Annotated in this window: 52 protein-coding genes, 1 tRNA gene and 1 pseudogene (1 of these 54 only partly in view); 21 read left to right on the top strand and 33 right to left on the bottom strand. The window is 66.5% G+C overall.

Going from position 1 to position 49,397, the window contains the following annotated elements:
* Nucleotides 1–46: 46 nt before the first annotated feature.
* Nucleotides 47–1,342 (bottom strand): hypothetical protein, encoded by a 1,296-nt coding sequence (locus AC5JDC_RS22715; protein WP_495844809.1) that lies wholly within the window; start codon nt 1,340–1,342, stop codon nt 47–49.
* Nucleotides 1,343–1,554: 212 nt separating this feature from the next.
* On the opposite strand from AC5JDC_RS22715, the gene AC5JDC_RS22710 reads away from it, so the two are divergent.
* The 4 genes from AC5JDC_RS22710 to AC5JDC_RS22695 all read left to right on the top strand — a co-directional run bounded on the left by AC5JDC_RS22710 (nt 1,555) and on the right by AC5JDC_RS22695 (nt 4,168).
* Nucleotides 1,555–1,929 carry a YciI family protein gene (locus AC5JDC_RS22710; protein ID WP_106770297.1) on the top strand — a complete coding sequence of 125 codons (375 nt, stop codon included), beginning with the start codon at nt 1,555–1,557 and terminating at the stop codon, nt 1,927–1,929.
* Nucleotides 1,926–3,200: an RNA polymerase sigma factor gene (locus AC5JDC_RS22705; RefSeq protein WP_495844806.1), complete on the top strand. Its 1,275-nt coding sequence runs from the start codon at nt 1,926–1,928 to the stop codon at nt 3,198–3,200. The genes AC5JDC_RS22710 and AC5JDC_RS22705 overlap by 4 nt, the downstream gene beginning before the upstream one ends.
* A 77-nt stretch (nt 3,201–3,277) precedes the next feature.
* Complete coding sequence (locus tag AC5JDC_RS22700; RefSeq protein ID WP_495844805.1) at nt 3,278–3,721, top strand: YybH family protein; 444 nt, start codon at nt 3,278–3,280, stop codon at nt 3,719–3,721.
* A 30-nt stretch (nt 3,722–3,751) separates the two neighbouring features.
* Nucleotides 3,752–4,168 carry a VOC family protein gene (locus AC5JDC_RS22695; protein ID WP_495844803.1) on the top strand — a complete coding sequence of 139 codons (417 nt, stop codon included), beginning with the start codon at nt 3,752–3,754 and terminating at the stop codon, nt 4,166–4,168.
* A gap of 21 nt (nt 4,169–4,189) precedes the next feature.
* Here AC5JDC_RS22695 and AC5JDC_RS22690 read toward each other — a convergent pair whose 3' ends face one another.
* The 6 genes from AC5JDC_RS22690 to AC5JDC_RS22665 form a co-directional block, all read right to left on the bottom strand.
* Nucleotides 4,190–5,299 (bottom strand): pyridoxal phosphate-dependent aminotransferase, encoded by a 1,110-nt coding sequence (locus AC5JDC_RS22690; protein ID WP_495844801.1) that lies wholly within the window; start codon nt 5,297–5,299, stop codon nt 4,190–4,192.
* Nucleotides 5,300–5,490: 191 nt separating this feature from the next.
* Nucleotides 5,491–6,390, bottom strand: coding sequence for a DMT family transporter (locus AC5JDC_RS22685; RefSeq protein ID WP_495844799.1), 900 nt, complete (start codon nt 6,388–6,390; stop codon nt 5,491–5,493).
* A gap of 53 nt (nt 6,391–6,443) precedes the next feature.
* Nucleotides 6,444–7,202: an arginyltransferase gene (locus AC5JDC_RS22680; RefSeq protein WP_106770293.1), complete on the bottom strand. Its 759-nt coding sequence runs from the start codon at nt 7,200–7,202 to the stop codon at nt 6,444–6,446.
* A gap of 105 nt (nt 7,203–7,307) precedes the next feature.
* The gene (locus tag AC5JDC_RS22675) at nt 7,308–7,778 is read right to left on the bottom strand and encodes an RDD family protein (RefSeq protein ID WP_495844796.1); all 471 of its coding nucleotides are present in this window, start codon (nt 7,776–7,778) and stop codon (nt 7,308–7,310) included.
* Nucleotides 7,779–7,922: 144 nt separating this feature from the next.
* Nucleotides 7,923–9,575, bottom strand: coding sequence for an alpha/beta hydrolase (locus AC5JDC_RS22670; protein ID WP_495844794.1), 1,653 nt, complete (start codon nt 9,573–9,575; stop codon nt 7,923–7,925).
* A gap of 133 nt (nt 9,576–9,708) precedes the next feature.
* On the bottom strand, nt 9,709–10,776 hold the full coding sequence (locus AC5JDC_RS22665; RefSeq protein WP_495844792.1) for a LacI family DNA-binding transcriptional regulator: 1,068 nt from the start codon (nt 10,774–10,776) through the stop codon (nt 9,709–9,711).
* A gap of 303 nt (nt 10,777–11,079) precedes the next feature.
* Here AC5JDC_RS22665 and AC5JDC_RS22660 point away from each other — a divergent pair, with 303 nt between their 5' ends.
* Nucleotides 11,080–11,226 (top strand): hypothetical protein, encoded by a 147-nt coding sequence (locus AC5JDC_RS22660; protein ID WP_165815939.1) that lies wholly within the window; start codon nt 11,080–11,082, stop codon nt 11,224–11,226.
* Nucleotides 11,227–11,371: 145 nt separating this feature from the next.
* On the opposite strand, the gene AC5JDC_RS22655 is transcribed toward AC5JDC_RS22660, so the two are convergent.
* The 16 genes and pseudogenes from AC5JDC_RS22655 to AC5JDC_RS22580 all read right to left on the bottom strand — a co-directional run bounded on the left by AC5JDC_RS22655 (nt 11,372) and on the right by AC5JDC_RS22580 (nt 23,174).
* Entirely contained in the window at nt 11,372–11,812 is a 441-nt protein-coding gene (locus AC5JDC_RS22655; protein ID WP_106770289.1) for a DUF2267 domain-containing protein, read from the bottom strand.
* Between the two features lie 193 nt (nt 11,813–12,005).
* A complete protein-coding gene (locus AC5JDC_RS22650) occupies nt 12,006–13,232 on the bottom strand; it encodes an MFS transporter (RefSeq protein WP_495844789.1) in 1,227 nt (408 codons plus the stop codon).
* Nucleotides 13,229–13,729: a transcription antitermination factor NusB gene (gene nusB, locus AC5JDC_RS22645; protein ID WP_106770287.1), complete on the bottom strand. Its 501-nt coding sequence runs from the start codon at nt 13,727–13,729 to the stop codon at nt 13,229–13,231. The genes AC5JDC_RS22650 and nusB overlap by 4 nt, the downstream gene beginning before the upstream one ends.
* A gap of 2 nt (nt 13,730–13,731) precedes the next feature.
* The gene (gene ribH, locus AC5JDC_RS22640) at nt 13,732–14,220 is read right to left on the bottom strand and encodes a 6,7-dimethyl-8-ribityllumazine synthase (protein WP_495844786.1); all 489 of its coding nucleotides are present in this window, start codon (nt 14,218–14,220) and stop codon (nt 13,732–13,734) included.
* An 87-nt stretch (nt 14,221–14,307) separates the two neighbouring features.
* A pseudogene (locus tag AC5JDC_RS22635) lies at nt 14,308–14,586 on the bottom strand (type II toxin-antitoxin system RelE/ParE family toxin).
* Complete coding sequence (locus AC5JDC_RS22630; RefSeq protein WP_495844784.1) at nt 14,583–14,843, bottom strand: CopG family ribbon-helix-helix protein; 261 nt, start codon at nt 14,841–14,843, stop codon at nt 14,583–14,585. Before AC5JDC_RS22630 ends, AC5JDC_RS22635 begins: the two are co-directional and overlap by 4 nt.
* A 77-nt stretch (nt 14,844–14,920) precedes the next feature.
* The gene (locus AC5JDC_RS22625; protein WP_495844782.1) at nt 14,921–15,538 is read right to left on the bottom strand and encodes a riboflavin synthase; all 618 of its coding nucleotides are present in this window, start codon (nt 15,536–15,538) and stop codon (nt 14,921–14,923) included.
* Nucleotides 15,538–16,671, bottom strand: coding sequence for a bifunctional diaminohydroxyphosphoribosylaminopyrimidine deaminase/5-amino-6-(5-phosphoribosylamino)uracil reductase RibD (gene ribD, locus AC5JDC_RS22620; protein WP_495844780.1), 1,134 nt, complete (start codon nt 16,669–16,671; stop codon nt 15,538–15,540). The genes AC5JDC_RS22625 and ribD overlap by 1 nt, the downstream gene beginning before the upstream one ends.
* 3 nt (nt 16,672–16,674) lie before the next feature.
* Nucleotides 16,675–17,139: a transcriptional regulator NrdR gene (gene nrdR / locus AC5JDC_RS22615; RefSeq protein ID WP_495844778.1), complete on the bottom strand. Its 465-nt coding sequence runs from the start codon at nt 17,137–17,139 to the stop codon at nt 16,675–16,677.
* A gap of 7 nt (nt 17,140–17,146) precedes the next feature.
* Complete coding sequence (locus AC5JDC_RS22610; protein ID WP_106770281.1) at nt 17,147–17,554, bottom strand: type II toxin-antitoxin system VapC family toxin; 408 nt, start codon at nt 17,552–17,554, stop codon at nt 17,147–17,149.
* Complete coding sequence (locus tag AC5JDC_RS22605) at nt 17,551–17,787, bottom strand: AbrB/MazE/SpoVT family DNA-binding domain-containing protein (RefSeq protein ID WP_106770280.1); 237 nt, start codon at nt 17,785–17,787, stop codon at nt 17,551–17,553. The genes AC5JDC_RS22610 and AC5JDC_RS22605 overlap by 4 nt, the downstream gene beginning before the upstream one ends.
* Before the next feature lie 77 nt (nt 17,788–17,864).
* The gene (gene glyA / locus AC5JDC_RS22600) at nt 17,865–19,178 is read right to left on the bottom strand and encodes a serine hydroxymethyltransferase (protein ID WP_495844775.1); all 1,314 of its coding nucleotides are present in this window, start codon (nt 19,176–19,178) and stop codon (nt 17,865–17,867) included.
* Between the two features lie 176 nt (nt 19,179–19,354).
* Nucleotides 19,355–20,617 carry a L,D-transpeptidase family protein gene (locus AC5JDC_RS22595; RefSeq protein ID WP_106770431.1) on the bottom strand — a complete coding sequence of 421 codons (1,263 nt, stop codon included), beginning with the start codon at nt 20,615–20,617 and terminating at the stop codon, nt 19,355–19,357.
* Between the two features lie 290 nt (nt 20,618–20,907).
* Nucleotides 20,908–21,423, bottom strand: coding sequence for a transcriptional regulator LdtR (gene ldtR, locus AC5JDC_RS22590; RefSeq protein ID WP_106770278.1), 516 nt, complete (start codon nt 21,421–21,423; stop codon nt 20,908–20,910).
* 285 nt (nt 21,424–21,708) lie between these two features.
* Complete coding sequence (locus AC5JDC_RS22585; RefSeq protein WP_106770277.1) at nt 21,709–22,131, bottom strand: DUF6163 family protein; 423 nt, start codon at nt 22,129–22,131, stop codon at nt 21,709–21,711.
* Entirely contained in the window at nt 22,128–23,174 is a 1,047-nt protein-coding gene (locus tag AC5JDC_RS22580; RefSeq protein WP_495844774.1) for an enoyl-CoA hydratase/isomerase family protein, read from the bottom strand. Before AC5JDC_RS22580 ends, AC5JDC_RS22585 begins: the two co-directional genes overlap by 4 nt.
* Nucleotides 23,175–23,348: 174 nt before the next feature.
* On the opposite strand from AC5JDC_RS22580, the gene AC5JDC_RS22575 reads away from it, so the two are divergent.
* The 4 genes from AC5JDC_RS22575 to AC5JDC_RS22560 all read left to right on the top strand — a co-directional run bounded on the left by AC5JDC_RS22575 (nt 23,349) and on the right by AC5JDC_RS22560 (nt 26,050).
* On the top strand, nt 23,349–24,209 hold the full coding sequence (locus AC5JDC_RS22575; RefSeq protein WP_495844773.1) for a DUF8605 domain-containing protein: 861 nt from the start codon (nt 23,349–23,351) through the stop codon (nt 24,207–24,209).
* Between the two features lie 121 nt (nt 24,210–24,330).
* Nucleotides 24,331–25,359, top strand: coding sequence for a porphobilinogen synthase (hemB, locus tag AC5JDC_RS22570; protein ID WP_495844772.1), 1,029 nt, complete (start codon nt 24,331–24,333; stop codon nt 25,357–25,359).
* A 30-nt stretch (nt 25,360–25,389) separates the two neighbouring features.
* Nucleotides 25,390–25,686 (top strand): nucleotidyltransferase family protein, encoded by a 297-nt coding sequence (locus AC5JDC_RS22565; RefSeq protein WP_495844770.1) that lies wholly within the window; start codon nt 25,390–25,392, stop codon nt 25,684–25,686.
* Nucleotides 25,687–25,789: 103 nt separating this feature from the next.
* Entirely contained in the window at nt 25,790–26,050 is a 261-nt protein-coding gene (locus AC5JDC_RS22560; RefSeq protein ID WP_495844768.1) for a HepT-like ribonuclease domain-containing protein, read from the top strand.
* A gap of 12 nt (nt 26,051–26,062) precedes the next feature.
* Here the strand turns inward: AC5JDC_RS22560 and AC5JDC_RS22555 are convergent, their stop codons facing one another.
* Nucleotides 26,063–27,976, bottom strand: coding sequence for an ABC transporter ATP-binding protein/permease (locus tag AC5JDC_RS22555; RefSeq protein WP_495845059.1), 1,914 nt, complete (start codon nt 27,974–27,976; stop codon nt 26,063–26,065).
* 432 nt (nt 27,977–28,408) lie between these two features.
* Here AC5JDC_RS22555 and AC5JDC_RS22550 point away from each other — a divergent pair, with 432 nt between their 5' ends.
* Together AC5JDC_RS22550 and AC5JDC_RS22545 are read left to right on the top strand one after the other, a co-directional pair.
* Nucleotides 28,409–30,550: a sodium-translocating pyrophosphatase gene (locus AC5JDC_RS22550; RefSeq protein WP_495844766.1), complete on the top strand. Its 2,142-nt coding sequence runs from the start codon at nt 28,409–28,411 to the stop codon at nt 30,548–30,550.
* 191 nt (nt 30,551–30,741) lie between these two features.
* The gene (locus tag AC5JDC_RS22545; RefSeq protein WP_495844764.1) at nt 30,742–31,401 is read left to right on the top strand and encodes a peroxiredoxin; all 660 of its coding nucleotides are present in this window, start codon (nt 30,742–30,744) and stop codon (nt 31,399–31,401) included.
* Nucleotides 31,402–31,690: 289 nt separating this feature from the next.
* On the opposite strand, the gene AC5JDC_RS22540 is transcribed toward AC5JDC_RS22545, so the two are convergent.
* Nucleotides 31,691–32,209 carry an outer membrane protein assembly factor BamE gene (locus AC5JDC_RS22540; protein ID WP_495844762.1) on the bottom strand — a complete coding sequence of 173 codons (519 nt, stop codon included), beginning with the start codon at nt 32,207–32,209 and terminating at the stop codon, nt 31,691–31,693.
* A gap of 124 nt (nt 32,210–32,333) precedes the next feature.
* Between AC5JDC_RS22540 and AC5JDC_RS22535 the strand changes: the two genes are divergently transcribed.
* The 6 genes from AC5JDC_RS22535 to AC5JDC_RS22510 all read left to right on the top strand — a co-directional run bounded on the left by AC5JDC_RS22535 (nt 32,334) and on the right by AC5JDC_RS22510 (nt 36,740).
* A complete protein-coding gene (locus AC5JDC_RS22535) occupies nt 32,334–32,888 on the top strand; it encodes a ubiquinol-cytochrome C chaperone family protein (protein WP_495844760.1) in 555 nt (184 codons plus the stop codon).
* Nucleotides 32,889–32,892: 4 nt separating this feature from the next.
* A complete protein-coding gene (locus tag AC5JDC_RS22530) occupies nt 32,893–33,441 on the top strand; it encodes a YceD family protein (RefSeq protein WP_495844758.1) in 549 nt (182 codons plus the stop codon).
* A gap of 107 nt (nt 33,442–33,548) precedes the next feature.
* On the top strand, nt 33,549–34,610 hold the full coding sequence (gene plsX / locus AC5JDC_RS22525; RefSeq protein ID WP_106770266.1) for a phosphate acyltransferase PlsX: 1,062 nt from the start codon (nt 33,549–33,551) through the stop codon (nt 34,608–34,610).
* Between the two features lie 8 nt (nt 34,611–34,618).
* Complete coding sequence (locus AC5JDC_RS22520) at nt 34,619–35,590, top strand: beta-ketoacyl-ACP synthase III (protein WP_106770265.1); 972 nt, start codon at nt 34,619–34,621, stop codon at nt 35,588–35,590.
* Between the two features lie 128 nt (nt 35,591–35,718).
* A complete protein-coding gene (locus tag AC5JDC_RS22515; RefSeq protein WP_495844754.1) occupies nt 35,719–36,039 on the top strand; it encodes an integration host factor subunit alpha in 321 nt (106 codons plus the stop codon).
* A gap of 161 nt (nt 36,040–36,200) precedes the next feature.
* The gene (locus tag AC5JDC_RS22510) at nt 36,201–36,740 is read left to right on the top strand and encodes a MerR family transcriptional regulator (protein WP_495844752.1); all 540 of its coding nucleotides are present in this window, start codon (nt 36,201–36,203) and stop codon (nt 36,738–36,740) included.
* 147 nt (nt 36,741–36,887) lie between these two features.
* Here the strand turns inward: AC5JDC_RS22510 and AC5JDC_RS22505 are convergent, their stop codons facing one another.
* From AC5JDC_RS22505 to AC5JDC_RS22495, 3 genes are all read right to left on the bottom strand, one after another.
* Complete coding sequence (locus AC5JDC_RS22505; protein WP_495844750.1) at nt 36,888–37,127, bottom strand: DUF982 domain-containing protein; 240 nt, start codon at nt 37,125–37,127, stop codon at nt 36,888–36,890.
* Entirely contained in the window at nt 37,124–37,369 is a 246-nt protein-coding gene (locus AC5JDC_RS22500; RefSeq protein WP_106770261.1) for a DUF2188 domain-containing protein, read from the bottom strand. The genes AC5JDC_RS22505 and AC5JDC_RS22500 overlap by 4 nt, the downstream gene beginning before the upstream one ends.
* A 120-nt stretch (nt 37,370–37,489) precedes the next feature.
* A tRNA-Pro gene (locus AC5JDC_RS22495) sits at nt 37,490–37,566 on the bottom strand.
* 320 nt (nt 37,567–37,886) lie between these two features.
* Between AC5JDC_RS22495 and AC5JDC_RS22490 the strand changes: the two genes are divergently transcribed.
* Nucleotides 37,887–39,524 carry a hypothetical protein gene (locus tag AC5JDC_RS22490; protein WP_495844748.1) on the top strand — a complete coding sequence of 546 codons (1,638 nt, stop codon included), beginning with the start codon at nt 37,887–37,889 and terminating at the stop codon, nt 39,522–39,524.
* Here the strand turns inward: AC5JDC_RS22490 and AC5JDC_RS22485 are convergent.
* Together AC5JDC_RS22485 and AC5JDC_RS22480 are read right to left on the bottom strand one after the other, a co-directional pair.
* Nucleotides 39,502–40,779 carry an O-antigen ligase family protein gene (locus AC5JDC_RS22485; protein ID WP_495844746.1) on the bottom strand — a complete coding sequence of 426 codons (1,278 nt, stop codon included), beginning with the start codon at nt 40,777–40,779 and terminating at the stop codon, nt 39,502–39,504. The genes AC5JDC_RS22490 and AC5JDC_RS22485 overlap by 23 nt on opposite strands.
* A complete protein-coding gene (locus AC5JDC_RS22480) occupies nt 40,776–42,314 on the bottom strand; it encodes an undecaprenyl-phosphate glucose phosphotransferase (protein WP_495844744.1) in 1,539 nt (512 codons plus the stop codon). The genes AC5JDC_RS22485 and AC5JDC_RS22480 overlap by 4 nt, the downstream gene beginning before the upstream one ends.
* Nucleotides 42,315–42,543: 229 nt before the next feature.
* Here AC5JDC_RS22480 and guaD point away from each other — a divergent pair, with 229 nt between their 5' ends.
* A complete protein-coding gene (gene guaD, locus AC5JDC_RS22475; RefSeq protein WP_495844742.1) occupies nt 42,544–43,938 on the top strand; it encodes a guanine deaminase in 1,395 nt (464 codons plus the stop codon).
* Here guaD and AC5JDC_RS22470 read toward each other — a convergent pair.
* Nucleotides 43,914–45,044: a glycosyltransferase gene (locus AC5JDC_RS22470; protein ID WP_495844740.1), complete on the bottom strand. Its 1,131-nt coding sequence runs from the start codon at nt 45,042–45,044 to the stop codon at nt 43,914–43,916. The genes guaD and AC5JDC_RS22470 overlap by 25 nt on opposite strands.
* Before the next feature lie 23 nt (nt 45,045–45,067).
* On the bottom strand, nt 45,068–45,631 hold the full coding sequence (locus AC5JDC_RS22465) for a polysaccharide biosynthesis/export family protein (protein WP_106770258.1): 564 nt from the start codon (nt 45,629–45,631) through the stop codon (nt 45,068–45,070).
* A 215-nt stretch (nt 45,632–45,846) separates the two neighbouring features.
* Here AC5JDC_RS22465 and AC5JDC_RS22460 point away from each other — a divergent pair, with 215 nt between their 5' ends.
* The gene (locus AC5JDC_RS22460; RefSeq protein ID WP_106770257.1) at nt 45,847–47,937 is read left to right on the top strand and encodes a GumC family protein; all 2,091 of its coding nucleotides are present in this window, start codon (nt 45,847–45,849) and stop codon (nt 47,935–47,937) included.
* 18 nt (nt 47,938–47,955) lie between these two features.
* On the opposite strand, the gene AC5JDC_RS22455 is transcribed toward AC5JDC_RS22460, so the two are convergent.
* Nucleotides 47,956–49,176, bottom strand: coding sequence for a GNAT family N-acetyltransferase (locus tag AC5JDC_RS22455; protein WP_495844735.1), 1,221 nt, complete (start codon nt 49,174–49,176; stop codon nt 47,956–47,958).
* A gap of 85 nt (nt 49,177–49,261) precedes the next feature.
* Between AC5JDC_RS22455 and AC5JDC_RS22450 the strand changes: the two genes are divergently transcribed.
* Nucleotides 49,262–49,397 carry the start of a polysaccharide deacetylase family protein gene (locus tag AC5JDC_RS22450; RefSeq protein WP_495844734.1) on the top strand. 917 nt of this gene lie beyond the right edge of the window, so only the first 136 of its 1,053 coding nucleotides appear in the window; the start codon lies at nt 49,262–49,264; its stop codon lies beyond the right edge, outside the window.

The raw sequence follows: 49,397 nt of genomic DNA, 5'->3' as shown, positions 1-49,397 counted from the left end.
TTCCCTATTCCCTATTCCCTATTCCCTATTCCCTATTCCCTATTCCCTATTCCCTATTCCCTGCCACCGCCCGCTCCACCACGGCCGCCAGCAGGCAGATGCGCAGCGGGTCGAGCAGGATGCCGCCGTCGAGATCGGCCAGGCTACCGATGGCCAGGCCGATCGGTTCGGCGATCAGCTGCCAGTCGGCAAGCTCGTGCGCCCCGATCAGCCGCGTCGCTGCGACCCACAGCCATGCGCCGATCCAGCCGATCAGCCTGTAGCCGAGCACCAGCGCGATCAGTGGGCCCAGCCCGGCGCCGAGCGCCATGCGCACGCAGCGCAGCACCGGCATGTAGCGGCTGCGGTAGTCGCCGAAGAAGTGGGCCAGGAAATCGCGGAGCCAGCCGAGCAGCGTGGCGTGCCTGGTGTCCGCCGGCGGTCTCTCCTGCTTCGGGGCGGCGGGCGCGGCATCGTAGCCGTAGATGATCGCCGCCATGACCAGCCACACCAGCGGCAGCAGCGCGTAGAAGAACAGGCTTTGCGCGCTGGTCCACAGGTCGGGCTCCCGCAGCTCGACCGGCACGAAGTCGGCTGCCGCCCAGGCCGGCGCAACCAGGCCGGCGCTGACGCCCTGGAGGCTGGGCAGCGCCTCGAACAGGCCGCCGGAGCCGATCCAGCGGAACAGCTCGTCCTTCCAGCCGCTCAGCGCGTAGAGGCCAATGAAGATCCAGGTCGCGTCGCAGGCGACGATCAGGAAGGACCAGAGCGGCGCGGGCGAGCGGCTGTTGATGCGCTTGACCGCCCAGCGCACGATCCAGCAGGCGGCGATCGAGGCAAGCAGGAACTGCGACGTCAGGAGGTCGAGGAAATTCGCGCTCTCGCCGAACGGCACTTTCGACAGCGCCAGCCGCGAATATTCGCGCACGGTGTCGCCGAGAAAGCCCCAGGCTGCGTAATAGGCGAAGAACGGCAGGATGGCGATCGCCACCGTCGCCATCGCCTGCTGGCGCGGCGTCCGGACGGCGGCGGCCTCGTCGTTGTCACCTGTCCTGCCGAGCCGGCGCACCGCCGGCAGGTCGGGCCGCAGGGCCTGGAACATCAGCACCGTGATCGCCAGTTTTGAAAGCACGACGAAGGACAGCACCACCATGCCGGCCATGGCGTTTCTCAACCCGGCAAAGACGGCGGCGGAAAGCAGCAGGTCGCGCAGGATCAGCCCGAGCGCGGCGAGCAGGATCAATTGCGGCCAGTAGCGGGCGAACAGGCTGAGCGTCAGGATCAGCGGCGCGACGAAGTCTCGCGCGATCGGGGATTTCGGAAAGGCCTGGCTGATGCTCATGCGGGCGGCGGATCTTTTCATCCTTTCCCGCCCGGCCTCTGTTTAGGCGATTTTCGAACGACCCTGCAACCGCTGATCTGTTGAGCCTGTCAGGAGTGTTTCAGCCCGAATCCGCAGCGTCTCTCCACAGAGCGCATACTGTTCTCTGTTGGATCGCGCCGCGACCCGCATTATTTTCGCGATCCTGTCGGACTCGTCCGCGCCGGTGCGTCCTCGAAGCGAAGGAAGAAACCATGCTCTACGCCGTGCTCTGCTACAACGACGAAGCCGTGACCTCCGCCTGGTCGAAGCAGGAGGACGAGATGGTGATGGGGCGCCTGATGAAGGTGCAGGAGAAGGTCGCCCGCCAAGGTAGGCTCGGTCCGGTGGCCCGGCTGGTGCCGACCACGGCGGCCACGACGCTGCGCAAGACCAGGGACGAGCCGATCGTCATCGACGGCCCCTTCGCCGAGACCAAGGAGCAGTTGCTCGGCTTCTACATGGTCGACATGCCGTCGCTCGACGCGGCGCTCGACTTCGCCCGCGAGCTGGCCGCCGCCAATCCCGGCGTCGGCTCCTACGAGATCCGCCCGGTGGGCTACTTCGCCCAGAATGGAATTGACACATGACCGATCAGGTGTGGATCGAGGCCGCGCTTTCCTCCGCCCGTCCGCAGGCGGTCAGCGCGCTGCTGCGCTATTTCCGCGACCTCGACACCGCCGAGGAGGCCTATCAGGAGGCGTGCCTGCGTGCGTTGAAGAGCTGGCCGAAGAACGGCCCGCCGCGCGATCCCGCCGCTTGGCTGATCTTCGTCGGCCGTAACGCCGGCGTCGACGCGGTGCGGCGCAACAAGCGGCTGACGGCGCTGCCGGACGAGGAAAAGCTGTCCGATCTCGACGACGCCGAGGCCTCGGTGGTCGAACGGCTCGACGGCGCCGACTACCGCGACGACATTCTTCGGCTGTTGTTCATCTGCTGCCATCCCGACCTGCCGGCCACCCAGCAGATCGCGCTGGCGCTCCGAATCGTCTCCGGCCTGTCGGTCAGGCAGATCGCCCGCGCCTTCCTCGTCTCGGAAGCCGCCATGGAGCAGCGCATCACCCGCGCCAAGGGCCGCATCGGCGGCGCCGGCGTGCCGTTCGAGACGCCGGGCGCGGTGGAGCGCGCCGAGCGCCTGGCCGCGGTGGCTGCCATGGTCTACCTGGTCTTCAACGAAGGCTATTCGGCCGAAGCAGCCGAGGCGAGGGCGCGCGCGCCGCTCTGCGAGGAGGCGATCCGCCTCGGCAGGCTGCTGATCCGGCTGTTTCCCACCGAACCGGAGATCATGGGGCTGCTGGCGCTGATGCTGATCCAGCATGCCCGCGCCGACGCCCGCTTCGGCGACGACGGCAACGCCATCCTGCTGGAGGACCAGGACCGCACCTTGTGGAAGGCGCCGCTCATCTCCGAAGGACTTGCGCTGATCGACAAGGCGATGCGCCACCGCAGGCCCGGCGCCTATCAGGTGCAGGCGGCGATCGCCGCACTGCATGCCCGTGCCGCCCGGCCGGAAGACACCGACTGGCCGCAGATCGACCTGCTCTACCGGTCGCTGGAGGCGTTGCAGCCGTCGCCGGTGGTGACGCTCAATCGCGCCGTCGCCGTCTCCAAGATCGCCGGCCCGGCTGCCGCCCTCGACCTCATCGAGCCGCTGGCCGACCGGCTCTCCGGCTATTTCTATTTTTTCGGCGTGAAGGGCAATCTCTTGATGCAGCTCGGCCGCAACGCCGAGGCCAGGGTCGCTTTCGACCGCGCCATCGCGCTCGCCAACACGGCGGCCGAGGCCGCCCACATCCGCGGCCATCTCGACCGCCTGATGGCGGATGCAGGCAAGGCCTCCGTACAACGCGGCGCATCCTGACCTTTTTCCGCCGAGCTGTCGGAACGCTCCGCCTCCCTTCGTCCTTGGCGAGAGGAGCAAGGACAGGAGTGAACACGATGAGCACCCGGCTTTCCACCAATGGAGAAGAGGCGCAGGTTCGGGCCGTCATCGAGCAATGGGCCGACGCCATTCGCCGCAAGGACGCCGAAGTGGCGTCGTCACATGTGGCGTCTGGCTACGTGCATTTCTCGCTTGCGCCGCCGCTCGTCGATGCCGGCTCGGGCGCTGCCGATCTCGATGCCTGGTTCCGGACTTGGGACGGGCCGCTCGAGCTCGAGCTGCGTGACCTGACGGTGATGGCCGGCGAGGACGTGGCCTTCAGCCACGCTCTGAACCGCCTGGCCGGCAACAAGCGCGACGAAGGGCGACAGGAGCTTTGGTTCCGCAGCACGCTCGGATTCCGCAAGATCGAAGGCGGCTGGAAGATCGTGCATGAGCACGAGTCGGTGCCGTTCTACATGGACGGCAGCATGCGTGCCGCGGTCGAGCTGAAGCCCTGATTTTCCACAGCAAAGACAAGGAGGAACATCGTGCCCGAACATTCCGCAATGAAAATGGCAGGCGTCGTTCCTTATGTGCAGGTCGACAATGCCCATGAGGCCGGCGAGCTCTACAAGAAGGCTTTCGCCGCCATGGAAGTGGATCGCCGGACGGTCGAGGACGGCCGGCTGATCCATCTGCACCTGGAGATCAACGACGGAGCCTTGATGCTGAACGACCCGTTCCCCGAATACGGCTTCGGGCCGAAGCCGGTGGAGAGCGTGACGCTGCACATCATCTCCAGCGCGCCGCGCCTCTGGTGGGACCGGGCGGTAGCTGCCGGACTCGAGGTGGTCATGCCCTTCGAGGTGGCCTTCTGGGGCGACCTCTACGGACAGCTGCGCGACCGCTTCGGCGTGAGATGGGGCATCGTCGGTCCGGCGGACGACGCCGGCAAGACAGACTGAGCCTGCCGACGGAATTCTCGATCAGCCGCGGGCGCCGGCGAGCGCGCGCGGCAGCTCCTCGGCGAAGATGTCGAGTTCGGGGTCGAGGCCGACGCTGACGCGGATGCAGCGGTCGAGCACCGGCACCATGGGCTTGCGGATGAACACGTCGCGGGCGAGCAGGTTCTGCATCACCCTGAGCGCGAAGGCGCCGTCGCCGCCGCAGTCGATGGTGACGAAATTGGTCGCCGATCCGATCGGCGAAAGCCCGTTGTCGCGGGCGATCGCCGCGATGCGCCGGCGGCCGGCGGCGACCTTGGCCTTGACCTCGGCGAGCCAGGCCTGGTCGGCGAGTGCGGCCTCGCCGGCGATCTGCGCCATGCGGCTGACGCCGTAGTGGTTGCGCACCTTCTCGAAGTCGGCGATCACCTGCTTCTCGCCGACCGCATAGCCGCAACGCAGCCCGGCCAGCCCGTAGGCCTTGGAAAAGGTCCGCATGCGGATGACGTTCGGCCGGTCGACGGAAATCGGCGGCAGCGCCGAATCCGGCCCGGTCTCGCCATAGGCCTCGTCGAGCACGAACAGGGTGGTCTCCGGCAGGGCGTCGGCGAAGCGCGAGACGTCGTCGGCCTCCCACCACGTCCCCATCGGATTGTCGGGATTGGACAGGTAGACCATCGCCGCGTTGTCGCGGCGCACCGCCGCGAGCAGCCCGTCCAGGCTCTCCCGGTCGTTCTCGTAGGCAACCTTGACCAGTCGCCCGCCGAACCCGTCGACATGGAAGTTGAAGGTCGGGTAGGCGCCGAGCGAGGTCACCACTGCTTGCCCGGGTGCCACGAAGATGCGCACGGCGAGATTGAGCAGCCCGTCTATGCCTTCGCCGACCACGACATTGTCGAAGCCGACCCCGAGATGCGCGGCGAGCGCCGCCTTGAGATCGAAATTGTCCGGGTCGCAGTACATCCACTGGTCGGCCGCGACTTCCTGCATCTTGCGGATCACCGACGGCGCCGGGCCGAAGCTGCTTTCGTTGGCGCCGATGCGGGCGCGAAAGGTCCGGCCGCTCGCCCGCTGCTGCGCTTCCGGTCCGACGAAGGGCACGGTGACGGGGAGGGCGGCGACGATCGGGGCCTGTTTCGGACGCAAGGTCATGATGCGGTTCTCTGCTGACGCGACTGACGGCCGGCGCGAACCAGCCGTCGCTGCCGATAGCAGAAAATCGGCAGGCGCGGCTAAAATTGTGAGCCCGCAACCGGGGGCCTTGCGGCAACCGGATCGGGGAGCCGGAAGCGTCGGCGCCGCCAGGAGCGGTGCGACCGACTGCACGCTGCAGCCGTGCCGTTCTACGCCGGATGCCGCAGCGCGCCGGCGGCCTTGCGCCTGCGGCCGTGGTTCAATTGCCACAGCGAATGCGCCACCAGGGCGACGATCAGGATGGCGCCGCCCGTCAGCGTGGCGTCGGCGGGCACCTCGGCGAAGATCATCCACACCCAGATCGGCGCCAGAACCGTCTCCAGCAGGTAGAACATCGCCACCTCCGGACCGGACAGGTATTTGGGTCCGGTGGCGAGGCAGAAGAAGGCGACGGGCATAATTACGGCGCCGTTGAGGATGATCCACCAGGGCGCCGCGACGCTGAGCCCCGTAGTCGCGACCATCGGGGCGGCGACGGCCAGCGGGATCAGCACCGCCACCAGCGCGGCAAAACCCATGTCCCTGCCGGTCGACCGGCTGATGGTGATCGCCGAGGCGATCAGCATGGCGGTCACGACGGCCATCAGGTCGCCGAACAGATGGCCGCTGCCCATCGAGGCGCTGACGATGATGAACACGCCGCCGGCCATGACGACCATGGTGATCAGGGTCGAGACGGCGGGGCGCTCGCCGAGCAACAGCCATGACAGCAGGGCGGCGAACATCGAGTTGAACGCCAGGATGAAAACCACGTTGGCCGTCGAGGTATGATAGACGCTCGTCATGAAGGTCATGGACGACAGGCCATAGAGCGCGGCGACGATCAGGCCGGCCTTGCCGGGGATCAGCGACGGCGCATTGCCGCGCAGGCCGCGCCACGCCAGCCAGATCAGCAGGGTGGCGACCAAGGTCGTCGAGCTGCGCAGCAGCAGGATGGACCAGTGGTCGCCGTCGGCCAGGCGGATGAGCGGTACGTCGAATGTCAGGGTCAGGCCGCCCCCGGCCGTCAAGGCGAGACCCTTCGCATGGTGCGGGGATGAGGCAGGCAAGAGGATTGCTCCCGGACGGAGGATGAGGCGAAACGGTGGTCCGGAAGGATCGGTCAGACGGCTTCGTTCTTGTACCGCTCCCAGCCGCGCGGGCCGAGATGCTCCTGCGGCGTGAAGCGCACCTTATAGTTCATCTTGCGCGAGCCGTTGACCCAATAGCCGAGATAGACATGGGGCAGACCCTCGGCCCTGGCGCGGGCGATGTGGTCGAGGATCATGTAGGTGCCTAGCGACCGGTCCTCGAGCTCGGGATTGTAGTAGGAATAGACCATCGACAGGCCGTCCGCCATCTTGTCCGAGAGCGCCACCGCGATCAGCTCGCCTTCGCCGCGCCCGGTGATGAAGCTGTCGGGGCCGCGGCGGCGATATTCGATGATCTTGGTCTGCACATGCGTGTCCTCGACCATCATGGCGTAGTCGAGCACCGTCATTTCCGACATGCCGCCCTTGCGGTGGCGGGCGTCGAGATAGCTGCGGAACAGCGAGTACTGCTCGGTCGAAGGCTCGGCGTCGCTGATCGCTCCGATCAGGTCGGCGTTGCGAGCGATCACCCGGCGCATGTTCTTCGACGGTGAAAACTCGCCCGCCAGGATGCGCACCGACACGCAGGAGCGGCAGGATTCGCAGGCCGGCCGGTAGGCGATGTTCTGCGACCGGCGGAAGCCGCCCTGGGTGAGCAGGTCGTTCATCTCGCGGGCCTTGTCGCCGACGAGATGCGTGAACACCTTGCGCTCGAACTGGCCGTCGACATAGGGACAGGGAGAGGGGGCGGTCAGGAAGAACTGCGGCGACTGGGTCGGATGGTGGGTCATCAGGGTCCGAGGAGTCCACGAATCCCTCTACCTTGGCCCCAACGGCGAAAAATTCAACAGGAGAATTGACGCGGCGGTTTCACGAGACCGCGCGGTGGGGCGCAGTCAGCGGTCGGTACGGGTCACCACCGTGCCGAGCAGCAGGTCGTGCAGGGTGCGCTTGCGGTCGGCAAACAGCGTCACCAGCAGCACCAGCGGCGTCAGGATGACGTTGCCCGCCCAGAACAGCACCGAATGGACGACGGCGAAGAGCCCGTCGACCGGCCGCCCGTCCAGGCGGTCGAGGCGGATGCCCATGGCGCGCATGCCGACGGTCGCCTGGCTGGCGCTGCCGAGCGTGTTCCAGACATAGACGATCGCCACCAGCGGCCCGAGCACGCCGAACAGGCCCCAGCCGATGCCGAAGGTGATCAGCCCGAGCAGGAGCACGACGAGGCCGAAGGGGATAAGCAGCAAAAGGACGATCAGATAGTCGATGAGGAAGGCGAAGATACGCCGTGAGCGCACGCCGTCATAGGCGCGCACGTCGTCGAGCCGCGACTGGATGATCTCGCCGTGAAGGACCTGATCGTTCATGGCCGTTCCTTGCTCAACCACGGCGGGATGCCGCGGTCTGCTTGAGAAATGGGAATCCTGTCCGCGTATTCAAGCCGTTTTTGACGCCGGCAGCCGCGCTTTCGACCTGAAAGACCCGGCTTTCGAGCCGAAAGGCACGAGTTTTCACCGCTGGCGGGCGCGAAAATGCTGCTTCAGCAACTCGATGTCCGCCGCCGACCGGTCCTGTACGTTGGTCACCTCGACCCATGCGTCGATGTAATGCGGCGCGGCATAGACGTGCCCGTGGCCGAGCGGCGTGGTCGTCGCCGTCGCCACGTCCAGCAGCAGCTGCAGGAAGGTCACGACCGGATACCAGCGCAGCGCCGGCGATACGTCGGGGCCGCGCGGCTCGGCCATCCAGTCGGGCTGGCGGTAGAGCGAGGCGTAGTCGAAGAAGGTGATCGGATCGCTGGCATATTGCAGGTAGACGACCCGCATCGGCCCCCAATGCGCGCCCGGAATGGCCAGCGCGTTCTCCTGGCTGGTGAAGCGCACATAGGAGCCGTCGCGGAAGCGCGGCAGCCAGGCCGGCGAGCCGGGATCGCGGTCGCGCGTGACCGAGCGCCAGATGCGGCTGGGGAAGGGCGGGCCGCTCCACAGCGCGCCGTGATAGGGATCGCCGATCACCTCGAACAATTCGGTCGACTGCTCCGAGCTCAGGGCGCCGAGGCTGAGGCCGTGCAAATAGAGTTGCGGCCGCCGGTCCCTGGGCAGGGTGGTCCAGTAACCGTAGACCTCGGAGAACAGCGCGCGCGCCGTCTCCGCGCCGTAGCCGGGCTCGACCAGCAGCGACAGCCAGCTGGCGAGGTAGGAGTATTGCACCGCGACGCTGGCGATGTCGCCGTCATGCAGATATTCGGCGGGATCGATCGCCTCCGGATCGACCCAGCCGGTGCCCGTCGGCGTGATGACGACGAGCAGCGAGCGGTCGAAGGCGCCGGTCCGCTTCAACTCCTCCAGCGCCTGCTTGGCGCGCTCCGCCGGCGTTTGCGCCGAGCGCAGGCCGACATAGACGCGGATCGGGTCCATCGCCGGCTTCTTGGCGAAAGGCTGCAGCTGCGCAGCCGTGGGGGCCGAGGCGATATAATGCTGGCCCTGCCGTCCGAGCTCGTCCCAGCGGATCAGCGAGGCGTCGCTGCCCGTCCTGTTCGGATCCGACGGGCGCTGCGTCTCGGGCTCCATCAGTGCATCGACGGCCTGGAAGGAGGCGTCGGCGGCCCGCAGCCCCAGCCTGAACAGCACGCCATCGGCGATCGACCAGAACAGGGTGACGGCGATCGCCGTGCCGATCACATAGGAGACGCGGCGGGGCACGAACCGCTGCAGCCAGCGCGAAATGAAGTCGAGCGTGAGCCGGAAGAGCCGCGCCAGGACGAGCAGGATCACGAAGGTCAGCGCCGCGATCAGTCCGACCTCCAGCGGGCGCGCCGTCTCGACCGGCTCCACGCCCATCAGCGTGCGGATCGAGTTCTGCCAGGCGGAGGCCTGCCAGAGGAAGGCCATGGCAATCGCGCCGCAGGCGAGGGCGGCGGCGAGCTTGGTGACCAGCAGGACGCGGTTCTTCGGCGCGGGCAACTCGAGATAGGCCCAGAGCCAGCCGCCGAACACGCCGATCCCGTAGCCGACCGCCGCCGAAAGGCCGGACAGCACGCCCTGCATCATGAAGGTGCGCGGGACGAGCATCGGGGTGAGGGACGCGGCGAAGAACAGCGTGCCGACGAGCAGGCCGATCAGCGAGAAGGAGTGCCAGAACCTGACAAGCCAGTTATGTCGCATCGCGGCTCCGCGCCTCCCCTCCGACGTTCCGACGGCAGCTAACAGCTTTCGGCCGCCAGGGGCAATTCGCAGGCGGTACCGGCAGACAACTTGTCCGGGAGGCTCGGCAGAAATCGCACTTCTGGCCGGTCGGTCAGTTCGGCCCGGCCGGGGGCGGCGCCGTGGAGCCGCGCACGACCAGTTCCACGTCGAACGTCTCGCGCCGGATGGTGCCGTCGAAGCCGAGGATCGTTTCCACCGCGCGGCGGCCCATCTCGGCCATCGGCTGGGCGATCGTCGTCAGCGGCGGCTCGGAGAATTCGCCTTCCGGGACGCCGTCGAAGCCGATGATCGACACCTCGCCGGGCACGGCGATGCCGCGTGCGCGCAGCCAGTCCAGCGCGTGCAGCGCCACCTTGTCGGACATGGCGAGGATGGCGGTAGGTGGCTCGGGGAGGGAGAAGACATGTTCGAGCCCCGCCCAGGTGCTGGCCTCGTCATTGTCGGTCTCGTAGATCGGCACCCCCGACTCGTCGATCCCGGCTTCCGACAGCGCCTGGAAGTAGCCGCGGATGCGGGCCCGCGTGCCGCAGTAGAGCGCGTTCCGAGCCTCGCCGAACGAGGCCGGGCCGGTGCCGGTGTCGGCGAAGGACAGCGACAGAACGGCGAAGCGGCGGTGTCCTAGGCCGGTGAGATGGCTGGCGGCGAGCCGGGCGCCGGCCACGTCGTCGACGCCGATCGCGGCGATCGTCTCGTCGTCGAAGCCGAAATCGAGCGCCACGAATGGCAGCTTGCGCTCGCGTGTCAACTCGACCAGGCGCGAGCCGTCCTCCAGGCAGAAGACGATGAATCCGTCGACGACGGCGCTCTGGATGTTCCAGGCGAGCTGCTCCTGGTTGGCGGCCGAGACCAGCGAGATGCCGGCGCCGGTCGCGTCGCAGGCCTGGGAGATGCCCGACATGACCACGCGGGCGAAAGGATCGGCGAAAAAATAGGAGAGCGGCTCGGCGGTGGCGACGCCGATGGCGTTGACCTTGCCGGCACGCAGCAGCCGGCCGCGCGGATCGGGACCGGCATAGTTGAGCTTCTGCGCGGCCTCGAAGATGCGTCTGCGCACCTCCTCGCGCACGATCCCGGGGCGGTTGAAGGCATTGGAGGCGGTTCCATGCGACACGCCGGCCGCCTTGGCCACGTCAGCCAGCTTCACCGATGGTTTTGACACGCACGCTCCTGTCCTGACGTCGCGCTTTAGATAGCATGCGGCTTGGAACGATTCAAATATCGCTTGACATCTGCCGTGACCGGACTAAGATTGAATCGATCCAATATCTCTGCTCGTAAGGTTGGATCGATCCAAGTTGGAGCTGCGACATGCTCGCACAGATGGTCCCGTTCAAGACCGGGCTTGAGAATAGAAGATTCGAGTCGACCGCTTTGGCCGTCCAAACCGGGAGACGTCACGCCCGGGTAGCGGACGGCTCTTTGCAGCAAAGCACTTGAATCGATCCAAATTTCGGAGGAAGGCATGCATCCCGTCAAGTTTCTGTTTGAGGAAATCTACCGTGAGCACTGGGGCATTCCTGTTGGCGAACAGGGGCCGAACCGCAAGCGCCGCGAGGATAAGCCGATTCTCCCGCGTCTGAGGCTGTCGCGGCGCACAATAGGCGGTTGAAGCCGGCCGTCCGGCAGATCCCGCTGCGTTGCAGGGCAGGACCTACACCCGGACACCCATTGCGGCTCAAGGTTCCGCAGTCCGAGCGGTCTGCCTTTGCTTGGTCGAGCTCCGCCGCACCTCTGATGGATGCGACGAATATGATCTAGTGCCTGACCTCCGGGTCGGGCCACAGGCTGCGCACGTCCTCGGGCAGCGATTCGCGGACCTTCCGCACCTCGCCGGGCGTGATGTAGTGTGACAGCACGTTGAAGACCGAGCGCGCCGCATCCTTCGCATCCACCGGCCGGACGAACTGCAACTCCTCCTCGATGTGCTTCAGGAACTCGTCCAGCGTGCGGTATTGCATCGGTTGCTTTGATGGCTCGTAGCGGTCGTAATAGGCACCGCGCACCAGGAGCGGCAGCTGTGCGCTCAAATGGGCGGAAAGATCGGCCGGCAGCCGGTCGCGGATCGTGTGCAGCACTGCGCTCAGCACATGCCAGGCGACCTGCCGGTCCGGTCCATGGTCGGCCATGATGTCCTTCAGCCAGGTATTGGTGATCTGCAAGGTCTTGTCGAAAGCCTCGAGTCCGGTGGCGCTCATGTCATCCTCCTGTCTGGTCAGGGCGAAGCTCGCCGGATTGTCCTTTGCCTGCCCAACGGCCGCGCGTCTGCTTTGTTTCCTTTTTCGCCAAACGAAACGTCATCCTGAGGAATAGGGGAAGCCGGGCCGGACCGGCCGGTGCTGGCGGAAGGCCGCATTGGGACTGCGGGATGCCCCGACGTGTCGAGAGAACTCAGGCGCGGCCGCGATACGGAATCGAGCGCTTGCGCCCGAACAGAACCAGTCCGCCGAGCGCCGCCAGGCAGAGCGCCGTGACCGGGAAAACCACCCAGTTCAGCATTTCCCAGCCCCAGGCATTGTAGACGGCGCCCGACATCAGCGAGGCGAAGGCGACGGAGCCGAACAGGATAAAGTCGTGCATGCCCTGGATCTTGCCCTTTTCGGAGGGCCTGTAGGTCTGCGAGACCATGGCCGTGGCGCCGATGAAGCCGAAATTCCAGCCGAGGCCCAGCAGGATCAGCGCCGTCCAGAACTGCCAGAGCGCGATGCCCGACAGCGCCACCGCCGCGCAGCCGATCAGCAGGAGCAGGCCGAGGGCGACGATGCGCTCGACGCCGAAGCGGTGGATGAGATGGCCGGTGAAGAAGCTCGGCCCGAACATCGCCATCACATGCCACGAGATGCCGAGCGTCGCGTCGTCGGTCGAGAAGCCGCAGCCGACCATCGCCAGCGGCGCCCCGGTCATGACGAAGCTCATCAGCGCATAGGAACCGACGCCGCAGCCGAGTCCCACGATGAAACGCGGCTGGCTGACGATCTCGCCGAGCGGTCGCGCCGGCGTCTCCTGGCCTTCATGGTCCGCGGGGCCGTGCTCGCGGACCTTCAGGAAGGAGAGGAGGACGGCGCCGACCGCGGCCAGCGCCAGGATCGACGCGAAGGAACCGGCGAACATGACCGGCTCGAACAGGGTGCGCGTGTAGATGACGATCTGCGGGCCGAGGATGGCGGTGATGACGCCGCCGGCGAGCACGAAGGAGATGGCGCGGGCCTTGAACTCCGGCGGCGCGTCGTCGGCGGCGGCGAAGCGGAATTGCTGCACGAACGCCCCGCCGACGCCGATGACCAGCAGCCCGAGCGCGAACAGCCAGAACGATCCCTGGAACAGGGCGAGCGTGGCGACCACGCCGCCCAGCGCGGTGACGGCGGTGCCGGTCTGAAAACCGTTCTTCTGGCCGACGGCCTTGATCAGGGCGGCCGCCGGCAGGGCGCCCAGCGCCACGCCGATGTTGAAGCCGGTGACCGGCGCGGTGGCCAGCGACTTGTCGGTGTCGAGGAGGTAGGAGCCGGCGAGCGCGCCGAGCGAGATGGCGATCGGGGCCGCCGAGCCGATGACCGCCTGTGCGGCGGCCAGAATCAGCGCCGTGCGCCGCGCCTCGCGCTGCCTGGCCGTATCGGTCAAGTCGCGTCCCGTCCGCGGCCCTCGCCGCGCACGCGCCGGGCGACGCGGTCGAGCACCGCATTCACCAGCTTGGGCTCGTCCTCCTCGTAGAAGGCCTTGGCGATGTCGACATATTCCGACACGATGACGGCGGTCGGCACGTCCTTGCGCTCCATCAGCTCGTAGACGCCGGCGCGCAGGATGGCGCGCAGGGTCGAATCGAGGCGCGACAGGGGCCAGTCCTCGGTGAGCGCCTGGCGGATCAGCGGGTCGACCGTGGTCTGGTTCTGCACGACGCCGGACAGGATGGCCCGGAACCACTGCGGATCGGCCTCGCGATAGGTGGCGCCGTCGACTTCCTTGCCGAGCCGGAACGCCTCGTATTCGGCCGTGATCTCCAGCAGCCCGGCGCCGGCGACGTCCATCTGGTAGAGTGCCTGCACGGCGGCCAGCCTGGCCGCACCACGCTTGTTGGCCTGGCGGGGAGGCTGTTCGCCGTGGTCTGCGGGTTTCGACACGATCAGCGTGCTCCGAATCGATCCTTGAGGGCGATCATGGTGAGCGCCGCGCGTGCCGCGAAGCCGCCCTTGTCACCCTCGCTGCGGCGCGCCCGCACCCAGGCCTGCTCTTCGTTTTCGGTGGTCAGGATGCCGTTGCCGACGGCAATCGCCTCCTCGACCGCGAGGTCCATCAGGCCGCGCGAGGATTCGTTCGCCACCACGTCGAAATGATAGGTGTCGCCGCGCATCACCACGCCGAGGGCGACGAAGCCGTCATAGTCCGTGCCGCCATCGTCGGCGCCGTCAAGGGCGAAGGCCACCACCGCCGGGATTTCCAGCGCGCCGGGTACCGTCACCACGTCGTATGTGGCTCCGGCCTCGTCGAGCGCGGCAGTGGCGCCGTCGAGCAGCGCGTCGGAGAGCGCGTCATGGTAGCGCGCCTCGATGACGAGAAGGTGGGCTTTCTCCGGGCGGATGAAAGCCTTGCCGTGTTGCGAAATGCCAGCCATGTCGGTCTCCGGAAGGTCGCCGGTGACTTAGGCCGAACGGGTCTCGACCGCAAGCGCTTCGTGGGCGCGTGTCACCGGGTCGCGGTTTCAGCGGTCTTCCCGAGTGTGCCAAAGCCGCAGCACGTAAATGACGGACCCGTTGATCTCGTAGCGCATCTCGTAGTGTCCGACCAGGAAGCGGCGCACCTCGCGTGGCGCGAACTCATCGAGCCTTTCGCCCAGACGCGGAAGCCCGAGCAGCTTTGTCGGAGCAAGCATGAGGGATTATACCGCGCGGGCGGCAGCACGCCGGTTGACCGGCGCGAGAAAATCATAGAGCCGAGCAAGGTCCGATACGGCCTTGCTCGTCCATTTGATCTCGTTCATCGCGGCGGCGGAAGAGGAGCGTCGCCGTCGAGACTCTCGGCCCAGGCTTGGACGGCCTGATGATCGATCACGTGACCTGCGTCGACGTCGGCCAGCGCCTCGAGAGTCAGGCGCCGCCGTTCCTCTTCCATTTCGATCCAGGCAGACAGGGCCTGCTTGACGATCCAGCCTCGGGAACGATCGAGCCGCGTGGCAAGTTCATCGACCTTGTCTGCAAGGGGCAAGGGAACGTGCGTGGTGATCACTTTCGTGTCCATTGGCACCTCTCAATCAGAAGCAATCATACTGATTGACGATGATCACGTCGAGACGGTGGTCGTCGTGCCGCTCGGCGTCACAATCCTTCCCGCGCCGTCTCTGCCAGCCGCGCCGTATAACGCGCCATCGTGTCGACCTCCAGATTGACGCGGTCGCCGACCTGCCGCTCGCCCCAGGTGGTGACGGCGAGCGAATGGTGGATGAGCAGCACGTCGAAGCGCCTACCGTCGACCTTGTTCACCGTCAGCGACGTGCCGTCGAGCGCCACCGAGCCTTTCGGCGCGATGAATTTCGCCAGCTCGGCCGGTGCCTCCAGAGTGAAGCGCACAGCCTCGCCCTCTTCCTCGCGCGCCACGATCTCGGCCGTGCCGTCGACATGGCCCGACACGATATGGCCGCCGAGCTCGTCGCCGATCTTCAGCGCCCGCTCCAGGTTGACGCGCGTGCCGTCCGTCCAGTCCGCTGCCGTGGTCAGCCTCAGCGCTTCCTCCCACGCCTCGACCTCGAACCAGCGCTGGTTGGAGCCCTGTTCGGGCAGTTCGACCACGGTGAGGCAGACGCCGCCGGTCGAGATCGAGGCGCCGATGGCGATCGTCGCCGGGTCGTAGTTGGTGCGCACCCGCAGCCGCACCCCCTTGGGCAACGGGCGCAACGCCTCGATGGTGCCGATGTCGGTGACGATGCCCGTGAACATCAATCCGTCCTTTCGTATTCGATCAGCCGATCCATGCCGAACCGGCTCTCCTCCGCGACCGTGAAGCCGGCAGGGACGGTCCTCTCGGTGACGGGGGAGGGGATCCCGTCGCCGCCGACCGTCGTCGACCCGACGAACAGCGCGATCCGGTCGACCATTCCTGCCGCCAGGAACTGGCGGGCCGTCTCCGCGCCGCCTTCCAGGAGAATGCTCTTCAGGCCCATAACGCCGAGCGAGCGCAGCACCTCGCGCGGGTCGAAGCGGCCGCGATAGTCGGAGGCGACGGCGCGGATGGCGGCGCGCCGGTCGCGCAGCGTGTCTACCTGGCGGCGCTGCGCCTTCTCGCTGACCAGCAGCAGCACGGAATGCCGGTCCGCCTCGTCGAACAGTTTTGCCTCCGGCGGCGTGCGCGCGAACGGATCGACGACGACCCTGACCGGCGAGCGCTTTTCCAGGCCCGCCAGCCGGACAGTCAGCAGCGGGTCGTCAGCAGCGATCGTGCCGACGCCGACCATGATCGCCTCGTGCTCGACCCGCATCATCTGCACGGCGCGCCGCGCCGCCTCGCCGGTGATGGCGACCTGCCCGGCGCCCTGGCGGCCGATCATGCCGTCGGCGGAGACGGCGAGCTTCAGCGTCAGGAACGGCCGGCCGCGGCCTTTGAGCGACAGGAAGCCGGCCATGGCCTTGCGCGCTTCGCTCTCCAGGCAGCCGTGCGCCACTTCGATCCCGGCCTTGTCGAGGATGGAGACGCCGCGCCCGGCCACGCGCTTGTCGGGGTCGAGCACCGCGATGACGACGCGCGCCACGCCGGAGGCGACCAGCGCGTCGGCACAGGGCGGCGACTTGCCGATATGCGAGCACGGTTCCAGCGTGACATAGGCGGTGGCGCCGCGCGCTGCCGGGCCGGCCTCGGCCAGCGCCTGCAGTTCCGCATGCGGCCGTCCGCCGAGCGCCGTGACGCCGCGGCCGGCGATGACCGGCGCGGCGCCGTCGGTGCGCACGATCAGCGCGCCCACCGACGGGTTTTCGCCGGTCAGCCCGCGGTGCCGGAGCGACAGCCGTATGGCGGCCGCCATGAAGCGGCGGTCGATGTCGGCCTGCGGCGGCACTGATGCACTCGCGCCCGGCATGGCTCAGCCGGCGTCCTCGTCGGCCTTGAGCTCGCCGAGCACGTCGTGGAAATCCTTGGCCTCGCGGAAATTGCGGTAGACCGAGGCGAAGCGCACATAGGCGACGTCGTCGAGCGCCTTCAGCGCCTCCATGACCAGCCGGCCGATCTCGCCCGACGGGATCTCGGTCTCGCCGCTGCTCTCGAGCTGGCGCACGATGCCGGTGACGGCCCGGTCGATGCGATCGGGATCGACATTGCGCTTGCGCACCGCGATCTCGACCGAACGCAAGAGCTTGTCGCGGCTGAACGGAACTTTCCGGCCGGATTTCTTGATCACCACCAGGTCGCGCAATTGCACCCGCTCGAAAGTGGTGAAGCGGCCGCCGCAATCCGGGCAGACGCGCCGCCGCCGGATTGCCGCGCCGTCCTCGGCTGGACGCGAATCCTTCACCTGCGTGTCTTCGGACTGGCAATAGGGGCAGCGCATGGATGGCTCAGTTCAATTGAGGCGCAATGAGGCGCAGGTCAGGGAAATAGGTGCGGTAGCGGCGTACATCGCGGGTCAGGATCGGAATATCAAGAGCGGACGCGTGTGCGCCGATGAAGAAATCGGACAGGACACCGGTCTTTGCTCCGCCCGATATGCGGTAGCGGCTGAAGGCCTTTGCTGCGAGGAACGCGGCCTTGCGCGGAATGTCGAGCAGCTGGACGCCAGCTATCTCGATGAAATCATCCACTTCCTTGATGTTCGAATAGCGGACGGACAGCTCCGCATAAATGACCGCGTTGATATGGAGCGGCCCGTCCACCGCCGCCGCCTGGATCGCGCTCAGCGACCAGGCCGACCACTGCGGGTCTCCTGTTGCCAAATCCAGAAGGACATTGGTGTCGACGAGGATCAATCGTCCTCGCCGCGCAGCATGGTCATGATCTCGTCCGTGGTGGGGCCGGGTCCCGCATGACCTAGAAGCTTTTCGAACCGGCTGGGCGGGCGTACGCCGTCGGCTCGCTCCAGAATGATTTCGCGGTTCGGGCCGTAACGGAACTTGACCTCGCTGCCCGGCTTCAGGTCGAGCAGGTCGCGAACGGCCTTCGGAATGGTGACCTGGCCTTTGGTCGTCACTTTGGTGCTCATCTCGGCCTCGGTAATACTTCGTGTTTAGAAGGTATTACCGAGCCTGAGCCAAATCAAGCACAGCGACCTGAGGGCGTTCACCCCAGATACGGATAAAGCGGAAAACGCTCCGTCAGCGCCACCACCTTCTGCTTCACCGCCGCCTCGACGCCGGCATTGCCCTCGTCGGAATTGGTGGCCTTCAGCCCGTCGAGCACCTCGACGATGAGGCTGCCGATCTCGCGGAATTCGGCGGGGCCGAAGCCGCGCGTCGTGCCGGCCGGCGTGCCGAGGCGCACGCCGGAGGTGACGAAGGGCTTTTCCGGGTCGAACGGGATGCCGTTCTTGTTGCAGGTGATGTTGGCGCGGCCGAGCGCGGCCTCCGCCCGCTTGCCGGTGGCGTTCTTGGGCCTGAGATCGACCAGCATCAGGTGGTTGTCGGTGCCGCCCGAGACGATGTCGAGGCCCGACGACTTCAGGCTCTCGGCGAGCGCGCGGGCGTTCGCCACCACGTCGTGGGCATAGGTCTTGAACTCCGGCTTCAGCGCCTCGCCGAAGGCCACCGCCTTGGCGGCGATCACATGCATCAGCGGTCCGCCCTGCAGGCCGGGGAACACCGCCGAGTTCATCTTCTTGGCGATCTCCTCGTCATTGGTGAGGATCATGCCGCCGCGCGGGCCGCGCAGGGACTTGTGGGTGGTGGTGGTCACCACATGCGCATGGGGCAGGGGGGAGGGATGCACGCCACCCGCCACCAGGCCGGCGATGTGGGCCATGTCGACCATCAGATAGGCGCCGACGGCGTCGGCGATCTCGCGGAACCGCTTCCAGTCCCAGACGCGCGAATAGGCGGTGCCGCCGGCCAGGATCAGCTTGGGCTTGGCCTCATGCGCCTGTCTCTCGATCTCGTCCATGTCGAGCAGGTGGTCGTCGCGGCGCACGCCGTAGGAGACGACCTTGAACCATTTTCCGCTCATGTTGACCGGCGAGCCGTGGGTGAGATGTCCGCCCGAATTGAGGTCGAGCCCCATGAAGGTGTCGCCCGGCTGCAGCAGCGCCAGGAACACGGCCTGATTCATCTGGCTGCCGGAATTCGGCTGGACGTTGGCGAAGTTGCACGAAAACAGCTTCTTGGCGCGGTCTATAGCGAGCTGCTCGGCGATGTCGACGAACTGGCAGCCGCCGTAATAGCGCTTGCCGGGATAGCCCTCGGCATATTTGTTGGTCATGATCGAGCCCTGCGCCTCCAGCACGGCGCGCGACACGATGTTTTCCGAAGCGATCAGCTCTATCTCGTGGCGCTGGCGGCCCAGTTCGCTACGGATCGCGCCGAAGATTTCCGGATCGATCTCGGCAAGCGGTGCCGAGAAGAAGGAATCGGATTGGGACGTAGCGGCCGCTGCTGATGCCATGTCTGTCTACCTCGATGTCCGGAAGGTTGTCGTTCCGGCGGGCAATTAACATACTTGGTCGTGCCCCGCCATGTTGCAGCGCGAAATTTGATGGCTGCTTTGCGCCGCCAGCATTTGGCGCTGCCCGAAAAGCAAAGGGCCGCCCGAAGGCGGCCCCGATCCGAAGGCGATGTCGCTCAGAGCGACGAGGTGATCTGCAGCTCGTCGACGCCGTCGCGGGCATAGATGTCGTCGCGGAAATGCACGACGCCCTCGCCGGTCGACCAGGCGGAGATGTAGGTGAAATAGACCGGCACCGGGTCGCTGATGGCGACCGGCGTGCTGACGCCGCTCTTGATGGTCTGCTCGAAGGTCTGCCGGTCCCAGCCCGGCGTGTCGCGCAGCAGCCAGGTGACGAGATCGCGCACGTTCTGCACGCGCACGCAGCCCGACGAATCGAAGCGCATGAGCTTGTTGAACAGGCCCTGCGACGGCGTGTCGTGCATGTAGGTGGCGTGCGGGTTCGGGAAGTTGATCTTCACCGAGGCCATCGCGTTGATCTTGCCGGGATCCTGGCGGAAGCGGAATTTCGCCGCGTCCTCGGTGTTCCAGTCGATGGTGGTCGGGTCGATCTCGGTGCCGTCCGGGCCGAGGATGCGGATGCTGTTTTCCGCCAGATATTGCGGGTTCTTGCGCATCAGCGGGATGATGTCCTTGCGGACGATCGATTCCGGCGCGTTCCAGTAGGGATTGACGATGATCTCGTTGATCTTGGAGTTGAGGATCGGCGTCTGCCGGTCGATCTTGCCGACGATCGCGGTGTGGCGCGACACGACGCGGTCGTTCTCCACTGCCTCGATCTGGGCGGCCGGGATGTTCACCATCACGTAGCGCTGGCCGAGGAAGCCGCCCATGGAGCGCAGGCGCACCAGATTGGTCTCGAGCTGGCCGAGGCGCACCTGCGCCGAGACGTTCATGGCCTTGAAGCTGTATTGGCCCATGACGCCGTCGGCCGGCAGGCCGTGGCGCGCCTGGAAGCGCTTGACCGCGGCGTCGACATAAGTGTCGAAGGCCGGCGAGATGCCAGCATTGGGCGACAGGTCGCCCGAAACCATCAGCCGCTTGCGCAGTGCCTCCACGTCCGGATCGACCACGCCGAGCTTCAGCTTCTTGGTGGCGGGCACGACCGGCCAGCCGCCGGCTCCGACGATGTTCTGGTATTGGCCGATCGCCGCCTCGACATAGCTCACCGTCTGCGGGCTGAAGATTGGCAGGTGCGAGGCGACCTTGCCGTTCTGGCTGGCGCGGGCGTCGAACGTGTCGTCCCAGTTGCCGCGACGCGACGACTTCAGCACGTCGCCGACGACGTCGAGCGTATCCTGTGCGAACGCCCCGCCGCTGGCGAAAGTCGCGGCGACGGCTGCGGCTCCGGAGAGAAAGGAACGGCGGCTGGCTTCGATCGGCATGCTGGATTGTCCCCGCTTTCACACCACGGACCTTCTCGATCCGAGATTACGCCGGTCAATCTTAACAATTGACCAACCATGATGCTGCGCCGACACTTTCGCCGGTGCGGACCAGGCCGCAACCTCGACGCCGGGGCGCGCGTCTACAGGGTCCCGGATTTCATTGGATTATGGCGGCACCGTGACCGAGACCGACAAGATGGCGTGAGCCGGCCCCACTGTTGCAGGCAAGCCATGGACCGGGCGCGCCCGGTCCATACGGTCAGCGCGATGGCGACGGCGGCCTACATGCGGTAGGCGATGGTGTCGTTCCAGAAGCGGTCGAGGCGCTGCAGGGCGCGGTTCATCTGCTTGAACTCCTCGGCGTTGATGCCGCCGACCTGCTCGATCGAGCCGATATGGCGCTCGTAGAGCCCGCCGACGACCTCGGCGATCGCCGCGCCCTTCGGCGTCAGGCTGACCCTGACCGAGCGGCGGTCGATGCGCGAGCGCTGGTGGTTGATGAAGCCGAGGTCGACCAGCTTCTTCAGGTTGTAGGACACGTTGGAGCCGAGATAGTAGCCGCGCGAGCGCAGCTCGCCCGCCGTCAGCTCCGAATTGCCGATGTTGAAGAGCAGCAGCGCCTGCACGGCATTGATGTCGTTGCTGCCGCTGCGATCGAATTCGTCCTTGATCACGTCAAGCAAACGCCGGTGCAACCGCTCGACGAGCTGAAGTGATTCCATGTATAGGGAGCGGATCGCCTCGCGACGATCATCGGACACCGTAGCGGTCTTCGCCGCAGGACGGGAGTTGATCATGGTCTTCGCCTCTCGTTTGTCGCCGGGTGATGTTTTGTTTTCTCACCTTGGTCGCGACCCTATCGAATACCCATAAAATTCGACTTAAACGCCAGGCTTAACAAGCTGTTACGGGGGAGTGGTTGCGAAACAGGATTAACGATCGGTCACCCGAGGGCAAACAATTAACCTAAAAGCTTAGGCAATTGCCCCGAAGCGCCCGCGGTGCCGCGGTTCGAGCCGCGGCAAGGCGCAGGTGCCGGGTTTCTGGCGGCAGCCGGCCTGTAAAGGTCTATGCCCGTGAGCCTAGCGTTCCACCCGGCGTTTCTGCAGGCCGATGAAGACGCGGAAGGTGGTATAGAGGCAGGCGGCGAAGCCGTGCGAGGCGACGACCGCGTAGTGGCCGCCGAAGAGATCGGGAAAACCGACATACATCACCGTCTCGGTGGCGGCGCAGATGAACCAGATCACCGGCCCCCAGGACGCCTGCATCCACAACCCGGCGGCGGCGAAGGGGAAAAACACCGCCAGCGTCGTCGTCACCACCTGCCAGTAGACCGGCATCAGGTCGAAGCGCCACAGCGGCCCGTCATAGTAGCCGATCAGCCGGATCCAGTAGAGCACGCCGAACATCAGGCAGTAGACGGCGATGATGCGCTGGAACCAGGCGAACAGCAGCTCGACCGTGCTCGGCGCGAACGTCTGCTGCCGTGCCGGAACGTCGCTCACAGCTCTAGCTCACCGCCCGGCAGCGGCGCGAAATAGGCCTCGACGGATGCGTCCGTCAGCTCGGCGAGGCTCCCCGGCCGCCATTTCGGCGCGCCGTCCTTGTCGATGACCGCGGCGCGGATGCCTTCCGGGAAGTCGTGGCTGGCGAGCATGCGGTTGAGGATGCGGAATTCCATGCGCATGCACTCGTCCATGTCGAGCATGGCGCCGGTGTTGATCTGCCGGAACGTCACGGCGACGCTGGTGGGGGATGCCTTGCCGATGGCCGCGAGCGCCGTCTCGGCAACGGCCTCGCCGGCTTCGCGCGCCTGTTCGAGGCCGACCAGAAGATCCGTCAGCTTTTCGCGCGAGAACAGCCGGGCAACCGACAGCAGCGTGCCTTCGTCCGTCTCGCAGTCGGGCGTCGCGGCGAAGGTCTTGAGCACCTGGTCCGGATCGTCGCCCTCGCACAGCCGGTCGAGAATCTCGTCGAGGGAAGCGGACCCGACGGCATGCGTCGCGATGCCGCCCCGAAGGGCGTCGCCGGCGCGGATGCGTCCGCCGGTCAGACCGAGATACATGCCGTAGCTGCCCTTGAGGCGCGACAGGAAGAAGCTGCCGCCGACGTCGGGGAAGAAGCCGATGCCGACTTCCGGCATGGCGAACAGCGCCTTTTCCGTCATCACCCGATGCGAGCCGTGGCAGGAAATGCCGACCCCGCCGCCCATCGCGATGCCGTCGATCAGCGAGATGCAGGGTTTTGGAAAGCGCGCCAGCGCCGCGTTCAGCCGGTACTCGTCAGCGAAGAACCGGACCGGCGGCGCGCCGGCGCGCATGGCATGATAGACCTGTGCGATGTCGCCGCCGGCGCAGAAGGCCCGGCCTTCCGCCTTGATCACCACCCGCGAGAGCGAGTCGTCCTGCTCCCAGGCGGCAAACGCCTTGGACATGGCGACGACCATGCCGAGCGTCAGCGCATTGAGCGCCTTCGGCCGCGTCAGCGTGACCACGCCGGCCGCGCCGCGGCGCTCGAAGCGGATTTCGTCTCCACCGCCAAAGTCCATGCGTCGCGACTCCCTGACCGGCCTCCCCGCGACAGTGCTAGAGGACCGTGGACCGGCCCGTCAACCTGCGTGCCCGGTTGCGAGGGCCTGCGGGACGATGCCACGTCGAACCGCCACACCGGGGCCTTGCGGGTGTTCTTTTTGCGTTGCCCGTGCCAAACAGGGACCGAATCGATGCGCCTTCTGAAGCAGATCATATCCGCTCGCCTTGCGAGCCGGTCCTGGCTTGGCCTTTTGATGGTCGGCATGGCCTGCGGCCTGGCCGCCGGTCCTGCTCGGGCTCTCAACCTGACCGCTCTCTACGAGACGCAGGCGGTAGTCACCGGCACTGGCGAGGCCAACCGGCAGCGCGGCTTCGAGGAGTGTTTCCGCGAGGTATTGGTGAAGGTGTCGGGCGACCGCCGCGTGCTGGATGCGGAGATGGTGGCGCAGGCGCTGCCCGAAGCCGGCAGTTTCGTGTCGGCGTTCCGCTATCGCGACCGCATGGAAGGCATCCCCATCCACGACGAGCAGGGGACATACGACCGCCCGCACGACCTCACCTGCAGCTTCCACCGCGAGCGCGTCGATGCGTTCCTGGAAAAGCTCGGCCGAAAACCCTGGCTGGCGGAACGGCCGCGCCTCGTCGTGTTTCTCGCCGTGCGCCAGGGCGGCAAGGCCTTCGCGCTCGCCCGCAACGGCACGGGCGGCTTCTTCATGCGTGAATCGCTGGAGGCGGCCGCCGCGCCGCTGGCGTTGTCGGTGGAGCTTCCCGATTCCGCGACGCTCGCCAACACCGCGCTGACCGCCGACACCCTGCCCAAGGTCGAGATGGACGATCTCGCGGCGATCGCGGCGCGCTATGACGGCGCCCTGGCGCTGGCCGGCAGCCTGACCTGGAGCGACGAGGACCGCGGCTGGGTGGCCGACTGGCGGCTTTCCAGCGGCGAAACGGTCTTCGAGTGGCAGCGGCGCGGCATCAGCTTCGACGAGGCGTTCCGCGATGCCATGAGCGGCAGCCTGCAGATCCTGTCGGGCAACGGCCAGCCGCAATAGGACGGCGCGGGCAACGGTCGCATTGGTCCTCGCCATGCCGGCATGGTAGAGCATCGGATCGACAGGTGCCGAGCGGTCTTTTCAGCAAATCCGACCGCCAGGCCCGACCGGAGACACGCCCATGAACCGCATGTTCAAAGCCACGACCGCCGGCCGCAGCGTCGACGAGATCACCGAGGGCCGGCGCCTGCGCCGCATGCGCAAGGCCGACTGGTCGCGCCGATTGGTGCAGGAGAACCGGCTGACCGTCGACGACCTCATCTGGCCGATCTTCCTCGTCGACGGCGAGAACCGCCGCGAGGAGATCGCCGCCATGCCCGGCGTGTTCCGCCTTTCGGTCGATCTCGCCGTCAGGGAGGCCGAGCGCGCGGCGAAACTGGGCATCCCGGCGCTCGCCACCTTTCCCAACGTCGAGCTTTCCCTGCGTGACCAGACCGGCTCGGCCATCCTCGATCCCGACAATCTGATCAACCGCGCCAGCCGTGCCATCAAGGCGGCGGTGCCGGAGATCGGCGTCATCACCGATGCGGCGCTGGACCCGTTCACCAGCCACGGCCATGACGGCATTCTGCGCGACGGCATCATCGTCAACGACGAGACGGTGGCCCAGATCGCCACGGCCGCCGTGCTCCAGGCCGAGGCCGGCGCCGACATCATCGCGCCCTCCGACATGATGGACGGCCGCATCGGCGCCATCCGCGACGCGCTCGACGCCGCCGGCTTCCAGGACGTCGCCATCATGTCCTATGCGACGAAGTTCGCCTCAGCCTTCTACGGGCCGTACCGCGAGGCGATCGGCACGAAAGGCCTGCTCAAGGGCGACAAGAAGACCTACTACATCGACCACGCCAATGCGGACGAGGCGGTGCGCGAGGCCGAGCAGGATCTGGCGGAAGGCGCCGACATGCTGATGGTGAAGCCGGGCCTTCCCTATCTCGACATCATCCGCCGGCTGAAGGACGAGTTCGCCATGCCGACCTTCGCCTACCAGGTGTCGGGCGAATATGCGATGATCAGGGCGGCCGCCGCCAATGGCTGGATCGACGGCGACAAGGCGATGCTGGAATCGCTGGTCGCCTTCAAGCGCGCCGGCTGCGACGGCATCCTGACCTATTTCGCGCCGCGGGTGGCGGAGATGCTGAGGGCTTAAAAACACCGTCGCCGGCGGGTCGGGAAGCACATGCGCAGGAACGAGATCATACATGCACTCCGCCGCAACGCCGATGCCGTGAAGCGCATGGGCGCCACGTCGCTGTTCCTGTTCGGCTCGGCGGCCCGCGACGAGGCGATCGAGACAAGCGATATCGATCTCTTCATCGACTACGACGAGGGAGCGCGTTTCTCCCTGATCGATCTCGTCGGCATCAAGCAGTTGCTGGAGGAGCGGATGGCGATGGAGGTCGACATCACCACCCGCGACAGTCTGCATCCGATGCTGAAGAACGAGATAGAACGATCGGCCTATCGCGTGTTCTGATGGCAAGACGAAGCCTCGAGCCGGTCTTGGCCGAAATTATCGAGGCGTTGAACGGCATCGAGGCCGCTACGACCGGCAAGACGCGGGAGGATTTCCGGGCGGATTGGTTGCTTCGGCACGGCGTGGAACGCGGCCTGGAGATAATATCGAAGCGGTCCGGCATCTGCCGGACGAGTTGCTGGAGTCGGCGCCCGACATACCGTGGAAACAGATACGCGGCATCGGCAACATTCTTCGGCACGAGTATCACAAGGCATCGGAAGTGATTGTGTGGGCCGTGGTCGCCGATCATCTGCCGCGGCTTCGGGTCGCCGTGGAGCGCATGATTGCGTTGGTTCGCACCGCGCCGGATCGCCAAGCCTGACTTTCGGCTTTGTCAGCGCTGCTTCTGACCGACGGGAAGCTGCGCGTGTGCCTTCGCGACCGGTCGCAGCAGTGGCTCCGGCTGCTCCAGGATGGTGGTGAGCTCGGCTGGCAGTCCGGGGCGCAGCGGCGTCTTGACGGCCATGCCGTCGGCGATGGCGAGCACGCTGTCGTAGAACTCGGCGCCGGTCGCCGAGCGCGGCGGCTCGGTCTCGTGCATGACGCTGATCACGGTGATGCCCGGGCAATTGTCCTTGATCGCCTGGTGGAAGGCCACCTTGGCCTGGACGTCGAGCGCGCCGGTCGCCTCGTCGAGGAACAGCAGCCCCGGTCTGTGCAGCAGGATGCGTGCCAGCACCAGCTTCTGCTTCTGGCCGCCCGACAGGAGGTCTTCCCACGCCTTTCCGGCGCGGCCGGGCTCGGCCAGCGATTCGATGAACTCGCCGAGGCCGGCCCTGTGCAGGGCGGCGGCGACGCGCGTGTCGGTGTGCTCGGCCTCGGGCTGCGGCAGGCATACCAGTTGCTTCAGCGACACCGACGGCAGCCGGACTTCCTGCGCGGCATAGAATGTCGCGACGCCCTCGGGCAGGACGATCTCGCCGCCGCCATACGGCCACAACCCGTTGACGGCCTTGATCAGGCTGGTCTTGCCGGTGCCCGACGCGCCCTTGATGAAGGTCCATTCGCCGCGGCGGAAGCGCAGCAGCGGCGCGCTGAGGAACGGCACGGTTTCCTCGCCGGCATGCATCAGTTCCAGGTCGCGCACGGTCAGCCCGAACACGCCGTGCTGACGGGCGAAGCGGAATTCGCTGCGGCCGGTCGAGCGATAGAAGTCGTCCGGGCTCTGCACGCGTTCGATCGCGTCGGCGAGTTCGATCACGCGGCGGGCGTTCGCCTTCAGCGAGGCGATGCTCGGCATGACATGGATGAACCACGAGCATTCCTGGATCAGCCGGTTGACCAGTTCGGCGCCCGTCACATAGTTCTTCAGGCTGATGTCGTTGTTGACGTAGGGCAGCAGGCCCGGCGCGTAGGCCACGACCCGGAAGCCGATGAAATCGTAGATCTTGTTGTAGGCCTTGTAGCCCGCGTCGAACCAGTTCAGGCGCGCCCATACACGGTCGATGCCGGTGTAGAGGCGGTCGTTGGTCTCCTGCTGCACGGACTCGCCGCGCGACGCCGCCATGTGGAAGCTGCGGCGCAGCAGCGTCGTCAGCTCGGCGCGAAAACTTCCTTCCACCTTCTGGCTGGCGACGCTGAGCCGTTCCAGCGCGCCGCCGAGTTTCAGGGCGAACCAGGTGTTGAGCGGCACGTAGGCGGCGACCGCGGCGAAGGCGAGCACGGCGGCGCCATAGGTGCCGAACATTTCCAGTCCGGCGATCGGCGTGGACGTGCTGATCAGCACCTGGCCGAAGAAGAACAGCGAACTCACCACCTGCAGCACGCCCATGGCCAGCCCGATCGCGCCGCCGGTCATGTCCTTGATCGATTCATGCACCCGCTGGTCGATGTTGTCGGGCGCCGGCATCGCCATCCCGTCCGCGTCGCGGCCACCGACCTGGACGTGCAAATGGGTATGGTTGGCGTCGAGCAGCGCTGCGTTGAAGCGGCCGGTCAGCCACCCCCGCCATTTGCGGTGCAGCGTCGTCGAGAACAGGTGCCGCACGCCGAATATGCCGAGATCGTGGGCGATGACGAGGAACACCAGCCAGACCATGGCCATGACGATCGTCGCGAGCGGCGACTCGTTCTCCTGCCAATGGAACAGCGCGATGGCGCTGGTCAGTTCGCCGCCTGCCTGGGCGATCCACACGCCGACCTTGCTCGAAGCGGCCGTCAACAGGGCGATGACAGCCGTCAGCGCCCAGGCTTCATGCCACCGGTCCGAAAACCAATAGGCCCGCATCAGGCCCCAGAAGCCACGCATCGAGGAGACCGGCGTCAGCGGAGGAGACTGGTCCTTGCCGAGACGCCACCGGTTCAGGAAGCGTGGCGGGGGTCTCACGACCCTCGTCCGAATCACGCGTTTATACCCCTTGCCCTTTTTGAAAAAGGTAGCACGAATTGACTGTTTGCCTATGCCGAGAGCGGCAATAACGGCAAAGTCGGCTAACGGTAGAGTCGGCGGTCCAGGGGGCGCGGCGGCGGGATTTATCGGCGAATTCAATCGGTTTGCATAAAAAGCTGCAGCAAAATCCCGGCAACGAGATCACGAAACCTTGACGATGCCGACAGGCTTTCGCATACAGCGTACGGGTCTGGATTCTGCCTTGGCAGTCTCTGCCATTGCAGCCGCCGGTCTCGCCTCAACGGCCCGGGGAGGGGTTCTTTCGGGCTATCCATCAGGGAAAATTCGGCAATGACCATACTCTACGTCGTCATCGCCTGCGGCCTGCTTTCTGTCCTCTACGCCATCTGGGCGACTCGGTCGGTGCTCGCTTCCGACCAGGGCAATGCACGCATGCAGGAAATCGCAGGCGCCATCCGGGAGGGAGCGCAGGCTTATCTGGCCCGCCAATATACGACGATCGCGATCGTCGGTGTGGTGGTCTTCCTGCTCGCCTGGTGGCTGCTTTCGGGAACGGCGGCGATAGGCTTCTTGATCGGCGCGGTGCTCTCGGGCGCCGCCGGCTTCATCGGCATGCACGTCTCGGTCCGCGCCAACGTGCGCACCGCCCAGGCAGCCTCCAACAGCCTCGCGGCCGGCCTCGACATCGCCTTCAAGTCGGGCGCCATCACCGGCATGCTGGTCGCCGGCCTCGCGCTGCTCGGTGTGTCTGTCTATTACTGGATCCTGATCGGTCCCGCAGGCTACGCGCCCGCCGACCGCACGGTCATCGACTCGCTGGTGGCGCTCGGCTTCGGCGCTTCGCTCATTTCCATCTTCGCCCGTCTCGGCGGCGGCATCTTCACCAAGGGCGCCGATGTCGGCGGCGATCTGGTCGGCAAGGTCGAGGCCGGCATTCCGGAGGACGATCCGCGCAATCCGGCCACCATCGCCGACAATGTGGGCGACAATGTCGGCGACTGCGCCGGCATGGCGGCCGACCTGTTCGAGACCTATGCGGTGACGGTCGTTGCCACCATGGTGCTCGCCGCCATCTTCTTCGGCGGCTCGGCGGTGCTGGACAGCGTCATGCTCTATCCGCTCGCCATCTGCGGCGCCTGCATCATCACCTCGATCGTCGGCACCTTCTTCGTCAAGCTCGGCGCCAACGGCTCCATCATGGGCGCGCTCTACAAGGGGCTGATCGTTACCGGGCTGCTCTCCATCCTCGGCCTCGGCGCTGCCACCTCGCTCACCATAGGCTGGGGCGAGATCGGCGTCGTCGGCGGGATTTCCGTGACCGGCACCGCCCTGTTCGTGTGCGGCCTGATCGGCCTCGCCGTCACCGCGCTGATCGTGGTGATCACCGAATACTATACCGGTACCGGCAAGCGCCCGGTCGTCTCCATCGCCCAGGCCTCCGTCACCGGCCACGGCACCAACGTCATCCAGGGTCTGGCGGTGTCGCTGGAATCGACGGCGTTGCCGGCGATCGTCATCGTCGCCGGCATCATCTCCACCTTCCAGCTCGCCGGCCTGTTCGGCACGGCGATCGCCGTCACCACCATGCTCGGCCTTGCCGGCATGATCGTGGCGCTCGACGCCTTCGGCCCGGTCACCGACAATGCCGGCGGCATCGCCGAGATGGCGGGCCTGCCCAAGGAGGTGCGCCAGTCGACCGACGCGCTCGACGCCGTCGGCAACACCACCAAGGCGGTCACCAAGGGCTACGCGATCGGCTCGGCCGGTCTCGGCGCGCTGGTGCTGTTCGCGGCCTACAGCTACGACCTGCAGTTTTTCGCCGCGAACGCCGCCCAGTTCCCGTATTTCGCCGATGTGGGAACGGTTTCGTTCGACCTCTCCAATCCCTATGTCGTCGCCGGCCTGATCTTCGGCGGCCTGATCCCCTATCTCTTCGGCGGCATTGCCATGACGGCCGTCGGCCGCGCCGCCGGCTCGATCGTCGAGGAGGTGCGCAAGCAGTTCCGCGAGGATCCCGGCATCATGAAGGGCACCTCGAAACCCAACTACGCGCGCGCCGTCGACCTGCTGACGAAGGCGGCGATCAAGGAGATGATCATTCCTTCGCTGCTGCCGGTGCTGGCGCCGCTGGTGGTCTATTTCGGCGTGCTGCTGATCTCCGGCTCCAAGGCGTCCGCCTTCGCCGCGCTCGGCGCCTCGCTGCTCGGCGTCATCGTCAACGGCCTGTTCGTGGCGATCTCCATGACCTCAGGCGGCGGCGCCTGGGACAACGCCAAGAAGAGCTTCGAGGACGGTTTTGTCGACAAGGACGGCACCAAGCACCTGAAGGGCTCGGAGGCGCACAAGGCCTCCGTCACCGGCGATACCGTCGGCGACCCCTACAAGGACACGGCCGGTCCGGCCGTCAACCCGGCGATCAAGATCACCAACATCGTGGCGCTGCTGCTGCTGGCCGTGCTGGCGCACAGCTGATCGCCACGAACCGAGCTCAGGCGACAGGCCCGCGGGAGCGATCCCGCGGGTCTTTCTTTTGCTGCGAAGCAAACTTCGTCCAGAAGAGGCAGGCCGTTCGCAAGTTTCTCCCTCGACAGGCGGGAGGCCGCGAAACTAAACTGCGGAGACCATATTCCAAGTCGACAAGACAGCCACCAGGGAGGTGCGCCATGAGCCTTCGTATCAACGATATTGCGCCCGATTTCACCGCGGAAACCACGCAGGGGTCGATCAGCTTTCACGAATGGATCGGCGACGGCTGGGCCGTGCTGTTCAGCCATCCCAAGAACTTCACGCCGGTCTGCACCACCGAGCTCGGCACCATGGCCGGGCTGGAAGGCGAATTCCGCAAACGCGGCGTCAAGATCATCGGCATTTCGGTCGATCCCGTCTCCAGCCACGAGAAGTGGCAAGACGACATCCGCACGGCGACCGGCTTTTCCGTCAACTACCCGCTGATCGGCGACAGGGATCTCAAGGTCGCCAAGCTCTACGGCATGCTGCCGGCCGAGTCCGGCGACACGTCGGAAGGGAGGACGCCGGCCGACAATGCGACCGTGCGCTCGGTCTTCGTCGTCGGGCTGGACAAGAAGATCAAGCTGATCCTCAGCTATCCGATGACCACCGGCCGCAACTTCGACGAGATCCTGCGGGCCATCGATTCCATCCAGCTCACCGCAAAGCACCTGGTGGCGACGCCGGCGAACTGGAAGCAGGGCGAGGACGTCATCATCACCGCCGCTGTTTCCAACGACGATGCGGTCAAGCGTTTCGGCTCGTTCGACACCGTGCTGCCCTATCTGCGCAAGACCAAGCAGCCGTCGGCGTGAGCGGCGCCCGGGAGCAGCCTGGCCGGAACCATTCCGGCCCCGCTTCGACCGGCGAGCGGGAGAGGAACCCAGGCCTGGGAAGCGCGGCCGCAAAGTCCCCCTCCCCCTTGTGGGGAGGGGTCAGGGGTGGGGGTGCCTCACTGCCGGCGCTTTCAGAATTCCATGCGCGATTGCCCCGCCGGGCAGGGGGAGAGAGGCCCGAAGGGGCCGGTGAGGGGGTGCCGACAGCCTGACCGCCGGCGTTCAGGACGATCGGCAGGAACCAGCCGGTCTGCGTCCCTGCGCCGCCCTACTGGCCGGGCGTCTGCCCCGGCAGGCTGAGCGGCCGGCCGGTGGCGCCGGCAAGAATCTGGCCGATGAAGTTCTGGTCCTTGCCGCCGGTCGGCGTCGTGCGCGACACGAAGTCGAACACCTTGCCGTCCTGCATGCCGTAATTGGCGATGTTGGCGACGCGGCCGTCCTCGCCGAAATAGACGGCGAGTACGCGCTGGTCGACCAGCTTCGGCTTGGCGAAGGCGACCGGCCGGTAGCGCTTCTGCGAGATGTAGTAGAACACCTCGTTGTCGAAGGTCGCGGTGGTCGACGGACTGCCGAGCGCCAGCAGCACCTGCTCGCGGCTGGAGCCGACCGGGACGAGGTCGATCTGCTGCTGGTCGATCACGTAACCCTGCGTCAGCGTCTCGCCGGGCGACAGATCGCCGAGGGCGCTCGACGAATTACAGGCCGGCAGGGCGGTCGCGGCCGCCAGCGCAGCGGCGATTGCGAACCCCCGCGACATCAGCGCGCTCTTGATTTTCATCGACTTCAACGACAAGTCCCTCTCGCCTGCTTCGTCCCCGGGCGCGCTTGCGCGGCACCGCAAATCCGGTAAACCAGCTCGAGCGCCGATGCAACAACACCAGCCCGCCGAAGCAGCGCCGGGAGTAGCAAGCATGTTTCAACGTCTGTTCGGTCGCGAACGGTCCCGCAATCGTCAGATAATCGGGGCGCTCTATGCGGAAATCGTGGCGGCGGCGCGGCAGGAGGCATTTTTTTCCGACTGGGAAGTGCCGGATACGCCGCTCGGGCGCTTCGAGATGCTGTCCTTGCACATGTTCCTGATCCAGCACCGTCTGCGCGGCGAGACCGGCCAGGCCCGCGACATCGCCCAGCAGCTCGTCGACGACTTCTTCACCGAGGTCGACCATTCGCTGCGCGAGCTCGGCATCGGCGATATGGGCGTGCCCAAGCGCATGAAGAAGCTGGCGCGCATGTTCTACGGGCGCACCGCCGCCTACGGTACCGCGCTCGACGCCGGCGACCAGCCGGAGCTCGCCGCGGCGCTGGCCCGCAATATCCGGCCGGACGCCGCCGACTGGCGCCACGCCGATGCGCTCGCCGGCTACGTCGTGACCGCCGCCGGCGCACTGGCAAGCCAGCGGCTCGCAGACATCTGCGCCGGCAGCATCGTCTTTCCGCCGCCGCGGGCGGAGCCGGGGGAGGCCTGATCCCATGCAGCCAGCCGAAAAGAGCCCGATCAGCTTCGATGTCGACGTCGCCCGCCTGCCGAAGAAAGGCGTGTCGGTGGCGATCGAGGCGACGGAAGCCGAGCGCGCGGCGCTTGCCGACGTCCACGGCCTGCTCGCCGTCGACCGGTTGCGCGCGGATCTCGCCGTGTCGGCCTGGAAGCGCAACGGCGTCAGGATCGAAGGCCGGGTGGTAGCCGACATCGTCCAGTCCTGCGTGGTCACGCTAGAACCGGTGACGAACCACATCGACGAGGAAATTTCCGCCGTATTCCTGCCGGAGGATTCGAAGCTCGGTCGCGAATCATTCGACGTCGGCGGAGAGATCATGATCGATGTAGACGGTCCGGACAGTCCCGAGACGTTTTCCGGCGATCGCATCGACGTCGGCGCCCTGGTGGAAGAGTTTTTCGGTCTCGGCATCGATCCCTATCCGCGCAAGGCCGGTGCGGCGTTGCCGGAGGCTCCCTCCGCGGCGCCGCGGGAGGAGAACGAAATGCAGCGAAAACTTCGAAAACTCTTCCGCGATTCTTGAATTTACCCATCAAAGCGCCCCGAATTACGTTGTATGACGAGGCAAAATCGCTATTTTCCCCGGCACTCGGCCCGGGGCCATGACCACGAAAGCGAGACGAACCACGCGTGATTAGGATTTCCATCGATGCCATGGGCGGCGATCACGGGCCATCGGTGGTCATGCCTGCGCTGGCGAAGGTCGCCAGGCGGCGTCCCGACGTGAATTTCATCGTGTTCGGCCGCACCGACGCCGTGCGCCCCGAACTCGACAAGTTCCCGGCGCTCGCCGCCGTCACGCAGTTCGTGCATTGCGACATCGCGGTCCGCATGGACGACAAGCCGAGCCAGGCGCTGCGGCACGGCCGCTGGAAGTCGTCGATGTGGCGGGCGATCGAGGCGGTCAAGAGCGGCGATGCCGACGCCTGCGTGTCCGCCGGCAACACCGGCGCGCTGATGGCGATGTCGAAATTCTGCCTGCGCACCATGGCCAATATCGAGCGGCCGGCGATCGCCGCCATCTGGCCGACGGCGCGCGGCGAGAGCGTGGTGCTCGATGTCGGCGCCACCATCGGCGCCGATTCGCACCAGCTCGTCGATTTCAGCATTCTCGGCGCGGCGATGGCGCGCGCCGTCTTCGGCACGGAGCGGCCGAGCGTCGGCCTGCTCAATGTCGGGGTCGAGGAGATCAAGGGCCAGGAGGAGGTCAAGGACGCCGGCCGGCTGCTGCGCGAGGCCAATCTGGCGTCGATGCAGTATCACGGCTTCGTCGAGGGCGACGACATCGGCAAGGGCGTCGTCGACGTGGTGGTGACCGAAGGATTTGCCGGCAATATCGCGCTGAAGACGGCGGAAGGAACCGCCAGGCAGATCGCCGGTTATCTGCGTGAGGCGATGAGCCGGACGCTGATGGCCAGGATCGGTTATATGCTGGCCAAGGGCGCTTTCGACCGGCTGCGCGAGAAGATGGACGTGCGCAAGGCCAATGGCGGCGTGTTCCTCGGCCTGAACGGCATCGTGGTCAAGAGCCACGGCGGTACCGACGACGAGGGTTTTGCCGCCGCGATCGAACTGGCCTACGACATGATTCGCAACCGGCTGCTCGACCGGATCGAAGCGGATCTCGATCTCTTCCATGCGCGCCAACCCTATTCGGCACGCCCCGCGGCGCCGGAAAACGCCAAGCAGTAGGAACCAAAATGCTCAGATCCGTCGTGCGTGGGGTCGGCTCAGCGCTGCCGCGCCGCATCATGAAGAATACCGAGTTCGAAGGTCTCGTCGACACCTCGGACGAGTGGATCGTGCAGCGCACCGGCATCCGCCAGCGCTACATCGCCGGCGACGGCGAGACCACCGCTTCGCTGGGCGAGGCGGCGGCGCGGGCCGCGCTCGCCAATGGCGGGCTCGAGCCCCGGGACATCGACCTGATCGTGCTCGCCACCTCGACGCCGAACAACACCTTTCCGGCAACCGCCGTGGAAGTGCAGCAGCGCCTCGGCATCCGCCACGGCTTCGCCTTCGACATGCAGGCCGTGTGCAGCGGCTTCGTCTACGCGGTCGCCACCGCCGACGCGCATATCCGCGCCGGCCTGTGCAAGCGCGCGCTGGTCATCGGCTCCGAGACCTTCTCGCGCATCCTCGACTGGAGCGACCGCACCACCTGCGTGCTGTTCGGCGACGGTGCCGGCGCGCTGGTTCTGGAGGCGCATGAAGGCGAGGGCAGCGTCGCCGATCGCGGCGTGCTGGCGGCGAGCCTGCGCTCCGACGGCACCCACAAGGACAAGCTCTATGTCGACGGCGGCCCCTCGACCACCGGCACGGTCGGCCAGCTCCGCATGGAGGGCCGCGAGGTCTTCAAGCACGCCGCGGGCATGATCACCGACGTGGTCGAGGGCACGTTCGCGCAGGCGGGCATCACCGCCGACGACCTGTCCTGGTTCGTGCCGCACCAGGCCAACAAGCGCATCATCGACGCCTCGGCCAAAAAGCTCGGCATCGCCGAGGAGAAGGTGGTGGTGACCGTCGACCTGCACGGCAACACCTCGGCAGCGTCCGTGCCGCTGGCGCTGGACGTCGCGGTCAAGGACGGCCGCATCCGCAAGGGCGATCTGGTGATGCTGGAAGCGATGGGCGGCGGCTTTACCTGGGGGGCGGTGCTGATCCGCTGGTAGGCCCGGTCGGCTGACCGGGGTAAAGAGCGCATTCATGCGAACCGGTCGGTTCGGTTCTTGACCTCATCTGGGCAATTTCCTAACGTCCTGTAGCCCTATCGCGGCCATTGAGGAGGGTCAGAAAAGTCATGGCGGGAAAGACACTTACGCGCGCCGATCTCGCTGAGGCCGTCTACCGCAAGGTGGGCCTTTCCCGTACCGAATCCGCCCAGCTGGTCGAGTCCGTGCTCGACGAGATATGCGAGGCTATCGTTCGCGGCGAGACGGTGAAGCTGTCCTCCTTCGCCACCTTCCAGGTGCGCGGCAAGAACGAGCGCATCGGCCGCAACCCGAAGACGGGCGAGGAGGTGCCGATCCTGCCGCGCCGGGTCATGACCTTCAAGGCGTCGAACGTGCTGAAGAACCGCATCCTGCGGGCCCACCAGCAGCGGTCCAAGGCGGCAAAATAGCCGGCTTCGCCCCAAAATGCCGGTTGATGACGGCTCCGCGCCTTGGCGCGGGCCTTGAAATCCGTGCCGCAAAGGTCTGAAATGAATCACGAATCGGCTCGGCTTTCGCATGCCGCCGAGGCGCTTCGGGCATCTCCCTTCCTGAGACCAGGTGGTGACCCATGGACAAGAGCCCAGACGCTTTCCGCACCATTTCCGAAGTCGCGGAGGAGCTCGACCTGCCGCAGCACGTTCTGCGCTTCTGGGAGACGCGCTTCAACCAGATCAAGCCGATGAAGCGCGGCGGCGGCCGCCGCTATTACCGGCCGCAGGACGTCGACCTGATCAAGGGCATCAAGAACATGCTCTATGACCAGGGCTACACCATCAAGGGCGTGCAGAAGCTGCTGCGCGAAAGCGGCAACCAGTTCATCGTCGCCGTCGGCAATGGCGACGTCGCGGCGATCGAGGCGATCGCGCAGCGCAAGCAGGCCGCAGCCATCCCGCTGACGCCGGCCGCCCAGCCGCGCGGCGACGACGAGCTGCTGGTCGGCGAGCCGAAGGCGAAACCCAGCCGCCGCTTCTTCGGCCTCGGCAAGGCCGAGGAAGAAGGCCCCGTGCAGCCGGACGCCGCAAAGCTGTCGCGCGACAACCGCGCGCTGCTGCAGGAGGCGCTGTTCGATCTGCTCGAATGCAAGCGGCTGCTCGACCAGGTGCGCTGAGCCTCTCGCCTCCGTCGCCGATTGACCGCCGGCACGCCGGTCCTCATCCAGAGGCGCGAGCCCGCCACGCCTGAAAAATCAGCGTGAATTTTTGCGAGCTTCGAGGACGCGCCGAACGCGGCTCGCAGCCTGTGGGTGTGGGCCTGACTATCGGTGCGCCGAGACGAGAATCCCGGCTTCCTCAGCCGCCTCGCGGAACCGGGTCTCGGCGTCGATCGTCGAACGGTGGCCATCTACCACCTTGAGGCAGGTATCGAGCGCGTCGCGGTGACGCGGGCCGCGCCGCTGCGGCCATGCTTCCGTCAGGATGTCGAGGGCCCGGACCACCCCGTCGACACAGATGTCCTGCCCCTCGAGATGGATCGTGACCGGGTGTCGGAATCTCACGACCGGCCCTCGACCTCGGTGGCCGGCCGGTCGCCGCCAGGCGCCACCTCCTCGTGCCAGTTCCCTTCGGCGTCCTGGAATTCGATGCCTTCCGTGCTGCCGCCGACCTGCTGCTCGGAGGCGGCGGTGCGCGCCGCTGCCATGGCTTCGTCATAGGTAGGAAAGGTCTCGGAATAGACGTCGCCGACCTTGTAGGCCCAGCCGCCGTCATGCTCGACCACGCGATAGATGACCTTGGACATCCCACGTCTCCTTTGATTCAAGAGAACGTCGCGGCGCGGTTTTCAGTTCCGATGCAGGGGAGCGAGCGGTCACTCCGCCGCCGAAGCGGCTGCACGACAGCCTCATAAAAAATCGGAAAATGGTCGGAGTGGCGGGATTCGAACCCACGACCCCTTGACCCCCAGTCAAGTGCGCTACCGGGCTGCGCTACACTCCGGACCGCGGGAAGCCTTATAGTCTGGGAGGGAGGCGTGCAAGGGCTAAAACGGAGCGGGAAGCCGATCATCCCCGGCGATTGCAGGCTTTTCGCAAAAGCTCCCACATCAAGCTACCACGCAGGCTGACGCCTTCGTGCTCACGGCGCAACGGGCTGTGGACAACTCGCGGGCGGCCCGTTTGTCCCGAGCGTGTGCAGAATATGTTTCTTTGCGGCATCGGGCGGCGAGGGCGCATTTTTCCGTCTTGATTCCACCCACATTGCGAGGGCCGGCTGCACCATAGTAAGCAGCGAACCTTGACATCGTGAATGCTTAGAAAATGAGCGAGAATGCCGACACGCTGAGCCTCGGGTGGAAGGCTGCGCAGGACAATGCCGCGGTCCTTCATGGCTTGGAGGTATCGAGCCGGCCGCTGCCCGCCCTTACGGGCATGACGGCGCTGTTTTGGCTGCTGTTTGCAACGGGACAATCGAAGGGGATATTTCAGGTCACGCACCCGCCCAAGACCACCGTACCGCCTGCGGGTCTGGTGGCCAGGATGCTGGGCCGGTCCGTTCGTCCGGCGAGGGAAACCGACATCTGGTACCCCATGAGCAAGGGCCGAAACGATCGGCTAGCGCTCCACGACGCTGTTGCGACGATGGACAACGATACGCCGAGAAAAGGAACGCTCTACGATCCCGCAACCTGGGTAGGCACCCCGACCGGCGGGGTAGGCGGCGAGGCGGCAAACATCGTTGCTGCCTACGAGTTCCTGATGCGTGCGCGGGCGCTGGGTCACCCGACGGCCGGCCTGCTGGAGCGCACCCCCGTCATCGGCACCGTCGGCCACGGGGGAATGCGCTTCGACCAACTCTTGCAGGAAACCGGAGTCATGAACCCGGAAAATGCAAGATTCCTGAACCGGCTACGCACCCGCAGCTATTTCGAGACCCTTCACAATCATCTCACCGGCGATCTAGGATTTGCCGGCAACTGTATCACCTTGCCGTGGTGGTATCTCGATCTCGGCCAGGCAGACGCCGCCGCGCACACGCCATACGCTGACGTCACAGAGCGGCTGGGTTTGCTGCGGGACTTCGTTCACGGCCTGGCGCGGGACCTGTTCGGCCAGCAGCTTTCGCCGCTTATGATGATGATCCAGACTGGCCAGCACTGGATTTTGCACGGAGATCTGTCCGTTCCCCAGGCGCAGCTTGACTTCTCGCGCGCCAATCCCGAGGCCGTGGTCGTGGGGCCGAGCCACGCATGGCCGGGCAAGATGAGCATCACCTATCCCGATCCGGCCGATAGCGCTTCTTTCGTTCTTCCGTCCGATCGCGACCTCAACGAGCATGACGACGGCAACGTGGCGGTGTGGAAGGGCAGCAAGGCTGCATCGATCGCGGAGCGAATCTTCATTCGCCACGAGAGTTATGAGCACCCGCGCATCCTGCGCGGCTCCTGGAAGGGCAGGACGGCCATCGTGTCATGGCACGCCGATCACCAGATCGCCTTGCTCAAGACATGGATCGGCTACAGGCACCGGATGCTTGCCGACTACGGGATCGAGTTCAGCCAGGGCGGGGAGTCGATAGGCTTCGACGCGGCCGTCGTATTCGGTCGGCGTTCGCTCTCTTTCGTCTTTGACCGCCCGCCGGTTTCTTCCGCGGCCGGCGCGCCGCCGGTTCAGATTCATGTTGGCCGTGCCGGGGGCAGGGCCAATGTCGGCTTCCTGAATCCCGACCTGTCCTGGTTCCGCTACAAGCATCACCATCAGGATTATGCGGCGAGGAACCCCGATCCGGCGCTGATGACCCCGCAGGAACTGGCCATCGAGGAGGAGGTGATCGCCGAACTCGGCGTCAAGGGCGCGCGGTTGTGGACCGACGACGCTGATCCGGCCGGCACCGGGCTGCGCTACCGCAACTACGACTGGGCGCCGCTCGAGACGTTCATGCTCGACGAAATTGCCTGACACCCGCCGGTGGCGTTGCCTCGGGGCGGATGTTCACCGCTCGCTGGTGGCGCGCCTCCAGCGCCATCATTCCCCAGATCAGGCCGAGCAGCAGGTAGAAGTGCCGCCAGTGGTCGGTGTCGATCACGGTGCCCAGCCCGACATGGCCGACCAGCGTGACGTAGGCGCACAGAAGATAGGGCTGCCACGGGCGGTCGCGGAACAGGATGCGGAAGCCGCCGGCGAGCGTCCACAGGATCAGCGTCAGATAGGCTGCGAAACCCAGCCAGCCGTAGTCGAGCAGCGCCTTCAGCCAGATGTTGTGGGTGTCTTCCCGGTAGATCAGGCCGAACACCAGCGGGCCGATGCCGAACGGGTGCTCCATCGCCATCTGGAAGCCGATGGCGTGGCGTGCGAAGCGGCCGAGCCGGGCCGAATCGTAGTCCTGGGCGAGCTGCGCGCGCGTCGTGAACAGGTCCGCCACCGCTGGTATCTGCAGTAGCACCAGCAGCGCCAGCAGGAACAGCGCCACGACGCCGACGGTCATCACGACGATGCGCAGCCGGAACACGCCGTTGCCGCTCTGCATGAACAGCCCGGCGATGAGCAGCACCGCCGAGACGAAGAACAGCCCCCAGGCGCCGCGCGAGAACGAAAAGAAGATGCCGACGACGATGATGAGAAGCGGGACGGCGTAGAGCGGCATCCTGGCGACGCTGCCGGTCATCAGCCGGTGCAGCAGCCATATGCCGGGCAGCGTCAGGAACGGGCCGAACACGTTCGGGTCCTGGAATGCACCGGCGGCGCGCTCGAACTTGGTGAAGATCTCGGCGCCGGGAAAGGCGTGGAAGTAGCCGAGCACGCCGAGCATCGAGGTGCCGACGGCGGCGATGACGTAGGCGGCGAAGATGGTGCGCAGCAGGCTTGGCCGCGCCTCGACGACGGCGGCGAAGAACACCGCCGTGAAGGCGAGGAACAGCGACACGGCGATGTAGAGCGGCGTCGACGCCAGATCGTCCATCTGCGTCATCGAGATCATGCCGCCGATATTGAAGACGACGAGCAGCAGCAGCAGCGGCACGATGGTGCGCGAGATGCGCAGGCCGAACAGTGCCCACACTCCGACCAGGCCGGCCATGTAGAGTTCATACGGTGCCGGCTCGCGGATGACGAAGCCGGACAGCAGGATGCCGAGCGCGATGGCCGCGGTCGAGATGAGCTCGACCAGCTTGGCGTTGACGGCCCGCGGTGGAACGGGTGCGGCGACCGCGCTCAATAGGCGTTTTCCGTGTTGAGCAGGCGGATCGGCGTCAGCACCAGGATCTTGAGGTCCAGCCAGAGCGACCAGTTCTCGATGTAATAGAGATCGTATTCGGTGCGCATCTTGATCTTCTCGTCGGTGTCCATCTCGCCGCGCCAGCCGTTGATCTGCGCCCAGCCGGTGACGCCGGGTTTGACGCGGTGGCGGGCGAAATAGCCGTCGACGACCTCGGTGTAGAGCAGGTTGTGCGATTGCGCCGCCACCGCATGCGGGCGCGGACCGACCAGCGACAGCGAGCCGAACAGCGCGTTGAAGAACTGCGGCAGCTCGTCGATCGAGGTTTTCCGGATGAAGCGGCCGACGCGGGTGACGCGCGGATCGTTCCTGGTCACGCTCTTCTTGGCCGTGGGGTCCGACTGCTCGGCATACATGGAGCGGAACTTGAGGACCTCGATCTCCTCGTTGTTGAAGCCGTGGCGCTTCTGCTTGAACAGTACAGGCCCCTTGCTGTCGAGCTTGATGGCGATCGCGGTGGCCAGCATGACCGGCGAGAAGACGACGATGCCGACGATCGAGAAGACGATGTCGAAGGCGCGCTTGGCGACCGAATCCCAGTCGTTGATGGGCTTGTCGAAGATGTCGAGCAGCGGCACCGAGCCGATAAAGGAATAGGAGCGCGGCCGGAACTGCAGCTGGTTGTTGTGCGCCGACAGGCGGATGTCGACCGGCAGGACCCAGAGCTTCTTCAGCAGCGACAGCACGCGCGTCTCGGCGGTGATCGGCAGCGATACGATCAGCATGTCGATGCGGGCGATGCGGGCGAACTCGATCAGCTCCGAGATGTTGCCGAGCTTGGGATAGCCGGCGACGATCGGCGGCGAGCGCTTGTCGTCGCGGTCGTCGAAGATGCCGCAGATGCGGATGTCGTTGTAGGGCTGCTGCTCGATCGAGCGGATCAGCCCCTCGGCCGCCTTGCCGCCGCCGACGATGAGGGCGCGGCGCTCCATGCGGCCGTTGCGCGCCCAGCGGCGGATGAGCCGCGCCATGACGAGCCGCAGCGCCAGCACCAGCACCAGGCCGATCACGAACCACAGGCCGAACAGCAGCCGCGAGAAATCCTCGGAAATCTTCAGGAAGAAGCCGGCCACCGCCAGCACCGCGAAGGCGCCCGTCCAGATGAGCAGCATGCGGCCGAGATAGCGGCTCGGCCGCATCAGGGCGCCGACCTGGTAGCAGTCTCCGACTTCCAGGCCGATCACGGTGAGCAGCGACGCGGCGGCGATCACGATCGGGTAATGCCAGTAGAGATGGGTCTCCAGGCCGACATGCCAGGCGAAGATGGCGATGCCCGAAACCAGCAGGATGGCGAACTCGGCGAGCCGCAGCACGCCGCCGACCATGATCGGAGACATGGTGTCGCGCCGGTACTGCGAGGCCACCTGCTGCGCGACCTTGCCGAGCTTGGCGCTTGCCGGCTTCATCGCGTCGTCGGCCTCGAACTGGCGCACGGCGTCCACCGAGAAGCGCTGGGCAGGGTCGACCTGGTTCATTGCTGGTTTGTGTCCGCAGGAGTCCTGCCGCAACCTAGCAAGCCTCAGCTAACAATCCCTTGAAGTTGCCCGGACAGTTTGATCGAGTCTGCACGTAGGCCGCACCGGCTGCCGGTAGATTCTGTGGGACCTTCATCCGGTTCAGGTGTAGTCGCCATTGGGCCGCGGGGCGTTCGAAGCCGTGCTGCTTGGCAGCAAGAAGGTTCCGGACAGTCGGAGGAACAGGGAATTGCGCGACAAGGTCATTTTCGGAACCGCTTTCCACACGCCGGCGCGCGGGCGGCTGGAGGTCCTGCGGGACGCGCTGATCGTCGTTGCGGGCGATGGCCGCATAACCGAGGTGATCGCGCCAGGCAGCGGCGATCACGGTCCCGCCAGGGCGCGCGCCGCCGAACAAGGCAGACTTGTCGAGCTGGGAGCCGGCGAGGTCCTGCTGCCGGGCCTGGTCGACCTGCACATCCATGCGCCGCAGTGGCCGCAGTTGGGAAAGGCGCTCGACGTGCCGCTCGAGGTATGGCTGCGGAAACATACGTTTCCGCTCGAGGCCCGCTACGCCGACGTCGCGTTCGCGCGGACGATCTACGACGATCTGGTCTCGGGCCTGATCGCCAACGGCACCACGACGGCCGTGTACTTCGCCACGATCCATATGGAGGCGTCGCTGGCTCTCGCCGAAATCTGCCGGGCGAGGGGACAGCGGGCCTTCGTCGGCAAGGTGGCGATGGACGATCCGGATCAGTGCCCGCCCTTTTACCGGGATGAAAATGCCGCGACGGCGCTCGACGAGATGCGGCGTTTCATCGAGGCGGTGCGGGCGATCGCGCCGGGCGGCGACGCGCTGGTCCACCCGATCATCACGCCCCGCTTCATCCCGAGCTGCACCGACGAGCTGCTGGCGGGCCTGGGGCGGCTGGCCGCCGAAACCGGCTGCCTGGTGCAGACCCACTGCTCCGAAAGCGACTGGGAAAAAAGCTTCGTCGAGCAGCGCTTCGGGCGCTCGGATGCCGCCGTCCTGGCCGGGTTCGGCCTATTGCGGCAGCATACGGTCCTTGCCCATTCCAATTTCGTGTCGGACGACGATCTCGACCTGATCCGCGCGCGCGGCGCCGCGGTGGCGCACTGCCCGCTGTCGAACGCCTATTTCGCCGAGGCGGTGTTCCCGCTGCGCGAGGCGCTCGACCGCAATGTGCGAGTGGGATTGGGGACCGACATCTCCGGCGGGCACAGCCCGTCGCTCCTCGACGGATGCCGGCACGCGCTGATGGCGGGGCGGATGCGCCAGGGTGGCGTCGACGCCGGCCTGCCGCGAGACCGGCGCGGCGTGGCGGACGCCCGCATCACCGTGGCCGAGGCGTTCTGGCTGGCGACCGCCGGTGGGGGAGAAGCGCTGGGGCTCGACATCGGCAAGTTCGCGGCCGGCTGCAAGTTCGACGCATTGCGCATCGATGTCGAGGCAGACGGCTCGAATGTGCGGGTCTGGCCGGATCTGGACGAACCCGAGGACGTATTCCAGAAGATCGTGCTCAACGCCGGCAGGGCGAACATACGGCAGGTATGGGTCGACGGCGTCTGCGTCGGCGGCACCGCCGGAGACGCGGGTCAGCGCGCGAGCGTCTCCCGATAGGCCTGCTCGATGCGGGCGGCCATCACGTCTGCGCCGAAGCGGGCGCGCAGCTCCTCGGCCGACGGCATGAGGGCCACGAAACCCGGCGGGTCGAGCAGGGCGCGCGTCATCCTGTCGGCGAGCGCTCCGGAATCGGGGGTGGCCAGCACGGGCGATCCCTCTCCGAAAATCTCCGGTATGCCGCCGACCGCCGTCGCCACCATCGGCTTGCCTGCCGCCAGCGCCTCCAGAACGATATAGGGCATGGCCTCGGCGCGCGACGGCACTACGATGGTGCGTCCGAGCCCGAAAGCCTCGCGGGCCGGCATCGGCGCATGGAAGCGGATGCGCTCGGCCAGTCCGAGCGTCGCGGCCTGCTGGCGGTATTTCGGCAAATCGTCGCCGTCGCCGACCATCTCGGCCGTCACCGGCCGGCCGGCGCGGATCTCCACCTGGGCGAGCGCGTCGATGAAGAGGTCAGGCCCCTTCAGGTCGCGCATCATGCCGATATAGAGGAAATCGGCCGAGTCGGCCTTGAGGGGGACAGGCTCGAATTCAGCCGCGCGCAGGCCGTTGTAGACCAGCGCGTTGGGGATCGGCGGCTCGCCGACCTTCTTGCGGTAGGCGCGCCGCTCGTAGTCGGAGACGAACAAAAGGTGGTCGGTAAAGCCTCCCATCAGCCGCTCCAGCAGGAAGAAGACCTTCCCGGTCGCGGTGTTCTCGTCATAGTGGAGGCTGCCGCCATGCGGCGAATAGAGGCGGGCTACGCGAGACCTTGAAACCCGCAACAGTGAGCCGAACAGACGCGCATAGACGCCACCCTTGGCGCCATGGCCATGCAGGACGTTCGGCTGCAATTCCTTGATGATCTTGAAGGTTCTCCATGCCGCGGCGACGTCGCCGGGGCCGATGTGGCGCTGCATCGGCGTGCGGTGGACGCCGAGTTCGAGCCGGTCGGACATGGCCGTGAACAGGCGTTCCTCGAAGGCACCGCCGGTGGTCGAATCGCAGACGATGCCGACCTTGTGTCCGGCGGCGACCTGCGCCTCGGTGAGGTCGCGCACATGGCGGAAGATGCCGCCGACCGGCGAGCGGAAGCAGTGGACGATCCGCAGGGGAGGGGTCACGGTCACCGCCGCCGCCCGGTCGCTCAGAACAGCCGTTCGCGCACGTAGATCGTGTCGCCCGGCATCAGCGGATCGGAGGTGACGACGCGGCCGGTCATGACTTTTCCGTTGATGTCGCGGGTAATGTCGACGCTGTTCTGGTTGGCGCGGGGGGTGAAGCCGCCGGCCATGGCGACCGCCTTCTGCACGGTGAGGCCCGGCACGTAGGAATACTGGCCGGCCGCCCCGACCTCGCCCATCACGAAGATCGGCCGGTACTGGTCGACCTCCACCGATACGTCGGGGTCGCGCAGGTAGCCTTCGCGCAATCGGGCGGCGATGTCGCCCTCCAGCTGCTGCACGGTGCGCCCGCGCGCCGGCACCGAGCCGACGAGCGGGAAGGCGACGTAGCCAGCGGAGTCGACGTTGTAGGTGTTGGTCAGGCTTTCCTGCTCGAACACGGTGACGCGGACGCGGTCGCCGGCGCCGAGCCGGTAGGGCTGGTTGAGGGCCGCGTGAAAGGCCTCCGGTGCCGGCCGGTAGCCCGAGCACCCGCCCAAGGCCGTCGCCAGCGCCAGTGCGGATAGGATGGAGGCCCAGGTCTTCATGCCGGCGGACTGCCCTTCATGAGCGCCCCATGGTCCGGCGCGTTCGATGTCCGCCGTTATCGAATGATTAGGGTTAACACCGCGTAAAAGGCTTCGGCGATCTTGTTTCCCGGCGGGCCGCGGCCGAAGCCGGGTTAGTGCCGGGCAAGCCTTCTTAACGGCTGAGTTACCATAGTTGTTTACGGTCGGCGCGACGCAAAGCCGGAGTTGCGCGTATGTCAGCCATGAGTTCGACCGCAAGCGACGTCGACGTCGACCTCGGACGACTTTTCGCCAGCCTGTTGCGGGACTGGAAGCGCATCCTCGTGGTCGCCGTCGCCCTGTCGGCGCTTGCCTTCGCGCTGGCCTCGATCGCCACGCCCCACTACAAGGCCGAAACGCGTCTTCTCATCGAGGCGCGGGAATCGGTCTTCACCCGGCCGCAGGGCGAGAACGCCGACAGCCGACCCATGCTCGACGAGGAGGGGGTCGCCAGCCAGGTCGAGATGATCACCTCCAACGACATCCTCAAGGACATCGCCCGGAAATTCGACCTCGCCAGCCTGCCGGAGTTCGAGAAGGCGATCAATCCGTCGCTGCTCGGGCGCCTGCTGATCATGGTCGGGCTGAAGAGCGACACGTCCGGCGTGCCGGCGGAGGAGCGGGTGCTGGAAGCCTTCCGCGAGAAGCTGTCGGTGTACCGGGTGGAGAAGTCGCGCGTCATCGCCATCGAGTTCTCGTCGGAGGACCCCAGGCTCGCCGCCGAGATCCCCAACGCCATCGCCGACGCCTATCTCGCCTTCAGCCGCGACGCCAAGCAGCAGTCCAACTCCGCCGCCACCGAGTGGCTGGAGCCGGAAATCCAGGCGCTGACGGCCCGCGTCAAGGAGGCGGAGGCGCGCGTCGCCGCGTTCCGCTCGCAGTCCGACCTGCTCGTCGGCCAGAACAATTCGGCGCTGGCCACCCAGCAGCTTTCCGAGCTGTCGACCGAGCTGTCGCGCACCCGCGCCAACCGTGCGGCCGCGGAAGCCAACGCCGAAAGCGTCCGCCTCGCCATCGAGAGCGGCGGATCGCTCGACGCCTTTCCCGACGTGCTGTCCTCCGACCTGATCCAGCGGCTGCGCGAGCGGGAGGTACAGCTCAGGGCCGACGTGGCCGACCTGTCGACGACCCTGCTCGACAACCATCCGCGCATCCGCGCCATGCGCGCCCAGCTCGCCGATCTCGACCGCCAGGTCACCGCCGAGGCCGGCAAGATCCTGCAAAGCCTGCGCAAGACGGCCGATTCCGCCAAGCTGCGCGAGGATCAGCTGGTAGCCGATCTCAATCGCCTCAAGGCCGAATCCTCGCGGGTCGGCGAGAAGGAGGTGGAACTGCGCGCCTTGGAGCGCGAGGCCGCCGCGCAGCGCGACCTGCTGGAATCCTACCTCGCCCGCTATCGCGAGGCGGCGTCGCGCCGCGACGGCAACTATCTGCCGGTGGACGCGCGGGTTTTTTCCCCGGCCCTGGTTCCGCTCGAGCCCTATTTCCCCAAGGTGATCCCGATCGCCGGCGCCACCTTCGCCGCATCGCTGCTGCTCATGAGCATCGGCGTGCTGCTGCGCGAACTGTTCTCGGGTCGCGCCATGCGGCCGGCCGAGGGAAGGCTGGTGGAGCCGGTCGACGAAGTGCGCATGCCCGAGCCGCCGGTCGGGGAGGGGAGCATGGCGTTGTCCGGCACCGCCGAAGCGCCGGACGACGACGAGATGTCGGTCGCGGCGGCGGCCGAAAGGCTGGTCGCCGGCGGGGCGTCGCGGGCGCTGTTCATTTCGCCCGAAGGCGACGAGGCGGCAGCGAGCGCCGTCCTGGTGGCGCGCGCGGTGGCGGATGCCGGTCTGCGCGTGCTGCTCATCGACCTGACCCGTACCGGCGCCGCGTCGCGGCCGATGCTGGACGGCGAGGAATTGCCGGGTATCACCGACCTGCTCGCCGGCACGGCCGAATTCGTCGACGCCATCCACGCTGACCGCTATTCCGACTGCCACGTCATTCCTGTGGGCGAAGCTGACCAGCGCCAGGCCATGCGGGCGGTCGAGCGGCTTCCGGCCATCGTCGACACGCTGGGCGCCGCCTACGATGTCGTCATCATCGAGTGCGGGCCGGCCGGGGCAGCCAGCATCCGCCGGCTGGTTTCGGAAGGCACGGAAATCCTGGTAAGTGCGCTCGAACCGGTCGAGGAGGTGCTGCGCGCCCGCGACGACCTCGCCTCAAGCTACGACGGCCTGACCCTGGTGACGCCCGGCGATCATCTTTTCCCGCTGCCGCCGGATCGCACGGTGGCCGCATAGCATCGCCATTGCGGCGCGCTACTCCTCGGCCGGGCCGGCATCGGCCTTGTTGCCGACTGCCCGCCGCCGCAATGCCTTGGTCAGCCGCCACACCGTCGGACTGTTCTTGACCCGCGCCTTCATGCCGGCGAACAGTCGCATCATGCCGGCGACCAGCCTGCCTTTCAGGGTCAGCGGCACCAGCACGTCGAGATGCTGGGTCTCGATATCGCACCACAGCCGCTTGTATTGCTCGTCGCCGACGCTGAAGTCGTAGACGGCGAGGCCTTCCTCGCAGGCCTCGCGGATGTTCTCGAAGAACAGGAATTCGCCGGGGCTGGCCTGCGCGACCTCGTCCTCGGCGATCGCTCCGAACTCGCAGATCAGCCGGTCGCCGCAGCGGCTCGACCCGGTGACCGCGCGGGGCACCCCACCCACCTCCAGCGCATGCAGCACAAAGGGCTTCGGCGAGAGCGGCAGCGCCTCGTGGAACAGTTTTCGGAAGAAGGCCTGGACGCTGGGATCGGCGAAGACGTCGACGATGCCGGCCTTGCGGAAGCGGGACGCCTTCATGGCGAAGAACGCTTGCAGCAGCCGGTCCACCTGCTCTTCCGTCTCCGCCTCGATGCGCCGGAAGCCGCCGGCGGCCTCGTATTTGCGCGCCTGCGAGCGGTGCTTCTTGCGCTTGTGCTTGCCGCTTCGCCCGGCGACCAGCCTGGCGAATCCGCCGTCAAGGCCAACGGCGAGCGACAGGTTGGCGCTTTTGAAATGCGGCAAGGCGAGCAGCGGGTTCCTCAGCCCGCCAAGCTCGGGCAGCAGCCGTTCCAGGGCAAGCAGGTCGATATCGGGGCGTGCGCTCCTGACGGCCGCCGCCAGGTCGCGGAACACCCGCGGCTGCGCCGTCGCGAGCCAACTTGCATCGGCGAGGGCGAAATTGCCGTTGGCATGCGTGCCGCCGGGAAAGCGGGCCACCCGGCACGGGCCTTTGCCCACGACTTCGAGCACCAGCGCGAATACCGGCCGGTCGCCTTCCGCCACGATGACGGCGAGCGTATCGGGAGCGACCGCGGCGATCCATGCGCCTGTCCAGGCAGGACTTTGCGGCGGCGCGAAGATACCCGTGTGGGCGAGCGCCGCAAGCACGGCCATCGTCTCGGCGGAAACGGCCTCGGCGCTGATCCGGACAGCCGGGATCGTCGGCCGCGAGGCGGTCAGGGCGGCGCCGGCCGGTCCTGTCGCTCCGAGCGCGGCGTCAACCATCCTTCAATCCTTCGCGCGTAAGCAGGGCGAGAGGCTCCGCGTCGCAGCTTCCCTGGTGCAAAGGCTAGACGCAAAAGGTGAATGAATGCTCGACGCGGGAGAGGCGATCCGGAAGCTGGCGCTCAACCTCGCCAGATATTCCGGGCTCGCCCCGCTGGTGCGTCCGTTCGTCGGCGGTGTCGGCGCCATCCTGATGCTGCATCGCGTCACCGCCAGCCCGG

The organism is Kumtagia sp. (genome assembly GCF_059502445.1).
Note: the sequence above shows the minus strand (reverse complement) of the source record. Positions and strands in the feature narration are given on the sequence as shown.

Excerpts from the sequence above, each read along its gene's own strand:
- AC5JDC_RS22715 (WP_495844809.1), bottom strand. The coding sequence starts at position 1,342 with ATGAAAAGATCCGCCGCCCGCATGAGCATCAGCCAGGCCTTTCCGAAA.
- AC5JDC_RS22710 (WP_106770297.1), top strand. The coding sequence starts at position 1,555 with ATGCTCTACGCCGTGCTCTGCTACAACGACGAAGCCGTGACCTCCGCC.
- AC5JDC_RS22705 (WP_495844806.1), top strand. The coding sequence starts at position 1,926 with ATGACCGATCAGGTGTGGATCGAGGCCGCGCTTTCCTCCGCCCGTCCG.
- AC5JDC_RS22700 (WP_495844805.1), top strand. The coding sequence starts at position 3,278 with ATGAGCACCCGGCTTTCCACCAATGGAGAAGAGGCGCAGGTTCGGGCC.
- AC5JDC_RS22690 (WP_495844801.1), bottom strand. The coding sequence starts at position 5,299 with ATGACCTTGCGTCCGAAACAGGCCCCGATCGTCGCCGCCCTCCCCGTC.
- AC5JDC_RS22680 (WP_106770293.1), bottom strand. The coding sequence starts at position 7,202 with ATGACCCACCATCCGACCCAGTCGCCGCAGTTCTTCCTGACCGCCCCC.
- AC5JDC_RS22675 (WP_495844796.1), bottom strand. The coding sequence starts at position 7,778 with ATGAACGATCAGGTCCTTCACGGCGAGATCATCCAGTCGCGGCTCGAC.
- AC5JDC_RS22670 (WP_495844794.1), bottom strand. The coding sequence starts at position 9,575 with ATGCGACATAACTGGCTTGTCAGGTTCTGGCACTCCTTCTCGCTGATC.
- AC5JDC_RS22660 (WP_165815939.1), top strand. The coding sequence starts at position 11,080 with ATGCATCCCGTCAAGTTTCTGTTTGAGGAAATCTACCGTGAGCACTGG.
- AC5JDC_RS22655 (WP_106770289.1), bottom strand. The coding sequence starts at position 11,812 with ATGAGCGCCACCGGACTCGAGGCTTTCGACAAGACCTTGCAGATCACC.
- ribH (WP_495844786.1), bottom strand. The coding sequence starts at position 14,220 with ATGGCTGGCATTTCGCAACACGGCAAGGCTTTCATCCGCCCGGAGAAA.
- AC5JDC_RS22630 (WP_495844784.1), bottom strand. The coding sequence starts at position 14,843 with ATGGACACGAAAGTGATCACCACGCACGTTCCCTTGCCCCTTGCAGAC.
- AC5JDC_RS22625 (WP_495844782.1), bottom strand. The coding sequence starts at position 15,538 with ATGTTCACGGGCATCGTCACCGACATCGGCACCATCGAGGCGTTGCGC.
- ribD (WP_495844780.1), bottom strand. The coding sequence starts at position 16,671 with ATGCCGGGCGCGAGTGCATCAGTGCCGCCGCAGGCCGACATCGACCGC.
- nrdR (WP_495844778.1), bottom strand. The coding sequence starts at position 17,139 with ATGCGCTGCCCCTATTGCCAGTCCGAAGACACGCAGGTGAAGGATTCG.
- AC5JDC_RS22605 (WP_106770280.1), bottom strand. The coding sequence starts at position 17,787 with ATGAGCACCAAAGTGACGACCAAAGGCCAGGTCACCATTCCGAAGGCC.
- glyA (WP_495844775.1), bottom strand. The coding sequence starts at position 19,178 with ATGGCATCAGCAGCGGCCGCTACGTCCCAATCCGATTCCTTCTTCTCG.
- ldtR (WP_106770278.1), bottom strand. The coding sequence starts at position 21,423 with ATGATCAACTCCCGTCCTGCGGCGAAGACCGCTACGGTGTCCGATGAT.
- AC5JDC_RS22580 (WP_495844774.1), bottom strand. The coding sequence starts at position 23,174 with ATGGACTTTGGCGGTGGAGACGAAATCCGCTTCGAGCGCCGCGGCGCG.
- AC5JDC_RS22575 (WP_495844773.1), top strand. The coding sequence starts at position 23,349 with ATGCGCCTTCTGAAGCAGATCATATCCGCTCGCCTTGCGAGCCGGTCC.
- hemB (WP_495844772.1), top strand. The coding sequence starts at position 24,331 with ATGAACCGCATGTTCAAAGCCACGACCGCCGGCCGCAGCGTCGACGAG.
- AC5JDC_RS22565 (WP_495844770.1), top strand. The coding sequence starts at position 25,390 with ATGCGCAGGAACGAGATCATACATGCACTCCGCCGCAACGCCGATGCC.
- AC5JDC_RS22555 (WP_495845059.1), bottom strand. The coding sequence starts at position 27,976 with ATGCGTGGCTTCTGGGGCCTGATGCGGGCCTATTGGTTTTCGGACCGG.
- AC5JDC_RS22550 (WP_495844766.1), top strand. The coding sequence starts at position 28,409 with ATGACCATACTCTACGTCGTCATCGCCTGCGGCCTGCTTTCTGTCCTC.
- AC5JDC_RS22545 (WP_495844764.1), top strand. The coding sequence starts at position 30,742 with ATGAGCCTTCGTATCAACGATATTGCGCCCGATTTCACCGCGGAAACC.
- AC5JDC_RS22535 (WP_495844760.1), top strand. The coding sequence starts at position 32,334 with ATGTTTCAACGTCTGTTCGGTCGCGAACGGTCCCGCAATCGTCAGATA.
- AC5JDC_RS22530 (WP_495844758.1), top strand. The coding sequence starts at position 32,893 with ATGCAGCCAGCCGAAAAGAGCCCGATCAGCTTCGATGTCGACGTCGCC.
- AC5JDC_RS22520 (WP_106770265.1), top strand. The coding sequence starts at position 34,619 with ATGCTCAGATCCGTCGTGCGTGGGGTCGGCTCAGCGCTGCCGCGCCGC.
- AC5JDC_RS22515 (WP_495844754.1), top strand. The coding sequence starts at position 35,719 with ATGGCGGGAAAGACACTTACGCGCGCCGATCTCGCTGAGGCCGTCTAC.
- AC5JDC_RS22510 (WP_495844752.1), top strand. The coding sequence starts at position 36,201 with ATGGACAAGAGCCCAGACGCTTTCCGCACCATTTCCGAAGTCGCGGAG.
- AC5JDC_RS22500 (WP_106770261.1), bottom strand. The coding sequence starts at position 37,369 with ATGTCCAAGGTCATCTATCGCGTGGTCGAGCATGACGGCGGCTGGGCC.
- AC5JDC_RS22490 (WP_495844748.1), top strand. The coding sequence starts at position 37,887 with ATGAGCGAGAATGCCGACACGCTGAGCCTCGGGTGGAAGGCTGCGCAG.
- AC5JDC_RS22480 (WP_495844744.1), bottom strand. The coding sequence starts at position 42,314 with ATGAACCAGGTCGACCCTGCCCAGCGCTTCTCGGTGGACGCCGTGCGC.
- AC5JDC_RS22465 (WP_106770258.1), bottom strand. The coding sequence starts at position 45,631 with ATGAAGACCTGGGCCTCCATCCTATCCGCACTGGCGCTGGCGACGGCC.
- AC5JDC_RS22460 (WP_106770257.1), top strand. The coding sequence starts at position 45,847 with ATGTCAGCCATGAGTTCGACCGCAAGCGACGTCGACGTCGACCTCGGA.
- AC5JDC_RS22455 (WP_495844735.1), bottom strand. The coding sequence starts at position 49,176 with ATGGTTGACGCCGCGCTCGGAGCGACAGGACCGGCCGGCGCCGCCCTG.